Source organism: Chromobacterium sp. CCUG 30098 (assembly GCF_059916605.1).
In genome coordinates this window covers 230,687-285,533 of sequence record NZ_JAUCGS010000002.1, presented here as the reverse complement: position 1 = coordinate 285,533, position 54,847 = coordinate 230,687, and the positions used below count along the sequence as shown (strand labels likewise).

The following is a 54,847-nucleotide window of genomic DNA, read 5'->3' as shown; positions in this document are numbered from 1 at the left end:
GACCTCCCAGCCGGCGATGGAAGGCAGCGCCGCGTCGCGTTGCGCCAGCCAGCCCAGCGAGGATTGCTGCCGGTCCACATCGCCCAGCATCACGCGCTTGCCGCGCGCGGCGTAATAGCCGGCCAGATTGGTCGCCAAGGTCGATTTGCCGCTGCCGCCCTTGGGGTTGGCCACCAATACCGATTGCACATCCGCCTCCTCTGCCGTTTGCGATGGCCCACTATACCAGAGGGGAAGCGCTTGCCGCAGCCGGGCGATCGGGTTAAGGTCGAAGCCCGGAAAAGGAGTCCGCATGCCGCAAAACTATGACGCCATCCTGTTCGACATGGATGGTTTGATGATAGACACCGAAAGAATTTCCATGGAGTCCTGGCGCCGCGCCGCCGACGAACTGGACATGACGCTCAGCGATCAGCTGCTGCTGGACATGGTGGGCCTGTCCATGCGCCGCTGCACCGAATTCCTCAGTGAAAGGCTGGGCAGCCAGGACGACGCCGTCGCGCTGCAGAATGTGGGCCGCCGGCATTACTGGCAGATGCTGGAACATGAGGAGATTCCGCTGAAGGGCGGCATCGAGGCGCTGCTGGACTGGGCGCGCGGACAAAACCTGCCGCGCGCGGTGGCCACGTCCACCCAGCGTCAGCTGGCGGACATCAAGCTGGGCCGCACCGGGCTATCGCGTTATTTCGACACTGTGGTGGCCGGCGACGAAGTCGCCCACACCAAGCCGGCGCCGGACGTTTACCTGGCCGCCGCGCGCAAGCTGGGCGTCGATCCGCTGCGCTGCGTGGTGCTGGAAGACTCGATCTACGGCCTGCACGCCGGCGTCGCCGCCGGCATGCGGGTGATTCTGGTGCCGGACCTGGTCACGCCGCCGGCGGACCAGACCCATCACGCGCTGGCGGTATGCCAGGACCTGCATCAGGCGCTGGAAGTGTTGCAACAGCTGGCCTGATACGAGCGGCTGCGCGTAATGAGGCGCGGCACGGCGAGTTCAGCCGCCTCGCCACGCCTTAACGCGCACCATCGTCAACGGGCTTTCAGCCGTGGCCGCGGATGCGCGCGACCAGCTCGTCGCGCACATCTTCGGCCTGGTCGTTGCCCACCTGGCAGGTGCCGGCCGCCTCATGGCCGCCGCCGCCGTACTGCAGCATCAGCGCGCCCACATTGGTGCGCGAGCTGCGGTTGATGATGGACTTGCCCACCGCGAACACCGTGTTCTGCCGATTGACGCCCCATAGCTGGTGGATGGAGATATTGCAGTCCGGGAACAGCGCGTAAATCATGAAGCGGTTGGTGGGATGGATCACGTCCTCATGCAGCAGGTTCAACACCACCAGATTGCCGTAGACGCGGGAACAGCGCCGGATCTGCTCCTTGGCCAGCGCCTCGTGCTTGGCGTACAGCTCCACCCGCTCCTGCACGTCCGGCAAGGCCAGGATTTGATCGATGCTGTGGTCGCGGCAATAGCGGATCAAGTCCAGCATCAGCTGGTAATTGCTGATGCGGAACTCCTTGAAGCGCCCCAGGCCGGTGCGCGCGTCCATCAGATAGTTGAGCAGCACCCAACCGGACGGATGCAGCACTTCCTGCAAGGTGTACTGCGCGGAATCCGCCTTGTCCACCGCCTCCATCATCTCGTCGCTGATATTGGGAAACACCTGCTTGCCGCCAAAGTGCTTGTACACCACCCGCGCCGCCGACGGCGCTTTGGGGTCGATCACGTAATTGTCCGCGCTGGAATTGCGCAGGGTTTCGGAAAGATGGTGGTCGATGACCAGATGCGCCGCCGCCACGTAAGGCAGGTTGGTGGTGATGTCGTTCTCGGTGATCTCCACCTTGCCGTCCTGCATGTCCTTGGGGTGGGCGAACTTGATCTCGTTGATCATATTCAGTTCGTTGAGCAGCACCGCGCACACCAGTCCGTCGAAATCGCTGCGCGTCACCAGGCGATATTGCTGTTGCGACATGAGTTCCCTCTCTCCCTCTTGAAGGGCCGGCGCGGCCCCGCCCGCGCCGTACGGCGCTTCAGTCGGCCGGCGACACCTCCAGCGCGCCGGCCATCCCGTCCGTCAACGCCGCCAGCAAGGCCTCCGCCTCCGCGAGCGGCAGGCTCAGCGTCAAGCTCACCCGCTCGCCGTAAACGGGCGCCGATACCGGCACGCCCAGTTCTTGGCACAAATGGCGCAGCCGCGCCTCGCCGGCGAAATCCACCGTCGCCGCGTAATCGCCGCGCGGCACCACCGCCGTCAGGCTGGCCGCGTCCATCGCGGCGTTGACAGCTTGAGTGTAGGCTCTGACCAAGCCGCCCGCACCCAATTTAATTCCGCCGAAATAACGGACCACCACCGCCAGCACATCGCAAACGTCCTTGTGCCGCAACACGTTGTACATCGGCCGCGCCGCGGTGCCGGAAGGCTCGCCGTCGTCGTCCAGCATGGAATCCGCGCCGCACAGCAGCACCGCGCAATAATGGCGCGCGTCCGGCCATTGCGCGCGGATCTCCGCCAGCCGCGCCAACGCCTCTTCCCGGCTGCTCACCGGCTGCACGATGCCGATGAAGCGGCTCTTCTTGATTTCGATCTCGGCCTGGGCCGACGCTTGCAAATGGAACATTCCGTCCCTCTGACTGTCCGAAGGAGTGGATTGTACCCCAGCGCCGGCAAACCGCCCGGGCAAGCACTACAATGAAAACGGGAATGCGCCTTGTTCACCTTAGAGGAGCCAAAGCCATGATCATCCTGCTTGTCGTGCTCGCTTCGCTGCTTGCCGTGGTCTGGTTCATGCTGGACAAATTCTGGCTGGATGAAGAGGAAGAGGCTCGCCTGTCTCATTATCTGCCGGACAAGGATCATGTCTGAGAACCGGTTCAGGGTCTCGCGAGCAAGAGCGAGACCGTAAACCGGTTCTAGGCGTCCGCCTGTTTTTTTCACGGTCGACGCCCGCTCGCTTGTCATTCCGCGGCGATGGCATGAAAATGAGCGCTTCAATTTGACAAGGGCATTGTTTTGCCGCTAACCGCCATCTGGGTTGCCAGCGCGCTGATCGCGCTGATCGCCGAGTTCTTCTCCGGCACCTTTTACCTGCTGGTCGTCGCCGTCGCCATGCTGTGCGGCGGCGCTGCCGCTTGGCTGGGCGCGGCCGAGGCCAGCCAATACGTGATCGCCAGCCTTGCCGGCGTGATCGGCGTGGCGCTGGTTTACGCTTACAAGCGCCGTCATCCGTCCGTCGCCGCCCAGCCGCGCGCGGACGATCCCGATCTGGGCCAGCCGGTGCAAATCCTCCACGCCTCCCCCGCCGGCCACGTCCGCGTGCAATACCGCGGCGCGGCCTGGGACGCGTCTCCCGTCGACGGCGCCGCGCTGGAAGCCGGCGCCACCGCCTACATCGTCGGCCGCGACGGCAATCTGCTCAAAATCAGTTCAACCCAACCGGAACAATAAGACCCATGGAACTCCTGCCCCTGATCCTGCTCGCCGCCGTCATCGTTTTCGTGTTCAAATCGCTGGCCGTGGTGCCGCAGCAGAACGCCTACATCGTCGAACGCCTCGGCCGCTATCACGGCACCCTGGCGCCCGGCCTCAACATCATCATTCCCTTCATCGACCGCATCGCCTACAAGCACAGCTTGAAGGAAGTGCCGCTGGACGTGCCCAGCCAGGTCTGCATCACCCGCGACAACACCCAGCTGAAAGTGGACGGCATCCTCTACTTCCAGGTGACCGACGCCCAGCGCGCCTCCTACGGCACCAGCAACTTCATCATCGCCATCACCCAGCTGTCGCAAACCACGCTGCGCTCGGTGATCGGCAAGATGGAGCTGGACAAGACCTTTGAGGAACGCGACGAGATCAACCAGACCGTGGTGGCGGCGCTGGACGAGGCCGCGGTCAACTGGGGCGTGAAAGTGCTGCGCTACGAGATCAAGGACCTGGTGCCGCCGCAGGACATCCTGCACGCGATGCAGGCGCAGATCACCGCGGAACGGGAGAAGCGCGCGCGCATCGCCCAGTCCGAAGGCTTGAAGATGGAGCAGATCAACCTGGCCAACGGCTCGCGCGAAGCGGCGATCCAGAAATCCCAGGGCGAGATGCAGGCCACCATCAACAACTCCGAGGGCGACAAGCAAGCCGCCATCAACAAGGCGCTGGGCGAGGCCGAAGCGCTGCGTCTGGTGGCGGACGCCACCGCCGACGCGATCAAGCGCGTGGCCAGCTCCATCCACACCGAGGGCGGCCTGGAAGCGGTCAACCTGAAAGTGGCCGAACAATACGTGGCCGCCTTCGGCAAACTGGCCAAGGAAAACAACACCATCATCCTGCCGGCCAACGTCGCCGACGTCGGTTCGCTGGTGGCCAGCGCGATGAGCGTGGTCAAGCAGACCCAGGCCCCGCGCTAAAGGCCGCTCCGGCGGCGCCCCGTTCGCGGGCGCCGGCCGGATCAAGAACCCGCACCTCACTCTTCAACCCTTGCCCGGCTTGAATATCCGCCGGGCCGCCCCCATAATCGTGCGCATGAAATTCTTCACCGACCTGTTTCCCGTCGTCCTGTTCTTCGCCACTTACTGGCTGAGCCGCGACATGTTCATCGCCACCGGCGTCGCCATCGCCGCCACCACCTTGCTGGTGGGCTGGACCTGGCTGCGCCACCGCAAGGTGGACACCATGCAGTGGGTCAGCCTGGGCCTGATCGTGGTGCTGGGCGGCGCCACCCTGCTGCTGCACGACAAGCACTTCATCATGTGGAAGCCCACCGTGCTGTACTGGGTGATGGGCGCCGGCCTGCTGATCAGCGACTTCCTGGGCAAGAACGGCCTGAAGCTGATGATGGGCCAGCAGCTGCAATTGCCGGCCCCGGTCTGGCGCAAGCTGACCTGGGCCTGGGTGGGTTTCTTCGCCTTCATGGGCGCGCTCAACCTCTTTGTCGCCTATCGCTTCAGCGAAGACGTCTGGGTCAATTTCAAACTGTTTGGCGGCCTGGGCCTGATGCTGGCCTTCGTCATCGCCCAAAGCCTGTTCCTCGCCAAATACATTGAGGAAAAGAAATAATGCTTTACGCCATCATCGGCCAAGATCATGAAGATTCGCTGCCGCGCCGGCTGGAGGCCCGCCCGGCCCACCTGGCGCGCTTGCAGGCGCTGCAGGACGCCGGCCGCCTGGTGCTGGCCGGCCCCTGTCCCTCCATCGACAGCGCCAGCCCCGGCCCGGCCGGTTTCAGCGGCAGCCTGATCGTCGCGGAATTCGAATCGCTGGACGCCGCCCAGGTCTGGGCCGACGCCGATCCCTACGTGGCGGCCGGCGTCTACGCCGACGTCAGCGTCAAACCCTTCCTCAAGGTGTTTCCGCAATGAGCGCCACGGTTGAACTGCTCAGCGCCGCCTTGCAGGCCTTGACGCCGGAACACCTGGACATCCAGGACGACAGCGCCTTGCACGCCGGACACGCCGGCGCGCGCGACGGCGGCGGACATTACACGCTAACCATCGTCAGCGCCCGCTTTCAGGGATTGAGCCGCGTGCATCGCCACCGGCTGATCTACGAAACGCTGGGCGACTTGATGCAAACCAAGGTGCACGCTCTGGCCATCAGAGCGTTCACGCCAGAAGAAATCTGACTTGATTCCATAAGAAGGATAGATACCCCATGAAGCTTTCCCGCATCGCCGCCCTCGCGCTGGCCGCCTCCGTCGCCCTGCCCGCCGCCGCGGAATCCATCGCCGTGGTCAACGGCGCCGCCATCGACAAGAAGGAACTGGACGCGGCCGTCGCCAACATCGTGCAAAGCAGCGGCGGCAAGGCCCAGGACAACCCTGAGCTGCGCGAGCAATTGAAAACCTCGCTGATCACTCGCGAAGTGATTCTGCAGGAAGCGCGCAAGCGCCAGCTGGACAAGCAGCCGCTGTTCACCCAGCGCCTGGACGACATCCGCAATGAAATGCTGCGCGAAGCGCTGTTCGCCGACATCGCCAAACAGGCGCCGGTGACCGACGCTCAGATCAAGGGCGTCTACGACAAGCTCGCCGCCCAACAGACCGGCAGCAAGGAAGTCCACGCGCGCCAGATCACGCTGAAGAGCGAGGCCGACGCGCAGAAGGCGATCGCCGATCTGAAAAAAGGCGCCAAGTTCGACGAACTGGTGAAGACCCGCTCCATCGACCCCAACGCCAAGCAAAGCAACGGCGAAATGGGCTGGGGCAACCTCAACCGCATGGACCCGCCGCTGGCCGCCGCGCTGAAAGACATCCGCAAAGGCCAGACCAGCGGCAAGCCCTACCAGTCCCCGTTGGGCTGGCATGTGTTCAAGGTGGAAGACATTCGTGACGCCAAGCTTCCGTCGCTGGATGAGGCCAAGCCGCAAATCGGCCGCCAACTGCAAGAAGAAGCCATCGCCAAGGCAGTGGAAGACCTGCGCGCCAAGGCCAAGATCCAATAAACCAACCCATCAGGACATCTAAGAATATGCGTAAAATCTTGCTGACCAGCGCCCTCGTCGCCGCCTTCGCCGGCAGCGCCATCGTGGTTGCCGGCCCGGTCGTCAACGGCCAGGCCATCACCGACGCCCGCATCGACGCCGTGGTCAAGATGATGGAAGCCCAGGGCCAGCCGGCCAACCCGCAAGCGCGCGACATGGTCAAGGATCAACTGGTCACCGCCGAAGTGCTGCGCCAGGAAGCCGTGAAGAAGGGTCTGGACAAGTCGCCGGAATTCGCCGCCGAACTGGCCAATATGCAAGCGATGGCGCTGGCCAACCGCCTGATCAAGGATTATGAAAAGTCCAATCCGGTCAGCGACGCCGATCTGAAAGCCGAATACGACAAGCTGGTGGCCAGCGTGCCGGAAACCAAGCAATACCACGCTCGCCACATCCTGGTGAAGACCGAGGCCGAAGCCAAGGCGGTGATCGACGCGCTGAAGAAAGGCAAGTCTTTCGACAAGCTGGCCAAGGAGAAGTCCCAGGATCCGGGCAGCAAGGACAAGGGCGGCGATCTGGACTGGCAGGAAGCCGGCACCTTCGTGGCGCCGTTCTCCGAAGCCATGACCAAGCTGTCCAAGGGCGAAGTGACCGCCAAGCCGGTGAAGACCGAGTTCGGCTGGCACGTGATCAAGCTGGACGACGCCCGCGTGCAACGCAATGTGCCGGCGCTGGACGACATCCGCCCGCAACTGACCCAGCGCATCATGGGCGGCCGCGTGGAAAAGCTGATCGCCGAGCTGAAAGCCAAGGCGCAAATCCAGAAGTAAGCCGCAAAACGCGGCAAGCCCGAGCAAGCGGACCCCGGTCCGCTTTTTTCATACCCGTCGCATAAGCGCTGCCGCCGCGCCGCGCCCCGGCCCGCCTCGCCGGCGCGCCGCCTCATGCCCATGGTTTTTGCGCGAAGACGCAAAAACGTCTCCAAAAATTTATCCGCTGTCCTATAAGTAATTATTCACTTTTTGATCACTTCATAAATATATTAAATTGGAAGCACCACAATAAAGTCACCACGGGACAAACTGATGAAAAACCTGCGCATTGGACAAAGACTCGCCCTCGCCTTCGGCGCGCTGATCGCCCTGGTGCTGATCATGAGTGTGGTCATGCTCAACGGGCTCTCCTCCATCAGCGACAGCATGGAGGACATCACCGACAACCGGCTGGAATCCTTGCTGATAGTCGCTCAGCTGGATCACCACCTGCAGCAGCAGCGCATCGGCGCGCGCGATCTGATCATTGAAACCGATCCGGCCAAGATGGCCGAGATCAAGGCGCAGACCGACCAGACCATCAAGGCCTTCAACAACGCCGAAAAGGCGCTGGAAGACCACTTCACCAAGTTCCCGCCGATACCGGCCACCGCCGCCCTGCTCAAAGACGTGGGCCAGGCCCAGGAGGCGCTGGACGCCCCCACTAAAAAGCTGATGGCGCTGGCGATGGCCAACCAGAACAAGGAGGCGGAAGCCTTCATGGTCGGGGAGCACCGCCCGCTGATCCACCAGCTGGAACAAAAGGTGGAAGCCCTCAGCAAGGCGCTGGCCGACCGCGCCCAGGACAGCCGCAAGGACGCTGAAACCAGCGCCACCGCCGTGCGCGCCACCTCGCTGACCATCACCGCCGTCTGCCTGGGCGCGGCCGTGCTGATAGGCTGGCTGCTGACCCGTTCCATCACCCGCCCGCTGAACAGCGCGGTGGAAGCCGCGCGCGAAGTGGCCGCCGGCAATCTGCGCATCGAGCTGCAGCCGGACGGCAAGGACGAGCCGGCCCAGGTTATCGCCGCGCTGGCCGATATGCGCGAACAACTGGTGAAAGCCATCGGCAACGTCCAGCAAGGCGCGGAAGAAGCCAATAGCGTGGCCGGCCAGCTGTCCGAATCCGCCGATCAGGTGCTGACCGCCTCCCATCAGCAAAGCCAGGCCGCCGCCAGCTCCGCCGCCGCGGTGGAAGAGCTCACCGTCAGCATCAGCCACGTGGCCGAAGCCGCCCAGGAAGTGCGCGAACACGCGCAGACCAGCCTGGTCACAGCCAAGAACGGCACCGCCCAGCTCAGCCTGCTGATCAAGGAAGTCGACAATGTCGAGAAAGCGGTCAACGGCATCGCCGAAGCGGTGAAAAACTTCGTCGCCAACACCCGCAAGATCACCAGCATGACCAGCCAGGTGCGCGACATCGCCGATCAGACCAATCTGCTGGCGCTGAACGCCGCCATCGAAGCCGCGCGCGCCGGCGAACTGGGCCGCGGCTTCGCCGTGGTGGCCGACGAAGTGCGCGTGCTGGCGGAACGCTCGGCGGAATCCGCCAAGGAAATCGATCAGGTCACCCATGTGCTGGGCACCCAGTCGGTGGAACTGGAAGACGCCATCACCAGCAGCCTCGCCTCCCTGAGCAGCAGCCAATCCTTTGTCTCGACCGTTGAGGCCGCCTTGCAAGAGGGCGAACAGGCGGTGGCCAAATCCACCGACAGCACCGGCACCATCGTCAGCGCGGTGCAGGAGCAGAAGCTGGCCAGCACCGAGATTGCCCAGAACATGGAGAAAGTGGCGCAGATGGCCGAGGAAAACACCGCCATCGTCAGCAATGTGGCGGACAGCTCGCGCTCGATGTCCGACATCGCCCAGAACCTGCATCAGGCGGTGCGTTTCTTCCGCATCTGAGCCGCCGGCGCGAGTCAAACATCAAAGCCGCCCTCCCGGGCGGCTTTTTCATTTGCGCGCGCTCAACGGGTTTCAACGCCACCCCGCCGACGCGCAGCTGATCGCAAACAGATGCTCAGATTTTTTCGTCGAAGCTGAACACCGGCGTGCCCTTCTTCAGCACCTCGCCGCGGAAGAAGGCCGGATGCTTGCGGTACATGTACAGCATGAGCAGCAGGCCGACCAAGGCCACCGTCACGCCCAGGATGAACACCAGACCCAGGCCGCCGATATGCGAGCCGCTGCCGAAAGCCGGATCCATGCTGTCCAGCGTGGTGCGGATCAGGGCGACGAACAGAAGGACGCCGCCCAGCCCCGGGCACAGGCCGCGCAACAGGAAATGGCGCGCCGAAGTCAGCGCCTGCTTGCGGAAATACCAGACGCAGGCAAAGGCCGTCAGGCCGTAATAGAAACACACCATCATGCCCAGCGCGGTAATGGTGTCGGACAGCACGTTTTCGCTCAAGACCCGCATCACCGCGTAAAACGCCGAAGCCACCAGCGCGGACACCACGGTGGCGTAAGCCGGCGCCTTGAAGCGAGACTCCACCACCGCGTATCTGGCCGGCAAGGCCTGGTAATGGCCCATCGCCAGCATGGTGCGCGCCGGCGACATAAAGGTGGACTGCAGGGAGGCCGCGGAACTGGACATCACCGCCAGCGACAGCAGAATGGCCGCCGGCCCCATCACCGGCCCGGCCAGCGCGGTGAACACATTGGCGGCGATGGCCGGGTTGGCGAGGCCGGTGGCGTCCGTGCCCACGCCTGCGAAGGACACCACCGCCGCGCTGATCAACACATAAGAGCCCACCAGCAGCACCATCACCAGCGTGGCGGCCTTGCCGGACAGATTGGCGCGCTTGTCGCCGGTGGTCTCCTCGCTGATGGTCACCACCGTGTCCCAGCCCCAATAGGCGAAGATGGACACCGCCACCCCGGCGGCGAATTGGGAAAAGCTTTCCACGGCGAAGGGATTGAACCAGCTCCACTCCACCGGAATGGAATACGGATGGCCGCCGTCGGCGGCGGCGCTGAACGCCGCCCATGCGAACCAGGCCAGCACCAGCACCTGGAACGACACCAACACATACTGCACCCGTTTGGTGGATTGCAGGCCGCGACAGGAAATCCAGGTGGCCACCGCCATGAAACCAAGGCAGGAGACGATGTTCACCGCCGTGTTGTCAGGCAGGGCCGCGATGTCCGGCCGCCCCAGCGCCTGGCCCAAGGCCAGATACATGAAATCCATCGCCACCGCGGCGGTGTTGGACAGCACCAACACCGTGGACACCACCAGCCCCCAGCCGGCGATCCAGCCTATCCACGGCCCGAAGGCGCGCGTGGCCCAGGTGAAGGACGTCCCGGCGTCCGGCATCTCGCGGTTCAGCTCGCGGTAGCCTATCGCCACCAACAACATGGGAATGAAGCTGACGAAAAACACCGCCGGCATCTGCTTGCCCACCTGGGAGGCCGCCGGCCCCAGCGAGGCGGTCAGCGTGTACGCCGGCGCGCATACGGAAATGCCGATCACCACCAGCCCGAGAATGCCGATGGAGCCGGCGGGCAAACCCTTGGCGCTCAAGCCTCCCCCGTCCGGGGCCGGCAGCGCGTTGTCAACATTACGCATGGTGCATCTCCTTTGTCCGGGGCCGCGTCGCAACGTCGGCCCTCGCCTTGTTATGTGCCCGCGTCGGCGCTCAAGCGCCGTCGCGAATGCGCGCGTCCCGCCGTGTCCGCCGGCCGGTCCCGCTTATGGCAGGACCGCGCGCGTCAGGCGTGGTTGCATGGAGTATGCAGATAATTAACACAAAAACATCAAATGGCAAAAATAATAGACACCACCAGCGCGGGGCGATATGCTGGCTCGGCAAGATCCGGCCCCGCGCCGGCGCCTTGCGCCAGAGCCGGGCCTACCGGCCGCCGCATAAGAACCTGCTTACGATCTGCCGCGCGTTGGCGATACGGCGCAGGAAAGAACCATGCAAAGAGAGAGAGAAGGAAGAGAACATGAATACCTGGAAGCACTGTCTGCTCGCGCTCGGCCTCGCCGGCGCCGCCCACGCCCAAGCCAATACCGTCAACGTCTACAACTGGTCCGACTACATCGCCCCCACCACCGTGCCGGCCTTCAGCAAGCAAACCGGCGTCAAGGTCAATTACAGCGTCTACGACAGCATGGAAACCCTGAACGCCAAGCTGATGACCGGCCGCTCCGGCTTCGATCTGGTGGTGCCGTCCAATAATGTGCTGGGCCTGGGCATCAAGGCCGGGCTGTTTCAGCCGCTGGACAAGAGCAAGATCCCCAACTACAAGAACATAGACCCGGCGCTGCTGAAAATGATGGAAGTGTCCGATCCGGGCAATAAATACGCGGTGCCGTATTTCTGGGGCGTGATCACCCTGGGCATCAATGAGGAAAAGGTCAAAAAAGCGCTGGGCGGCAAGCTGCCGGCCAATGAATGGGATCTGCTGTTCAAGCCTGAGTACGTGTCCAAGCTCAAATCCTGCGGCGTCAGCATTCTGGACTCCCCGTCCGAATTCTTCCCGATGGCGCTGCACTACTTCGGCAAGGACCCGGGCAGCACCAAGGAAGCCGACTACCGCGCCATCATGCCGCAGCTCAACGCCATGCGCGCCAGCGTCACCCGCATCTCCTCCTCCGGCTACATCAACGACATGGCCAGCGGCGAAGTCTGCCTGGCCATGGGCTACGGCGGCGACCTCAACATCGCCAAACGCCGCGCCGCGGACGCCAAGAACGGCGTCAAGGTGGTTCCGCTGATGCCCAAACAGGGCGTGGCCATCTGGGTGGACAGCATGGCCATCCCCAAAGACGCCAAGAACGTGGCCAACGCGCTGTCCTTCATCAACTACAGCCTGGAACCCAAGATCGCCGCGGACAACGCCAATACCGTGACCTTCGCCCCGGGCAGCCTGCCGGCGCGGCAGTTCGTCAACAAACAGTACCTGAACGACCGCTCCATCTTCCCCAATTCCGAAGACCTGAAAAACAGCTTCATTCAAAAGAGCGTGGGTCAGGAAACCCTGCGCATCTACGGCCGTTTCTGGCAAAACTTCAAGCTGGGCCGCAGCTGAAGCCGCGCGGCTCCGCCAAAGCGCAACAGCCGCTCAAAGCGGCTGTTGTGCTTTAAAACGCGGTCAGATGTCGGCGCTCAAGCCAGCAACTGGCGCAGCACATAGGGCAGGATGCCGCCGTGCCGGTAGTAATCCACCTCCACCGGCGTGTCGATGCGCAGCAGCAAGGGCAGTTCGCGTTCGCCGCCGGCGGCGTCTCGGATCAGCAAATGCACCCGCTGCTGCGGCGCGATGCCGTCCTCCAGCCCGCGCAGCTCGAAGGTTTCGTCGCCCTTGAGGCCGGCGGCGCTGTCCCCGTCCAGGAACTGCAGCGGCAACACCCCCATGCCCACCAGATTGGAACGGTGAATGCGCTCGAAGCTCTTGGCCACCACCGCGCGCACGCCCAGCAGGCGCGTGCCCTTGGCCGCCCAGTCCCGGCTGGAGCCGGTGCCGTACTCCTCGCCGGCGAAGATCAGCGTGGGCGTGCCGGCGCGCACATAGCTCATCGCCGCGTCGTAGATGGCCATTTGCTCGCCGTCCGGCTGCAGCAGAGTCAGGCCGCCCTCCACCGGCTTGCCGTCGGCGTCCGGCGCCAGCATCAGGTTGCGGATGCGCACATTGGCGAAAGTGCCGCGCATCATCACCTCGTGATGGCCGCGCCGCGAGCCGTAGCTGTTGAAATCGCCGAGCGAGATGCCCTGCCCCTGCAGATACAGGCCGGCCGGCGAGCTCGGCTTGATCGAACCGGCCGGGCTGATGTGGTCGGTGGTCACCGAATCCCCGAAGATCGCCAAGGCGCGCGCGCCGCGGATCGGCGGCTGCGGCGCGGGCTGCATCGCGAAATCCTGGAAGAACGGCGGTTCGGCGATATAGCTGGACGCCTCCCAACCGTAGACCTCGCCCGCGCTGGCGGCGATATCGTTCCACAGCGGGTTGCCGCTGGCGAAATCCTGGTACAAGCGGCGATACGTGGTCGCGTCCGTCGCTTGCAGCAAGGCGGCGCCCACCTCCTGCTGGCTGGGCCAGACATCGCGCAGATACACCGGCTTGCCGTCCACGCCGACGCCCAAGGGCTCATGCTCCAGATCGATGTCCACCCGGCCGGCGATGGCGAAGGCCACCACCAGCGGCGGACTCATCAGGAAGTTGGCCTTGATCGCCGGATGAATGCGCGCCTCGAAGTTGCGGTTGCCGGACAGCACCGACGCGCAGATCAAATCCTGCCCGCTGACCTCGCTCTCCAGCTGCGGCTCCAGCGGGCCGGCGTTGCCGATGCAGGTGGTGCAGCCGTAGGCGGCCACGCGGAAACCCAGCTGCTCCAGCGGCGCCAGCAAATGCGCCTTGCCCAGGTAGTCGGTCACCACCCGCGAGCCGGGGGCCAGCGAGGTCTTGATGTGACCGGCCACGCTCAGGCCGCTGGCCACCGCCTTCTGCGCCAGCAGGCCGGCGGCCAGCATCACCCCGGGGTTGGAGGTGTTGGTGCAAGAGGTGATCGCCGCGATCAACACCGAACCGTGACGCAGCTTGCCGCTGAAGCCGCCGGCGCCCTCCTTGCCGTAACCGCCGGTTTTGGCCGGCTGGTGCAAGAGCTCGTTGAAACGCGTCTTCAAGTCCGGCAGGGCGATGCGGTCCTGCGGCCGGCGCGGGCCGGCCACGCTGGGCGCGACCGTGGCCAGATCCAGCTCCAGCACGCTGCTGTAATCGATTTCGCCCTCCTGCGGCATGCCGAACATTTGCTGCGCCTGGAAATAGCGGCGGAACGCGTCCACTTCCGCCTCGCTGCGGCCGGTGGCGGTCAGATAGGCGGCGGTCTGCTCGTCCGGCGGGAAGAAGCCCATGGTGGCGCCGTACTCCGGCGCCATGTTCGCCAGCGTGGCGCGATCCTGCAGAGTCAGCGAGGCCGCGCCGGCGCCGTAGAACTCCACGAACTTGCCCACCACCTGCGCCTTGCGCAGCATTTCGGTCACGGTCAGCACCAGATCGGTGGCGGTCACGCCCTCGCGCAGCCGGCCCTTCAAATGCACGCCCACCACGTCCGGCGTCAGGAAATACACCGGTTGGCCCAACATGCCGGCCTCCGCCTCGATGCCGCCCACGCCCCAGCCCACCACGCCCAGGCCGTTGATCATGGTGGTGTGCGAATCCGTGCCCACCAGGCTGTCCGGGTAATAGACCCCGCCCTTGCTCAACACTCCGCGCGCCAGATACTCCAGGTTCACCTGGTGGACGATGCCGATGCCCGGCGGCACCACCTTGAAGGTGTCGAAGGCCTGCATCCCCCATTTGATGAAACGGTAGCGTTCCGCGTTGCGGCGGAATTCCAGTTTCATGTTAAGGTCCAAGGCGTTGTTCTCGCGGAAGTGGTCGATCTGCACCGAGTGGTCCACCACCAGGTCCACCGGCACCAGCGGTTCGATGCGCTTGGGCGGCTTGCCGAAGCGCTCGGCCACCGAACGCATCGCCGCCAGATCGCACAGCAGCGGCACGCCGGTGAAATCCTGCAGCACGATGCGCGCCACCACAAAGGGGATCTCCTCGCTGCGCGGCGCCTGCGGCCGCCAGCCGGCCAACTGCCGCACATGCTCCTCGGCTACGCGCTGGCCGTCCAGATGGCGCAGCAAAGACTCCAGCACGATGCGCAGCGACACCGGCAGCCGGCCGACATCGCCGACGCCCAGCTCCGCCAGCGCCGGCAGCGAATGGAATTGACAGGACTGGCCCGAGGCCAGGGTAAAGGAACGCAAAGTGGATTCGGAACGAAGCGACATGAAGGACTCCTGTTGAAAGCCAAGATGCAAGCTAAGAACCTGTTTACGACCCGCCGCGCCGCGGCGGGATGTTAGACAAAGACCTTGAAACCCGCTTCGAAACGTTCATGCGCCACCTGCGCATTTCGCTTTCTCAGCGGTTTTCGCCTGGTCTCGCGGGATCGTAAACACGCACTCAAGGGCGAAAACCATGGGAGCGCCTCGACAAGCGGTCTGTCCGAGGCGCTCCGCCTCATGTTCAGACCGGGAAAAGGGTCAATGGTTCAGCCCTTAACTTGCATTTAGCATACAATCGAAACCTCATTCCCGTGCGAAAGGCATGCCATGACACACAGAATAGAACACGATTCCTTCGGCGACATCGAAGTCCCCGCCAACGCGCTGTGGGGCGCGCAGACCCAGCGCTCGCTCGGCCACTTCGCCATCTCCAGCGAAACCATGCCGCCGGAACTGATCCTGGCGCTGGCCCAGGTCAAACGCGCCGCCGCGCTGGCCAACCGCGAACTGGGCAAACTGCCGGCGGACAAGGCCGACGCCGTCGTCGCCGCCGCCGACGAAGTCCTGGCCGGCAAACATCCGGACGCCTTCCCGCTGTCGGTATGGCAAACCGGCTCCGGCACTCAGAGCAATATGAATATGAACGAGGTGCTGGCCAACCGCGCGTCCGAACTGCTGGGCGGCGAGCGCGGCCCGGGCCGGCTCGTCCACCCCAACGACGACGTCAACCGCGGCCAGTCCTCCAACGACATCTACCCCACCGCCATGCACGTGGCCGCCGCGCGCGCGGTGCACGACAGGCTGCTGCCGGCGCTGGGCCGGCTGCGCGCCGCGCTGACGGACAAGGCGGCCGCCTTCGCCGACATCGTCAAGATAGGCCGCACCCATTTGCAGGACGCCACTCCGCTGACCCTGGGCCAGGAGCTGTCCGGCTGGGTGGACCAGCTGGAGCAAGCCGAACACGCCGTCCGCGCCGCGCTGCCCGGCCTCTACCAGCTGGCCGTGGGCGGCACCGCCGTCGGCACCGGCCTCAACACCCATCCGGAGTTCGGCCCGCGCGTGGCCGCGGAGCTCAATCGCGCCTGCGGCCTGCCCTTCGCCAGCGCCGGCAACAAGTTCGCCGCGCTGGCCGGCCACGACGCGCTGGTTCACTCCCACGGCGCGCTCAAGCAACTGGCCACGGCGCTGATCAAGATCGCCAACGACATCCGCTGGCTGGCCTCCGGCCCGCGCAGCGGCCTGGGCGAATTGCTGATCCCGGAAAACGAGCCGGGCAGCTCCATCATGCCGGGCAAGGTCAACCCCACTCAGTGCGAGGCGATGACCATGTTGTGCTGCCAGGTGCTGGGCAACGACGTGGCGCTGTCCATCGGCGCCGCCTCCGGCAATTTTGAATTGAACGTGTTCAAGCCGCTGATTGTCCACAATTTCCTGCAAAGCGCGCGCCTGCTGTCAGACGGCATGGACAGCCTCAACCATCATTGCGTGCGCGGCATGCAGGCCAACCGCCCGCGCATCGAGCAATTGCTGGAGCAATCGCTGATGCTGGTCACCGCGCTCAACCCGCACATCGGCTATGACAAGGCCGCCGCCATCGCCAAGCTGGCCCACGCCAACGGCGGCACCCTCAAGCAGGCGGCGCTGGAGCTGGGCTATGTGACGGCGGAGCAGTTTGATCAGTGGGTGGATCCGAAGGCGATGATCTAAGCTCTTTTTCAGTGCGCTGAACCTGGCTTGGCGCACAGAAAACCGCGCATCCGGGCTGCCCCAGGCCTCTGCGACAGACCTCCGCGCGGGATCGCTACGCTCCACCCACCCTACCCATGGCAAACCGCCGCGTGTTGGCCGGGTGGAGCCATAGGCGATACCCGCCAGCATTCGCAGCTTTGCTCATACGGCGTTCAGTCGAACAAACCCAAGGTTCGCGGCAGCGGCTGAGGCGCCGGCTTGGGCGCGCCCTGGCGCGGCGCCAGCGGCGCGTCCTCGGCGCGCATCTCCTCCGCCGGATACAGCCGCAGCAAGCGCTGCGCGTCCTCCGGCCTCCGCGCCGTCAGCCAGGCCTGGTAATCCTCCGGCCGCACAATCACCAGCGAACGCTTCTCGTCCTCCGGCTTGTGGGTGCGGCGCATCAGCGCGTGCGCCTCGGCGTTGACCGTCAATTGGGTGAAGGCGTGGCTGATCGAGCCGTCCGGCTCCGACCAGGCCCGCCACAGCCCGGCCACCGCGAACGGCGCGTCGTCGGCCAGGCCGATGCGCCAGCGCACCGCGCGGCCGCTTTCATACGAGGGTTCGAAAAAGGCCCGCATCGGCACCAGGCAACGCTGACCGGCCCGCCACGGGTAGCGGAAGTTTTTCAGTTCGGCCACGGTTTCCGAACGCGCGTTGGTGGTGGACAGCCGCATGCCGTCCGGCTGATGACGCTTGGGCACCAGGCCGTAATTGCCCAGCCGCGGCTCCAGGCCCCGGCGGCCGGCCACGATGAAGGGCGCGGCGTAATCCTGCCAGGCCTCTTCTTGCCAAAGCAGCTCGCCGGCCTCCACGCCGAACAACGGCAGTTGATCCGGATGGGGACATAGATAATTGACGCACATCGGTCCAGTCTACCGGATATCGCGCCGGCCGGCCCGCCGCAGCGGTTTGACAAGGCCGGCCCAAGCGGCCACCATAAGGCCACTATGCGCCGTTTCGTCCCCTTCTCCAGCCAAGATTGGATTGACGCCTTTTTTTGAGGCGGGTTGGCGCGCGGCCAGACGAAGCCCGGCAACCCGCCCCAACCGGCGGGTTTTTTCATATATGCCCCTCTCCCAAGGAGACTGTCATGCCAAGTAATGAACAATTCAAAGATACGGCCACTGAGGCGACACTGCACTTGGTTTGCGGCAAAATCGCGGCGGGCAAGTCCACGCTGACCCGCCGCCTGTCCGATCAGCCCCGCACCGTGCTGATCAGCGAAGACGACTGGCTGGCCAAGCTCTATCCCGGCGAGATCCGCACGCTGACCGACTATGTGCGCCGCTCGCAGTCGCTGAAAGACGCGCTGGCGCCCCATGTCTCCGCTCTGCTGCGGCAGGGCCTGTCCGTGGTGCTGGACATGCCGGCCAACACCCTGGACAGCCGTCGCTGGATGCGCGAGCTGATCGAGTCCAGCGGCGCCGCCCACCAGCTGCACCATCTGGACGTCAGCGACGAGGCCTGCAAGGCGCGCTTGCGCCAGCGCAACGCCAAGGGCTCCCACCCGTTCAGCGTCAGCGAAGCGGAGTTCGACCACATTACCCGCTACTTCGTGCCGCCCAGCCCGCAGGAAGGCTTCAACGTCGTGGCCCATCTCAGCGCCGAGGCTTGAAACGCGCCTGCCGCCCCTGCGAAAAACGCCGGCTTGCCGGCGTTTTTTCATGGGCGCGCAAGCGGCGGCGATCGCTCCTCCGCCCCAGGCATGGCCTGTCGGATATATAAATCAATAACCATATGACAGCTTACCAGCCGGATATATTTAGGCTTGAATAGCAAACATGAACACCACCGAAATCCGCCGCCACAAGCTGGGCCTGTTGATCGAACGCGATTTTGACGGAACCGTTTCCCGACTCGCGGAGCTGATCGATCGCCGCCCTCCGCAAATCTACCGCCTGTTCTCGGACGCTCCCAGCGGCCGCGGCATGGGAGAACACCTGGCCCGCCACATCGAAAACCGGCTGAACCTGCCCCGCTACTGGCTGGATCAGGAAGGCGACATCGACGCCCTGCCGCCGCTGCACGCGCGGGTGGCGGAGTTCGAGGCCGCGCTGTCGGAACGCGCTTTGCTGCAGTTGTTGATCGACGATCTGCATCGCGGCGTGCGCGGGCAGACTCTCAGCCGCAAAGCGCTGATCAGCCTGCGCGGCATGGTGGAAGCGCTGACTCAGGAGCCCCCTCAGCCGCAGCCGGCGGACGCTTGGGCGGGCGGCGCGGCGGAATGAGCCGGCGCGCGGCCATGGGCCGATACGCAACACTCCGCCGTAGATAACCTAGTGGTTATTGTTGCTTAATATCTTTATTGATAGGCTATGCTGATCGCCTTGTGAGGAATGGAGATTGGCATGACCTTCCCGCCGCTTCGCCCCCGGCTTACCGACTACGGCAGCTGCATCGCCGTGGAGAGCCTGCGCCTGCTCAAACCCCTGCCCGTGGTCAAGGCCGCGCTGCACACCCCCAAGGGCGTGCTGCCGCGCCGGGTCTGCGCGGTCAGCATCCAACGCCGGAGATTGTGGGCGGACCGCCACACCGGCGCGCTTTACTGCGCGGAAACCGGCTACAGCCTGCGCCACACCAATCTGCGCCTCCAGGTGTGCCCGCAAGCGCTCAGCGTTTGAACGCCGCCATGCCCTTATCCACTCAAGCGGAACGCGCCGTCGCCGCCAGCGCCATGGACACGCTGCAATCGCTGGCCTCGCTGATGCGCGCGATCGAACGCCTGAACGAAACGGCTGACCCTCAAACGCGCGAGCACATCGCCCAACTCTGCCGACTGGCGGCGGAGATGGCGCAGGACGCCCACAATGAGCTGGATCTGATCCGGGAGCGGGCGGCCCAGCCCGGCCGCGACGCCGCGACGCGCGCTTAGAACCTGTTTACGATCTGCTGCGCTTCGTGAAACTGGGCGCGGCGAGTAGCACTTCGAAATGCTCATTTCTCAGCGGTTTTCGCCTTGTATCGCTCTTGCTCGCTAGATCGTAAACACGTTCTTAGAAGCGGCTTAGAAGCCGCTTAGACCCAGCCGCCCAGCATCAACACTCCGCACGCGGCGATGCCGCCGCCGGCGACGCGCCCCAGCCGCTCGCCCAAGGCAAGGCGCGTTTCCGTCCGTCCCAGCAGCAAGCCGGCCGCGTGCAGCAGGCCGGAGGCCAGCACGAAACCGGCGGCGTAAGCCAGACCGGAGGCGTCGTGCGGCATTTCCTGGCCGTGGGCGACGCCGTGCAGCAAGGCGAAGCCGGCGATCGCCGCCAAGGCCAGACCGCGCCGCGGCTGCAAGGCGAAGGCCAGCAGCAGGCCCAGCGCGATCACGCTGGCGGCGATGCCGCTTTCCAGCGCCGCCACGCTCACGCCCAGCCAGCCCAACGCGCCGCCCGCGGCCAACATGGCCATGAAGGTCAAGGGCCCTTGCCAGCGAGCCGCGCCGCCCAGCCGCCACGACCACAAACCCACCGCCAGCATGGCCAGCAAATGGTCCAACCCGCCAAGCGGGTGCGCGAGGCCGCTGGAAAAGCCGGCGACGGCGTGGCCGGGGTGAGCCTGGGCCAGTCCGCTGGCCAGCAATAGCGCCAGCGCGGCCGGCGTGAATTTACGCAGAAAGGTCATTTTCAGCTCCCGAGACCTCAAGTTGCAGCATGCCCTGGGTTTCGATGAAGGCGATGATGTCGTTCAGCCCCTGGCCAAGCTTGAGATTGGAGAACACGAAGGGCCGTTCGCCGCGCATGCGGCCGGCGTCGCGCGCCATCACCTCCAGCGAGGCCCCCACCAGCGGCGCCAGATCAATCTTGTTGATCACCAGCAGGTCCGACTTGCAGATGCCCGGCCCGCCCTTGCGCGGAATCTTGTCGCCGGCGGACACGTCGATCACGTACAGCGTCAGATCGGACAGCTCCGGGCTGAAGGTGGCGGCCAGATTGTCGCCGCCGCTTTCAATGAAGATCAGGTCCAGGCCGGGATGGCGCGCGTTCAGCCGCGCCACCGCCTCCAGATTGATGGACGCGTCTTCGCGGATGGCGGTGTGCGGGCAGCCTCCGGTCTCGACGCCGATGATGCGATCCGCCGCCAGCGCCTGGTGCTGGACCAGGAATTGCGCGTCTTCCTGGGTGTAGATGTCGTTGGTGACGGCGGCGACATTGTATTTGTCGCGCAGCGCCGCGCACAGCGCCCAGGTCAGGTGGGTCTTGCCCGAGCCCACCGGCCCGCCTATGCCCACCCGTAACGGCCCGCGGCCCTGGGCGAGTCCTGTCGTGTTCATTGCTTTCTCCTTGAGATAGCGGCCGCCGGCTCAAGACCGGAACAGCCTGCTGTACTGGGTTTCATGCTTCATCGCCACCCAGGCGAGGCCGGGGGCGAAATTGCTCAGTTGGTCCGCCGGCAGCCGCCGCGCCTCGGCGCCGGCGGCCGCCACCGCCGGCAACAAGGCCGACAATAATTGCTGGCCGGCCGTCTGCCCCATCGGCATCGCCTTGAGCAGAACCGTGACCTGATTCTCCAGCCAGCCCCATAGATACGCGTCCACCGCGCCGGCCTCGTCCACGCCCAAGGCGCGCGCCGCCTGCGCCCAAACCGCCGGCAGCGCCAGCTCCGGCTGCTCCAGGCCGGCCGGCCACGGCAAACCGGCGCATTCCGGCAACGCTTGCAGCAGGCGGCGCAGCGAATACCCCATCTGCACGGTTTCCTGCCGCAGTTCGCGGCTGTCGCGGCTGGCCAGCAATTGCTGATTGATCCGCGTCAGCGCCGGCTGCTCGTCGGCGGCCAGCGCGCGCCAGGCCTGGGCCAGCAGCGCGGCTTCGAAACGGGACAGCGGTCCTTGCAGCGCATCGCCCAGCCAGGCGGCGGCGCTGGCGGCGTCATGCACCAGGCCCAGCTCCAACGCGCTCTCCAGCCCTTGCGAATAGCTATACGCGCCGATAGGCAGGCCGGGGCTGGCCAGCCGCATCAGTTGCAGCCGCGCCAGCGCGCTCATGCCGCGCCGTACTGATGCAGCCGCGGCGGATACTGGAAGGCCGCCTCCTTGCCGTGGGAGTGATGGTGGCCGCCGCCGTAAGCGCCGGACTCCGGCTGGAACGGCGCGTCGATTTTTCGCACTTGCGCGCCCATCTGCTCCAGCATCCGCGCCAGCACCTCGTCGTCCAACAGCCGCAGCCAGCCCTCGCCCACTTGCAGATGCACATGGCGGTTGCCCAGGTGGTAGGCGGCGCGGGTCAGCGCGACGGCGTCGGCGCAACAGACATGCAGCAAGGCCTCCGCCGCGGCCGCCACCCTCACCCGGCGGCCATCCTCGGCCTGCAACACCTCGCCGTCGGCCAGCGGCGGCCCCGGTTCCAGAAACAGGCCGCAGTCTTCGCCGGCGGCGCTGCGGGTGCGCAGCCGGCGCTTGCCGCGCAGTTCGTAACTCATCAGCAACTCATCGTCCCAGGCGCTCGCATCGTCGGCGCGGCGTGTCAGCAACAACATGGCATCCTCTCAAAACAAGAAATAACGCTGCGCCAGCGGCAGGCGCTCGGCCGGTTCGCACCACAGCAATTCGCCGTCGGCGCGCACCTGGTAGTTTTGCGGGTCCACCTCGATATGCGGCAGATAATCGTTGTGGATCAGATCGGCCTTGCTCAGCTGACGGCAGCCCCGCACCGCCACCAGCCGCTTGCGCAGGCCCAGTTCCGCGCCGACGCCGGCCTGCAGCGCCGCCTGCGACACAAAGGTGACGCTGCCGCGCGCCACCGCCGCGCCGCAGCTGCCGAACATCGGCCGGTAGTGCACCGGCTGCGGCGTCGGAATGCTGGCGTTGGGATCGCCCATCGCGGCGGCGGCGATGACGCCGCCCTTGAGGATCAGGCTGGGTTTGACCGCGAAGAAGGCCGGCCGCCACAGCACCAGATCGGCCAGCTTGCCGGCTTCGACGCTGCCCACCTCGTGGGCAATGCCGTGGGTCAGGGCCGGGTTGATGGTGTACTTGGCCAGGTAGCGCTTGACCCGGAAATTGCTGTGGCCGGGGCCGTCGCCCGGCAAGGGGCCGCGCTGGCGCCGCATCTTGTCCGCCGTCTGCCAGCAGCGCAGTATGGTTTCCCCCACCCGCCCCATCGCCTGGCTGTCCGAGGACATCATCGCGAAGGCGCCCAGATCGTGCAGGATGTCCTCGGCGGCGATGGTTTCGCGCCGGATGCGGCTTTCGGCGAAGGCCACGTCCTCGGCGATGCCCGGGTCCAGGTGATGGCAGACCATCAACATGTCCAGGTGCTCGTCTATGGTGTTGACCGTGAACGGCCGGGTGGGATTGGTGGAGCTGGGCAGCACATTGGCGTGGCCGCAAGCCTTGATGATGTCCGGCGCGTGGCCGCCGCCGGCGCCCTCGGTGTGATAGGTGTGGATGGCGCGGCCCTTGAACGCGGCCAGCGTGGCCTCGACGAAGCCGGATTCGTTCAGGGTGTCGGTGTGGATGGCCACTTGCACGTCCATCTCGTCCGCCACCGTCAGGCAGTTGTCTATCGCCGCCGGGGTGCTGCCCCAGTCTTCGTGCAGCTTGAGGCCGATGGCCCCGGCGCGCACTTGCTCGCGCAGCGGCTCCGGCAGGCTGGCGTTGCCCTTGCCGGTGAAGCCCAGATTCATCGGAAAGGCTTCCGCCGCTTCCAGCATCCGCGCCAGATGCCACGGCCCCGGCGTGCAGGTGGTGGCCTTGCTGCCGGTGGCCGGCCCGGTGCCGCCGCCTATCATGGTGGTGACGCCGGACATCAGCGCGTCTTCGATCTGCTGCGGGCAGATGAAATGGATATGGCTGTCGATGCCGCCGGCGGTGACGATCATGCCTTCGGCGGCGATGATTTCGGTGGCGGCGCCGATGGCGATGTCGACGCCGGGCTGGATGTCCGGATTGCCGGCCTTGCCGATGGCGGCGATGCGGCCGTCCTTGAGGCCGATGTCGGCCTTGACGATGCCCCAGTGGTCCAGGATCAGCGCATTGGTCAACACCGTGTCGGCCACTTCCGCCGCCAGGCCCTGGCCCTGGCCCATGCCGTCGCGTATCACCTTGCCGCCGCCGAACTTCACCTCCTCGCCGTACACGGTGTAATCGCGCTCCACTTCCACCCACAATTCGGTGTCGGCCAAGCGCACCCGGTCGCCGACGGTGGGGCCGAACATCTCGGCATAGGCCTGTTTGCTGATTTTCATAAGGCCCCCATCACCTTGCCCTGAAAGCCGTACACCCGGCGCCGGCCGGCCAGCTCCACCAGCTCCACGCTGCGGACCTGCCCGGGCTCGAAGCGCACCGCGGTGCCCGCGGCGATGTTCAGCCGGCAGCCGCGGGCGGCCTCGCGGTCGAACCGCAAGGCGTCGTTGGTTTCGGCGAAGTGATAATGCGAGCCCACCTGGATCGGCCTGTCGCCGGTATTGGCCACCGTCAGCGTCAGGGTGCGGCGGCCGGCGTTGAGCTCGATCTCGCCCTCGGCGGCCTGGATCTGTCCGGGAATCATCGCGGCCTCCTCATACAATGGGCTGGTGGACGGTGACCAGCTTGGTGCCGTCCGGAAAAGTGGCTTCCACCTGGATGTCGGCGATCATCTCGGCCACGCCGTCCATCACGTCCTCGCGGCCCAGCAAGGTGGCGCCGTAATGCATCAGCTCCGCCACGCTGCGCCCGTCGCGCGCGCCCTCCATGACGGCGGCGCTGATATAGGCCACCGCCTCCGGATAATTCAGCTTCAGGCCGCGCGCGCGGCGGCGTTCCGCCAGCAGGCCGGCGGTGAAGATCAAGAGCTTGTCTTTTTCTCTGGGCGTCAATTCCATCGTGAAGTCCCATTTCTCATTGAAGGGTCAAGTCGCCCAGATGCGCGGCTCCTGCGCCGCGCGGCCGTGGGTGAACGGGTAAAGCAAGCGCCGCGCCCGCCGCAGCCAATGATGGGCGGCTTCGGCGCTGTCGCCGATGAAGCGCGCCAGCCAGACGTCCGGCAGTTGGCTGGCGGCGGCGCGGCCCGCCAGCGGCAGCGCCAATACCGCCTGATGCAAGGCCTCCGGCAGCACCGGCCCGGCCCACAACAGCAGGCCGACCGCGGTCTGGCCGCCCATTCCGACCGCCGCGTCCAGCATGCGGTCGCCGCCGGCCAAGGCGGCGCGCTCGCACCAGATCAAGCGGCCGTCGCGTTCTATGTCCAGGCTTTGACGCCAGAGACCGCGGTCGAAGCGCTCGCCGCAGGCCGGCCGCCCCAGACAGAGCACGTCGCCGTACAGCAGCGCGGCGTCGCCCAGCAGCTGGACGCGGCCTTGCAAGCTCACCTCGGCGCCGGCGAACAGAATGGTTTCCAGCGGCAGCCATTCCAACCGCGCGCCGGCGGCCAAAGACAGCTCCAGCCGCTGGCTGGCCGGGCGGCCGAAACCGTCGTACCACTTGGCGGCGCCGGGGCTGGTCAGCAGCGCGTCCGCGCCCTCCTCCAAAGTCACCGTCAGGCTCAGGCTGTCGCCGCCGGCCATGCCCCCCGGCGGATGCACGATGATGTGCTGGCACTGGCCGGCGTCGTCGGTGAAGTGGCGCTGCACCCGCAAGGGGCCGCAATGCCGCCGCCGCACCGGAATGGTGCGTCCGTCGCGGCGCCGGTAGCTCAGCTCCAGTTCGGCGGCCCAGGGCGGGGGCAGGCCGACGGCGGCGGCATCGCGTCGCATCGCTCAGATCGCCAGCAGCCCGCGCACGCCGTCCGCCCGCATGTCCCCGCCCAGGCCGCTTTGCACCACTTCGCCGCGCGCCATCACCAGGTAGCGGTCCGCCAGCGCCTCGGCGAAGTCGTAATACTGTTCCACCAGCAGGATGGCCATCTCGCCCCCGGCCGCCAATTGGCGGATCGCCACGCCGATCTGCTTGATGACGGAGGGCTGGATGCCTTCGGTCGGCTCGTCCAGCATCAGCAGCGACGGCCGCCCGGCCAAGGCGCGGCCAATCGCCAATTGCTGCTGCTGGCCGCCGGAAAGGTCGCCGCCGCGGCGGCCGCGCATCTCGTACAACACCGGGAACATCTCGAACACGCTGTCCGGCAAGCGGCGGCCGGCCGCGCCGGAGAAACGCGCCAGACCCAGGCGCAGGTTTTCCTCCACCGTCAACCGCGGAAAGATTTCGCGCCCCTGCGGCACATAGGCGATGCCGCGTGCCGCGCGCTGATGCGGGGCCAGCGCGGCGATGTCCTCGCCGCGCCAGCGCATGCGCCCGCCGCGTATCGGCCATTGCCCGCTCAGGCATTTGAGCAGCGTGCTCTTGCCCGCGCCGTTGCGCCCCAGCAGGCAGGTGATCCGCCCCGTCTCGGCGCGCAGGCTGATCCCGCGCAGGATGCGGCTGCCGCCGTAATACTGTTCCAGTCCGTCGATTTCCAGCATCTCAGCGCCCCAGATACACTTCGATCACCCGCTCGTCCGCCTGCACCTGCCGCAGCGTCCCCTCCGCCAGCACCGCGCCTTCGGCCAGCACCGTCACCCGGCCGCCCAGGCTGGCGACGAAATCCATATCGTGTTCCACCACCATCAGGGAGTGCTCGCCCTTCAGGCTCAGCAGCAGCTCCGCGGTCTGTTCGGTTTCGGCGTCGCTCATGCCTGCCACCGGCTCGTCCAGCAAGAGCAGCTTGGGTTGCTGAGCAAGCAGCATGCCAATCTCCAGCCATTGCTTTTGGCCGTGCGACAGCAGGCCGGCCAGCCGGCCGCGCTGCTCCTGCAGCCGCACCCGTTCCAGCAGTTCGTCGACGCGGCGGCGCTGAGCCGCGCCCAGGCGCGCGCGCAGGCTGGCGCGCACCGAGCGGTCTCCGGCCAGCGCCAGCTCCAGGTTGTCCGCCACCGTCATCGCCTCGAACACCGTGGGCTTCTGGAATTTGCGCCCTATGCCCAGTTGGGCGATCTCGGCCTCGTCGTATCTGCGCAGGTCCAGGGTCTGGCCGAAGAACACGCTGCCGGCGTCCGGCCGGGTCTTGCCGGTGATCACATCCATCATCGTGGTCTTGCCGGCGCCGTTGGGGCCGATCACCACGCGCAATTCGCCGACGGCGATCGACAGCGTCAAGCGGTTCAGCGCGCGGTAACCGTCGAAATCAACTATGACATCGTCAAGATATAATGTCTGTCCGTGCCGAATGTCCAGCCCCGGCGTCAATGGCCGGGACAAGCCCACCGCCTCGCCCTCCCACTGTCCGCGCGGAACGGGATTCTCGCCTGTTGTATTCATGTCGCATATCCGGGAAATCAATAAACGCGCGGCCGCCTCAAGCGCCGCGGCCTCGCGCCAGCCAGCCCATCAAGCCGCGCGGCAGCAACAGGGTGCCGGCGATGAACAGCCCGCCCAGGAAGAACAGCCAGTACTCCGGAAAGGCCACGGTGAACCAGCTCTTGGCGGCATTGACCAAGACGGCGCCCAGTACCGGTCCGATCAAGGTGCCGCGGCCGCCCACCGCCACCCAGACGGCGGCCTCGATCGAATTGCCCGGCGACATCTCGCCCGGATTGATGATGCCGGCCTGCGGCACGTACAAGGCCCCGGCCAGGCCGCAGAGCATGGCGGACAACACCCATACCGCCAGCTTGTAGTCTTGCGGCCGGTAGCCGCAGAACATCAGCCGCGACTCGGCGTCGCGCACCGCGGTGAGCACGCGGCCGAACTTGCCGCGCGTCAGCCGGAACGCCCCCAGCAAAGCCAGCGACAGCAAGAGCGCGCTGAGGACGAACAGCCAGGCGCGGGTGGCCGGCTCGGCGATGCCGAAGCCCAGGATGCGCTTGAAGCCGGTAAAGCCGTTATTGCCGCCAAAACCGGTTTCGTTGCGGAAGAACAGCAGCATCGCCGCATAGGTCAGCGCCTGGGTGATGATGGAAAAATACACGCCGCGGATGCGGGAACGGAAAGCCAGCCAGCCAAAGCCCAGCGCCAACAATCCAGGCGCGCCCACCGCCAGGCACAGGGCCCAGGCCAGGTGTTCGCTGCCCTGCCAGAACCACGGCAGCGTCCGCCAGTCCAGCGACACCATGAAATCCGGCAGCGCGCTCTGGTAGACGCCGTCGCCGCCGATCTGACGCATCAGATACATGCCCATGCCGTAGCCGCCCAGCGCGAAGAACAGGCCGTGGCCCAGGCTGAGCAAGCCGGTATAGCCCCAGACCAGGTCCAAGGCCAAGGCCAGCACCGCGTAGCACAGAATCTTGCCCGCCAGGGTCAGAACATAGGCCGACACCCGCCAGCCGCTGTCCGCCGGCGCGAACACATGCAACAAGGGCAAGGCCAGCAGACCGAGCCAGACCAGCACCAGCGCCGCCGCGCCCCAGCGCCGTCGGCCCAGGCCGGACAAGAGCCGCAAAGAGTAAGGAAGATGCATGGCGGCTCCTAATCCACGGCCCGGCCCTTGAGGGCGAACAGGCCTTGCGGACGTTTTTGGATGAACAGAATGATGCCGGCCAGGATCAGAATCTTGCCCAGCACCGCGCCCAGCGCCGGCTCCAACAGCTTGTTGGCCACGCCCAGGCCCAGCGCGCCCCATGCCGCGCCGGCCAGCTGACCCACGCCGCCCAGCACCACCACCATGAAGCTGTCGACGATATAGCCCTGGCCCAGGTCCGGGCCGACATTGCCGATCTGGCTCAGCGCCACTCCGCCCAGGCCGGCGATGCCGCTGCCCAGGCCGAAGGCCAACATATCCACCCGCCCGGTGGCCACGCCCAGGCTGTCCGCCATGCGCCGGTTCTGAGTCACCGCGCGCACGAACAGGCCCAGCCGGCTGTGGTTCAGCGCCAGCCAGACCAGGCCCAGCGTCAGCGCGGAGAACAGAATGACGGCGATGCGGTTGTAGGGCAGCGTCAGCGCCGGGCTCAAGGCCCAGCCACCGTTCAGCCAGCCGGGGTTGGCCACCGCCACGTTCTGCGCGCCGAACAAGGTCCGCACCAGCTGCATCAACACCAGGCTGATGCCCCAGGTGGCCAGCAGCGTTTCCAGCGGGCGGCCGTAGAGGTGGCGGATCACCAGCCTCTCCAGCGCCATGCCCACGGCGGCGGTCAGCAGGAAGGCCGCCGGCAGGGCCAGCGCCAGATAGGCGTCGGCGGCGGCCGGCCAGCGGCTGTGGAACAGACTTTGCGCCGCGTAGGCGACATAGGCCCCCAGCATCAGCATTTCGCCATGCGCCATATTGATCACGCCCAGCAGGCCGTAAGTGACGGCCAGGCCCAAGGCCGCCAGCAGCAGCACCGAACCCAGGCTGAGGCCGGCGAAGGCCGCGCCCAGCAGATTGTCTATCCGCACGCTGGCGCGGATGGCCGCTTGCGCCCTCATCGCGGCGGCGCGCACTTCGGCATCGTTTTCCGCGGCGGCGTCGGTCAAGGGCGCCAGCAGGGCCAAGGCCGCCGGATCGCCGCTGTCCGCCAGCGCCATGGCGGCGGCACGCCGCTGCGCCGGGTCCGGACTGCTCAGCGAGAGGCGGGCGCCGGCCCGTTCCAGCGCGCGCCGCAGCTCGGCGTCGCCCTCCCTCGCCAAGCGTTCCCTCAGCAAGGGCAGCAGCGCCGGGTTCCCGCTGTCGCCCAGCGCGCGGACCGCGGCCAGTCGCCGCCCGGGGTCCGCCGCGGCCAGTTCGTCGACCGCGTGAAACACCGCCAGGGCGCCGCGCAGCCGGTTGTTCAACGGCAGCGGTTCCAGGCTGGCGGCGTCGCCCGCCGCCGGCTGGCCGGACACCGCGTCGCCAAGCGCGCCGTCCGGCCGCTGCCACAGCACGCGCATACCGTCGGCGGACTGCAATAGCCGGCCCTGCTCCAAGGCGGCCACCGCCGCGCGGCGCTCGGCGTCCGGGCGCGGCGCCCAGCTTTCAATCAAGCCGGCGCGTTCGGCCGGATCGGCGCCGGCCAGCTCGGCCAAGGGGCCGGCGCCGGCCGCGGCGCACCACAGCGCCAGCGCCCAAGGCAGGGCTTTACTCCAGGACATGGCGGGCTCCTTTCCGGCTCACTTGCTTTTCACCGGGGTGTCCGGCCGCTTGTCGTTGCCGGGCAGGTACGGGCTCCACGGCTGGGCGCGCACCACGCTCCGGCTCTTCCACACCACCGAGAACTGCCCGTTGGGCTGAATCTCGCCAATCATCACCGGCTTGCGCAAATGATGGTTGCGGGCGTCCATTTCCAGCGTGAAGCCGGACGGCGCGTCCATCCGCAGCCCGGCCAGGGCCTTGCTCACCGCGGCTGTATCAGTGCCGCCGGCCTTGCGCACAGCCTGCGCCCACAGCCGGACCCCGACATAGGTCGCCTCCATCGGATCGTTGGTCACCAGCTTGTCCGCCCCGGCGACGCCCTTCTTGCGCGCCCAGGCGCGGTAGTCCGCCACCCACTTGGCGTTGACCGGATTTCTCACGCTCATGAAGTAATTCCAGGCCGCCAGATGGCCGGCCAGCGGTTTGGCGTCGATGCCCTTCAGCTCCTCCTCGCCCACCGAGAACGCCATCACCGGCACCTCGGCCGCCTTCAGGCCCTGATTGCCCAGCTCCTTGTAGAACGGCACATTGGAGTCGCCGTTGATGGTGGACACCACCGCGGTCTTGCCGCCGGCGGCGAACTTCTTGATGTTGGCGACGATGGTCTGGTAATCGTTATGGCCGAAGGGGGTGTAGGCCTCCTGGATGTCCGCGTCCTTGACCCCCTTGGTTTTGAGAAAGGCGCGCAGAATCTTGTTGGTGGTGCGCGGATAGACGTAATCCGTGCCCAGCAGGAAGAAGCGCCGCGCGCCGCCGCCCTCCTTGCTCATCAGGTATTCCACCGCCGGGATCGCCTGCTGATTGGGCGCGGCGCCGGTGTAGAACACATTGGGCGACATTTCCTCGCCCTCGTACTGCACCGGGTAGAACAGCAGGCCGTTCAGCTCCTCGAACACCGGCAACACCGATTTGCGCGACACCGAAGTCCAACAGCCGAAGGTCGCCGCCACCTTGTCGCGGCTCAGCAATTGGCGCGCCTTCTCCGCGAACAGCGGCCAGTTGGACGCCGGGTCCACCACCACCGGCTCCAGCTTCTTGCCCAAGACCCCGCCTTCGGCGTTGATCTGGTCGATGGCGAACAGCGCCATATTCTTGAGCGAGGTTTCGGAAATGGCCATGGTGCCGGACAGGGAGTGCAGCACCCCCACCTTGATAGTGTCGGCGGCGAGAGCCGGCGCGGCGCCGAAGCCGCTCAGCGCCAGACTCAGCGCAAGGGAAGACAAGACATGAGGGCGAATCAACATGGGAAGCTCCTGGGGCGATCCTGAAGCGCCGGGAGGCCGTTCGGCCGGCCCGGCGAGGAATTGTTGCACTGCAGGATCAGACTAAGCCCCGGCCCGCCCGGCCGGAATACGTTACATGACGTATGCCCCGTCACCCGCCGCCGGCGCTGCGCAAGGCCAGCGCCGCGGCCGAGGTGCGGGTCTCCACCCCCAGGCGGGCGAACACATGCTCCAGATGCTTGTTGACGGTGCGCGGACTCATGCCGAGGATGTCGCCGATATCGCGGTTGGTCTTGCCCAGGCTCAGCCAATGCAGCACCTCGGCCTGGCGCGGAGTCAGCCCCAGCGCCCGCATCAGGCGCCGCGGCGCCGCGCCGTCTCCCGCCTCGCTCAAGGCCAGCAGGCACTCGTCCCCGGCCAGCCGCCGCGCCAGCAAGGCCGCGCCGTCGCCTTCCGCCAAGGTCAGGCTGGCCCCCGCCGCGGCCTGGGCCAGCCAGGGCCGCCAACGCGCCGCCAGCGCCGCCTCGGACCAGCCGTGGGCTTGCAGCAGGCCGCGCGCGCGCTCGGTCAGCCACAGCGGCCGGCCGCTGGCCGGGTCCGCCGCCAGCAAGGCCTGGCCCGACGCCTCCAGCGCCTGCCGCGCCCGGCACAACTGGCGCGCGCTGCCGATATGGGCGGCCAGCCGCGCCAGCACCTCCGCCGGCCGCAGCGGCTTGATCACGTAATCCGCGCCACCGGCGGCAAACGCCGCCAGCACGTGCTCGCTGTCGCTGAGCCCGGTCATGAACACGATGGGAATCGCCTGCGTTTCCGCCCCCGCCTTCAAGCGCCGCGCCGTCTCGAAACCGTCCATGCCCGGCATCAACGCGTCCAGCAGAATGATGTCCGGCCGGCACTCGGCGGCGCGGCCCAAGGCCGCCGCGCCGTCCGTGGCCAGTAAGACCCGGTAGCCGGCCAGGTCCAGCGCATCGTGCAGCAAGTCCAGGTTTTCCGGCTGATCGTCCACGATCAGCGCCGTCGCCCGCTCCGGCCGCGGCGCGCTCACGCCGGCGCTCCCGGCAGCCATCGCAGCAATTCGTCCAGCCGGCAGCCGTCCAGCAGGCTCCGCGCCCGCGCCAGAAACGGCCCGTAAGCCGGGTCCGCCCCCAGCGCGCCCACCTCCAAGCGCAGCAGGGCGGCGCGCGCGCCGCGCAGATAGCCGCGCTGCAAAGCCTGCCGCAACTCTTCCAGCGCCTCCTCCGGCGGCCAGCGCAGCGCCGGCTCCGCGCCGCTCAGCCACTCCAGCTGCAAGCGTCGGCCTATCCAGTCCAGCAGTTGCTCGACGCGGATGGGCTTGACGAAGAAATCCTCGGCGCGGATGCCCGCGTCGTTGTCCTGTCCCCGCTCGAAGGCGTTGGCGGAGATCACCGCCAGCGCAGGCGCGTCGCCGTGCCGGCGCCGGATGCGCCGCAGAGTTTCCCAGCCGTCCAGGCCCGGCATCGCCAGATCCATGCACACCAGATCCGGCAACGTCCGCGCCTGCTCCAGCCAGTCCAGGCAAGCCTGGCCGCCGGCCGCCTGCTCCACCTCGAAACCCAAAGGCCGCAAGGCGCTGGCCAACATCTCCCGGTCCTGCTCATGGTTGTCCACCAACAACACCCGCCGCCTCCGGCCCTGGTAGCCGACGCGCGCCGACAAGGGCGCCGCCGGCGCGGCGCCCAACCGCGGCAGGAACAGGCGCAGCGTAAACACGCAGCCCCCGCCCGGCCGGCTGTCCAGCCTCAGCTCCCCGCCCATCAGCGAGGTCAGCATGCCCGCAATGGTCAGGCCCAGCCCGCTGCCGCTCTGGCCGGCGGCCCCGCCGCCACGCTCAAACGGCTCGAACACGCGCTCGGCCTCCTCCGGCGCGATGCCGGGCCCGGTGTCGGCAATGTCGAAACACGCCACCTCGCCCTGATAACGCAGGCCCAGGCTGACCTCGCCATGTGTGGTGAACTTGACCGCGTTGCCCAGCAAATTGATCAGAATCTGCCGCAGCCGCCGTTCGTCGGCGCGCACCAGCGCCGGCCACTCGCCTTGCGGCAGAAAGCGGAAGCCAAGACCCTTGTCCCGCGCCTGCAGCTGGAACATCGCCGTCAACTGGCCGATCAGCGCGGCGAAGTCCAGCGGCCGCGGCTCCAGGCTGAGCCGGCCGCTTTCTATCCGCGCCAGATCCAGCGTGCCCTCGATCACCGACAGCAGGTGATCCCCGCTGCGGCGGATCACCGCCAGCGCCGGCCGTTTCGACGGCGGAATCTCCGGGTCCCCGTCCAGGATCTGCGCATAGCCCAGCATGCTGTTCAGCGGCGTGCGCAGTTCATGGCTGAGCGTGCTCACGTAGCGGCTCTTGGCCTGATTGGCCTGCTCCGCGTCGCGGCGCGCCTTTTGCAGCAAGGCGTCGGTGCGGCGGTGGGAAGCGATCTCGCGCAATAAGCGCTGGGTCTGCCGCTTGGACTCTTGCCGCGCCACCTGCCGGCTCTGCCGCAACAAGACCAGCCACCAGGCCAGCACGCTGCAACCCAGCAGCAGGCCCGCGCCCAATTGCGGCAGCCGCGCCGCCAGCCCCTCCAGGGCCGGGCGACTCCGCGCCCAAAAGGACAAGCCGGCCATAAGCAGGCCCATCCCCGCCAGCAAGGGCGTCATCAGCAGCAGATAATCGGCCAGGCCGCGTTGCAGATAGGGCCGGCAGGCGCGCGGCAGCAGCCGGCTCAGCCAGGCGCGCCACTGCTTGTCCAGCCGCGCCTTGGGCTTGCAGCGGTCGTCGCAGCGCGCGTCCAGCGTGCAGCACAGGGAGCAGATCCAGCCGCGATACGCCGGGCAACTGACCATGTCCGGCGGCTCGTACAGGCGGCGGCACAATACGCAGCGCTGCGGCGGAGCCGGCGGCGACGCCGGCTGTCGCGCCAGGTAATAACGGCCGCCGCTGAGCCAGGCCAGCGCCGGCGTGGCCAGCAAGGCGGTCAGCAAAGACAGGAAGGGGGCCAGCGGCTGCATCTGCTCGCCCAGCGCCCCCAGGTGCGCCGACACCGAAACCGCCGAGGCCAGGACCAGCGAACCCAGCCCCACCGGGTTGACGTCGTAAAGATAGCCGCGGCGGAACTCAATGCCCGGCGGGCTCAGCCCCAGCGGCTTGTTGATGGCCAAATCCGCCGCCACGGTCACCATCCAGGCGATGGCCAGATTGGCGAACAGCGCCAGCACGTGCGCCAGCGCCTGGAAAATCTCCAGCTCCATCAGCAAGAGCGCGATCAAGAGATTGAAAGCCACCCACACCACCCGCCCCGGATGGCTATGGGTCAGCCGCGCGAAGAAATTGGACCAGGCCAGCGAACCGGCGTAGGCATTGGTGACATTGATCTTCAGCTGCGACAGCAGCACGAACAGCACCGTCGCCGCCAGCGCCAGCCGGCCGTCGCCCCAGATCCGGGCGTAGCCGAACCAATACAGGCGCGCCGGATCCGGCGCCGGCCCGCCGGCCTGACCATGGTCCAGAACCAGCCAGGCCAGCAGCGCGCCGCCCAACATCTTCAGCATGCCGGGCAACACCCAGCCGGGGCCGCCGGCCAGGCAGGCCAGCCACCAGCGGCGGCGCTGGCCGGCGGCGGGCGGCGGCATGAAGCGCAGATAGTCCGCCTGCTCCCCCATCTGCGCGATCAAGGCGATGCCGATGCCGAAAGCCGCACCAAAACGACGCAGATCGAAGCCGCCCGCACCGCCTTCCGCCCCGACGTAGTGCCAAAAGCCGCTCAAGGCCTCCGGCTGGCGCGCCAGCACGAAACCATAGGGCAGCAACAACAAGCCCAGCCACAGCGGCTGGGTCCAGACTTGCAGCCGGCTGATAGCGGTGACGCCGTGGGCCACCAGCGGCAGCACCGCCACGGTGCACAGCACATAGCCCCAGGCCGGCGGCAGGCCAAAGCCCAACTCCAGCGCATAGGCCATGATGGCCGCTTCCAGCGCGAAGAAAATAAAGGTGAAGGCCGCGTACAGCAAAGAGGTGACGGCGGAACCCAGATAGCCGAAGCCGGCGCCGCGGGTCAGCAGATCCATGTCCACGCCGTAGCGGGCGGCGTAGACGCTGATAGGCAGGCCGGCCAGCAGAATCACCAGCCCCACCGCCAGAATGGCCCAGGCCGCATTGACGAAGCCGCCCGCCGTCAGCATCGCCGCGCCCACCGCCTCCAACACCAGAAAAGCGGCGGCGCCGCCCAGCGCGGTGTGCGCCACCCGCCACGGCGACCAGCGCCGGAAGCTCTGCGGGGTATAGCGCAAGGCATAGTCTTCCAGCGACTCGCGCGCCACCCAACTGTTGTAATCGCGGCGAACTTTCACCGCGTAAAGCGGCGCGGGATGGGAAGCGGACATGGCGGCGGCCTTGAGGCGATGCTAACAACTGCTTTAATGCAAAAAGCCTGCCAAGCGCCGCCACGCGCGGCAAAAGGCCGCCGCTTCCCATCGCCTCCCTGCGCGCCGTTTTATACGATACGAATGGCGAATGTACTGATTCAGTGGAGAATTTCGCGCCGCCGCCTGCAAACAAGCTATTCACACAACATTAAGCAAGCGCTAATATTGATTGGCAACCACCACCCAGGCCGGCTCCGCCGGCCCGCCACATTAAGGAATTCCCGATGGATACCCTGCTGTTTCTGCTATTGGCCGCCTCATTGCTGGCCTTGATCCTGCGCAAGCGCCAATGGGCCTACGCCTGCTGGGGCCTGGCCTTCGCGCTCACGCTGTACTGGTTCAAGTTCCACGCCACCAGCAGTCTGCCCATTTCGCTGTGAGGAACCCGACATGACGCACAACCTCACCGACAAGTTGAACCAACTGGGCCTGCTGCTGATCAACCTGATGCTGCTGGTCGCCTTCTACTTCCAGTTCGCCCAGCATGAGCTGCCCTGCCCGCTCTGCCTGCTGCAACGCGTGGCCTTGTGCGCCATCGCGGTGGCGCTGGCCGCCAATGTGCTGCTGGGCGACAAGCCCGGCCATTACGGCATGATGCTGCTGGCCGCCGCCGCCGGCTTCGCCGTGGCCGGCCGTCAAGTGCTGCTGCACATCGCCCCCGGCGACGCCGGCTTCGGCCCGCCCATCCTGGGCCTGCATTTCTACACCTGGGCCGCCATCGCCTTTTTCGCCGTCTTCATCGGCTGCGGCCTGCTGCTGATGCAGTGCCAGCGCGAACACAGCTTCGACCGTCAGCCCCCTGCGCAGCTGGGCCGGCTGGCCAAGGCCGGCGTCGCCCTGACCATGGCCCTGCTGCTGGGCAACGCCCTGTCCGTATTCCTGGAATGCGGGCTGGCGGCTTGCGGAGAAAGCCCGATCAGCTATCTGCTGCTCAATTAAGCCCGCGCCGCGCCGCCGCTAGATCGACCAATCCTCGTCCGGCGCGGCGGCGCGCGCCACCGGCGCTTCCGGCCGCAGCACCAGCCACAGCGCCAGCGCGATCAAGGCGCCGCCCAGCGCCTGGGACAGCGTCGCCGTCTCTCCCAGCGCCAGCCAGCTCCAGAAAATGCCGAAGGGCGGAATCAGAAACGTCACCGTCAGCGCCTTCAGCGGGCCGACGTCGGCGATCAGTCGGAAATACAAGACATAGGCCAGCGACGTGCACAGCAGGCCCAAGGCCAGCATCGCCAGCCACACCTCCGCCCCCGCCTCCGGCCACCCCTGCGGCTGGGAGCTCGCCTGCCAGGCCATCAAGGGCAATAGCAGCAAGACCGCGCCCAACTGGCTGCCCAGGGCCACCACGCGGCTGTCCAGCCCGCCGCGGTCCGCAATCCAGCGCTTGGTCAGAAAACCGGCCAGGCCGTAACAGGCGGTGGCCGCCAGGCAGGCCGCCACGCCCCACAAAGCCGCCGTTCCCGTCGCCAGCGGGCCCGTCTGCGTCAGCACCGCCACGCCGGCCAGGCCGATCAGCACGCCGGCCAGCTTGTTGGCGCTAATGCGCTCCCCAAACGCCGCCGCGCCGATCAATACCCCCATCAGCGGCGTGCTGGCGTTCAGGATCGCGCTATAGCCGGCCGGCAACACCCGGGCCGCCAGCGCGAACAACAGAAAGGGCAAGCCGGAATTGATCACCCCCAGCAGCAAGGTGGCGGCCAACTTGCCCTTGAAGGACAGCCCCACCCGCAATAAGGCGATCAGCCCCAGCAGGCCCGCCGCCCCCAGCGCCACCCGGCCAAACGCCGTCGGCAAGGCGCCCAGCGCCGGCGCGGCGATGCGCATGAACAAAAAGCTGCCGCCCCACAAGGCCGCCAACAACAGCAAACGACTCAAGCTCGCCATTCCCATGATGCCTCTCCCTTCGCCTTGTATTTAACTTTGCTAAACCAGATACTGAAATCATCAACCGCATAGATGCCGCAAACAAACGATTTTTCCTGCCTGACGATTTAGAAAATCTAAACTCATATGCCCAAACCGCCGCTGGAAACCCTGCGCTTCTTCGAAGCCGCCGCGCGCCGGCTCAGCGTCAAGCTGGCCGCCGAAGAACTGCACGTCACCCCCGGCGCGGTCTCCCAGCAACTGCGCAAGCTGGAAGACTGCCTGGGCCAGCCGCTGTTCGAGCGCCGCGCGCGCGGCCTGACGCTCAACGCCGCCGGCCGCGACTACCTGGCCGCCTGCCGGCAAGCGCTGGACCTGATAGACCACGCCACCGCGCGGCTGACCGGCGCCCGCCGCGTAATCCTGCTCAGCTGCACCCCCTCGTTTGGCGCGCAATGGCTGCTGCCCCGGCTGCAGGACTTCATGCGCGAGCACCCGCGGATCGACGTCCACGTCAGCACCGGCAACCGCGTGGTCGACCTCGCCGCCGAAAACATCCACTTCGCCGTGCGCCACGGCCTGGGCGATTACCCCGGCCTCAGCGCCTGCAAGCTGCTGGACGACGAACTGACGCCGGTATGCGCGCCCGCGCTGCCGGCGCGGCTGGACGCCCTCAGCGGCGAGCGGCTGCTGCACGACGAACACCGCGGCGACTGGCGGCTGTGGAGCCGCGCCGCCGGCCTGGAACTGGACTGCGAACAAGGCGTGGTCTGCGTGGACTCCAACGCCGCCATAGAGGCCGCGCTGGCCGGCCGCGGCTACGCGCTGGCGCGGCGCTCCTTGCTGCAAGCCGAACTGGCCGCCGGCCGGCTGCGGGAACTGCCGGCGCCGCCGCTGCGCAGCGCCCTCGCTTATTACCTGATACACCGTCCGGACCTCATGCGCGACCCGGAAATGGGCGTCTTCAAACAATGGCTGCTGGAACAAGCCGCGGCGGCCCAAAACAAAAGCCCGCCGGGCGGCGGGCTTGTTGCGCAACAGCGTCTTGGCTAAGGGCCTACAGACGCACGTTCTCGATGCGGGTCACATGCGGCGGCTTGCCGCCCAGCGGCTGGTAGATGTACACCGCCACCAGATGCGGCTGCGCGCCGGGATACACCACCTCCGCGCTGGCCAGGAAAATATAGTTCTCTCCGGCCACCACTTGCGTGGACACCGCCAGCGGCACGTATTTCACGCCAAGCAAACCTTCCGTGGCCTGATGGAAAACCTTGCGGTCTTTTTCATCCACCGGCTGAAAACCGGACCAACCACCCAGCAATTGTTCAGACATGATCATGCTCCCGTAATGAGTTATCCAACACTGGAAACAACACGGAGCCCGCTTCGCTTGCCCCGCCCAATGCCGGTATAGCAAGGGCTCCCGCGCCAGGGCAAGGCTTTAGTTATTACTACGTAATTCATATTTCAAACTAAATTCCCATTTATCATTTTCATGTCGCCAAACAGACTTTGGCCAGCCGCTCCGCGTCGCCGGCCAAGCCGCGCTCATATGAAAAAAGCCCCGCGCGGGGGCTGGATTCATCATGGGCATCGCGTCAGCATACGGACAGACGCGCAGCGTAAAGCGGCTCTCAGAACGTGTTTACGATCTCGCGAGCTAAGGCGAGCCAAGGCGAAAACCGCTGAGAAAGCGGAATGTACACACGGTGTATGAGCATTTCGAAGCGGTACTCGCCGTGCCGCGTCTCACGACGCGCAGCAGATCGTAAACAGGTTCTCAGAAATTCAAAGCCCAATCCGGCTGCAAGGCCTTGATCAAGCCCGACGGCAGACGCTCGCCCTCCACCAGCAAGGAACACTCCAGCGAGAAATGCCGGGGGTCGGACTTGGAGGCCGTCAACAACAAACGCGGCACGTCCGCGTACTGCTGCTCGGGCTTGATGGTTTTCCACGCGCCCTTGTCCCATTGGCGGTACAGCGTACAGACGCCGCCCTTTTCCTTGTCGCAGCTGAATGTCAGATCCGGCCGCTGGGCGACGAATTGCTGGAGCGTCATATCCCGCTGCCCCAGCAAGCGGAAACCCCAGTTATAGGACTCCAACACCCCGTTGACGTCCATCGGACCATTGGTGTTGTGGAAGTGTTCTTCCACGTAATCGCGCAAGGCCCACTGCGGCGTCAACGCCACCGGCTGATCGATGGCGGAATGGCGCAGCAGCGACGTCAAGCCTTCGGACGCGCCGCTGACGTCCTCCTCCATCTCCTGCGCCTGATCGCGGACAGGCTGCATCCGCAACGCGGCGCGGCCGTTTTCCACCGTCACCGGCAGGCCGGGAACGGCCTTGCCGGGCTGGGCGATGTAGCGAAAGAAACTGCCGTCGCAATTGAACATCTGGCGCAGCGCCTCATCATCGGCATGGGCGTGCAGGCTGAGCAACATCAAGAAGGGCAAGCATTTTTTCATTGGCTTTGAACTGAGCTTTTTAGGAAGCCGACGATGCTAACATAGAAATTACATTTTCATTTTTGACTGTATTTACAAGTACATACGCATTCATCATCCATTGCCGCCCAATGAACGCGCCCGCCCGGCCTGAAGCCCCCGCCCTGCCTCGCCGCCTCCAAGCAACCGTATTCATGCCCAGACCAAAATGAGCTTGCAATCTGACAACTGGTTGTCAATAATGACAACCGGTTGTCAAATAGAGAAATCCCATGTCCACCCAACAAAACCATCGCCCTCAAGACATCACCGAGCTGATGCTGCTGATCTTCCGCCTGAACGGCGCCCTGCTGGAAAGAGGCGACCAGCTGGTGGCCCACCTGGGCATCAATAGCGCGCGCTGGCAGGTGCTCGGCGCGGTGGGCCTGGCCGACGGCCCGCAAACCGCACCGCAAATCGCCGCCCGCATGGGCATCAGCCGCCAAGGCGCGCAAAAACAGCTGCACAAGCTGGTGGAGGAAGGCTATTTCGACGTGCTGCCCAACCCCCAACACGCCCGCTCCCCGCTGTACCGGCTGAGCGCCAAGGGCGAACGCACCGTGGCCGGCACCCAAGCTTGCCAGGCGCGGTGGACCGCGCAACTGGCGCAACAGCTGCCCGACGCGGACTTCGACGCCGCCCGCCAAACCCTGCAACAACTGCTGCGCGTGCTGGAAACGCTCAGCCCGCCCATTGGAGAAGAGAAATGAACCGCTTCCTCAAACTCATCCACTTCATCGCGCTGGCCCTGTTCCTGGGCAGCATTCTGGCCTGGATCGTGCTGTCCGAAACCGGCCCGGCCGCCCCGGCCCTGCTGGCGCAGACGCGGCAGTACATCCATATCGGCACCTGGGCGCTGACCGTGCCCGGCCTGTGGCTGATGTTGATCAGCGGCCTGCTGCTGGGCTACCGGCGTTACGGCCCGCGCAACCGCTTCTTCCAGCTCAAGCTGGGCCTGACGCTGCTGATCCTGCTCAACGCCAGCTTCGTGGTGGTGCCGGCGGTGGACATGGCCAATCAACTGGCCCAAGCCGCGCTGCTTGAGGGTGCGGGCGGCGAGCTGGGCGCGGACTTTCAGGCCGCCACCCTGCGCGAGGCGATAGGCGGCGGGCTCAACATCCTGCTGATCGTGATCACCGCCGCCGTCGGCGTTTGGCGGCCCGGCGCTCGCGGCCGCTTCACGGCGGACGGCCATGGCGTCAACGCAGGCGCTGCTGTAAAAACTCGATGAAGCGCTGGGTCTTGGCCGGCAGCAAACGGGTTTCCGTCAGCGCGTACACCGGCACCGGCGTGCCGTGCCAGCCGGGCATGATCCGGCGCAGGCCGCCGCTGGCCACCTCGTCCGCGACAATCTCCTCCGGCATCAGCACAATGCCCATGTCCAGCGTCGCCAGCCGCTTGGCCAGGCCTATGCTGTTCAAGGCGAAGCGCCCGCCCGCCGCAACGGCGAGCTCCCGCCCTTCGCCGTGGAAGGTCCAGGCGTCGGGCTTCAGCACGCTCAGGCACTGATGCCCCGCCAGCTCCGCCGGGCTTGCCGGCTCGCCCGCGCGGGCCAGATAGCCGGGCGACGCGTACAGCCCGGGCGTCAGCGCGCCCAAAGTCCGCGCGATCAATTGCGAACTCTCCGGCGTCCCCATGCGCACCGCCACGTCGAAAGGCTCGCTCACCAGATCGACGCGCCGGGGAGTCAGGTCCAAATCGAAATCGATGCCGGGATGGAGTCGTGCAAACTCGGCGATCATCGGCGCCAGATAGGTCACGGCGAAATCCACCGGCAGCGAGGCGCGCAACACCCCGCTGGGCTGGGCCAGCATCTCGCCCAATTGCTCGTGCGCCAGCCGGGCCTCGTCGACGATGCGCCGGCAGCGCTCGTAGTAAAGCAGCCCGGCCTCGGTCAGCTCTATCCGGCGAGTGGTGCGGTGCAGCAAGCGCAGCCCTATCGACTTCTCCAGCGCGGCAATCCGCCGCGACAGCGTGGAGTTCGGCACCCCGATCGCCTCCGCCGCATTGCGGAAGCCCTTGGCCTTGACCACCTCGACGAACAAAGCCATATCGTTTAGCAATTCCACCTCATTGCTCCAAAAATGGATCAGTATTATCCAAAATACCCTATTTATCTCACAAATAAAGCCGGCGATGATGAGAGCACCCCACCAATAGGAGAAAGCGCAATGAACACCGTATTCGACCCCGCCCGCCTCGCCGGCCTCACCCTGAGCAACCGCCTGGTCATGGCCCCGATGACCCGTTCCCGCGCCCAGGCGGACGGCAGCCCGAGCCCGCTGGCCGCCCGCTATTACGCCCAGCGCGCCGGCCTCGGCCTGATCATCAGCGAAGGCACCCAGCCGTCCGACGCGGGCCAAGGCTACCTCGCCACGCCCGGCATCTACACCGACGCCCATGTCGCCGGCTGGAAACACACCACGGACGCCGTCCATGCCCAGGGCGGGCGTATCTTCATCCAGCTGATGCACGCCGGCCGCATGAGCCACCCGGACAACACCCCGCGCCATGAGCAGGGCGTCGCGCCCTCCGCCATCGCCCCGGGCGCCGGCATGTTCACCGCCACGGGAATGCAGCCGATTCCCAGCCCGCGCGCGCTGAGCGCCGAACAAGTGCGCCAGACGGTGCAGGACTTCCGCCGCGCCGCCCGCCGCGCCATTGAAGCCGGCGCCGACGGCGTGGAGATTCATGGCGCCAACGCCTACCTGGTCCAGCAATTCCTCGCGCCCAGCGCCAACACCCGCGACGACGAATACGGCGGCTCCCTGGAAAACCGCGCCCGTTTCGCCATCGAAGTGGCCACCGCCATCGCCGAGGAAATCGGCCCGGACAGAACCGCCATCCGTCTATCGCCCGGCCTGAGCATCTGGGGCATAGACGAAGGCGAACAAGGCCCGGCGCTATACCGCTATCTGGTGAGCGAACTGAACAAGCTGGGACTGGCCTACCTGCACCTGATGCACCTGGGCGACGACGCCTTGCTGGCCGAGCTGCGCCAACGCTGGCAGAGCGCGCTGATCGTCAACCGCCCGGGCCGGCCGCGCGAGCAGATCGGCGCCGACATCGCCGCTGGGCTGGCGGACCTGGAATCCTACGGCGCCATGGTGCTGGCCAACCCGGACTTCGTCGAACGGCTCAAGCTCAATGCGCCGCTGAACGAGGCCGACAAGAACACCTTCTACGGCGGCGGCGAGAAGGGCTATACCGACTACCCCGCCTTGCGCGACGCACAGCCGGCTTAGAGCGGCTAACAAACCCCTGATGCTGCGTTGCGCCGACTTGCCGTGCTCAAGTACTGCCTGCGTCGGCGCGCCTCGCCTCAGCCATGAAACTGACAATGTTAGCCACTCTTAAATAACGGCGATGGCAGCGCCCAGCCGCGCGCCGGCTAGCCGCCCTGCTTCGAATACTGGGCAATGTATTGCCGCGCCCGCTTCTTGGCCGCCGCCAGCCGGGCGCCGCTCAACTTGGGCTCGACCTGCTCCAGACTGCGCGACGCGGTGGGGCTGCCGTTTACCTTGGCCACCGCGAACCAGGCGTAAGCCTCACCGGGATCCGCGCGTACACCCTTGCCCAGCAAATACATCCAGCCCAGGCTGACCTGCGCGTTGCCCAGCCCTTGCACCGCCGCTAGGCGGTACAACTCCACCGCCTTGGCCGCATCCGCCTGCATGCCCAAACCGTTGGCGTACATCCAGCCCAGGTTGACTTGCGCCAGGTCGTAGCCGCGCGCCACGCCCTTTCGATACCAGTCCGCCGCTTGGCCATAATCCTGCTCCACGCCGCGCCCGCCCTGATACATCCAGCCTAGGCTGACCTCGGCGTCCAGCAGCCCCTGCTGCGCCGCCTTGCGGAACCAGTTGGCGGCCTCGGCATCGCTCTGCTCCACGCCAACGCCATGCAGATACATGGAGCCAAGATCATGCTGCCGCTCTGCCTCACCTTGCTGCGCCGCTTTGAGCAGCGTGGCGAAGGCTTGACGGTACAGCTCGGCCGCCGTCTCATAAGCCCCTTCCCTGCCTTCAGCGACATAAAGATTGGCCAAGTTGATCTGCGCGCTGGCATTGCCCTGCTCGGCCGCCTTGCGCAGCCATAGCAAGGCCTGCTGCTGATCCTTCGCAACCTTAACGCCATCCTTATACATCGCGCCCAACGCTGCCTGAGCGCCAGCATCGTTGCTCTGTGCCTGCTGTCGTATCTGTTCCAGTGGTTTGTCCAGCCACGCCTGATAGGGTGTGCCCGCGTCCACACCGCCGGCCAGCGCCAGCAGACCAAAGCACAACACGCCTAGCTTTCTCATCATCTTTTCTCGCCTTCACTCATGCGCTACGCAGCCAGCCCTAGCCGGCGCGCGGCACCTTGACCACGAAATGCTTGCCGCTCGTGAGCTTGCCCATAAACACCTCGCCGGACTTGCTCATCAAGAATGGAAAAGCCTCCAACTCCACGCCTTTGGGAATCTCCACTCCGTGTTGTTGCAGATAGTCGGTGAACTTGATCGCCGTGTCGGAATCGCTCCAGATCACCGGGTAAGGATCGCCTGTTTTTTGCAACCGGCGTGCGAACACATTCATCTTCAACTCGCTACCACTGCCTATCATCACCCGGCCATCTGCGCTGATGCTGGATACGCCGCCTTCCGGTTCCGCGCCAATACCGTTCAACACTTTCACGCCACCGCTCTGGGTCCAGACAATGGGAACACTTTGAAACAGCCAACCACCATTTATTGGCCGCTTGTTGTGATCGGCATGGCCAACAATGATCGAGCCATCCTGGCTGCCATCAAAGAAGACCGGCCCGCTAGCGCCAATTCCGTACAGCGCTTGCAGGCTCTGCGGCTGCCAGCCCTGAGTCCGAGTCCAGGTAAAGAAGGTGGACAGACCCGCCTCCTCTAACCTCTTCCCATGCCTGACAGCCAAGAAGTAATGTTGGCCAAACTTCTTGGGGGTAAGCTTTTCTGTGGTCAAAAGGTCCGGCATCTTCGGCACCTCCTCCTGGCGAGCATTGGTGCACCAGGTATCACCCTGCGGCAGCGCCGCCGCGCAAGCGTAATCAGCCGCGACATAAGGCACCGGATAAGCTTCGCCATCCTTCCCCACCGAGAAGCTGACCCAGGCTTTGTTGTTGTGATAGGTATTCACCACCGGGCCGACACCATCCTGAACGAAGTGATATTCCGCCTCGGCGCTCTCTCCGCCATAAGGCTTGACGCCTTGCTGGCTGATCACCACGAAGCGGCCCTTGATCTGCTTGAAGATAAAGGCGCCGCCACTAAGCTTGCCAGCCACCCAGGAGCCGTCTTCCGCTACATGATCCAAACTCAAGTTGCCCTTGACCGGGAACTGATCCTCGACAATCCAAAATTGCCTGGCGGCGGGAAAACCCTCCGCGCGCGCGCCCATGACGGCGCCACATAACAGTAAGCCCAAGCCAATCTTCTGAACGATGTTGTTCATGCCTATTCTTTCTTTTTCAATAAAAAACCCCACCAGCGTCAACTGGCAGGGCATTCTATGAAATTAGCCTAGAGCCGCCAAGCGCGGTTTGACCCAGGCCAAGCCGCGCCCAAACCGGTTCAACGCTTACGCTTGCGCTCCAGCCAGGCCAGCACGCTCAGGCTGCGGTGCAGTTGATGCACCGCCTCCACGTGGCGGTACAGATTCAATCGCCGCCCGGCCAGACCCAGCAGCACTTCCAGATAATTGAAAAAGCCCAGCCGCAGGCCGCGGCGGTGGCTGCCGTCGCTGTAATCGATGTCGCGCGCAATGCGGTGCAGCAAGCCGCGCCCGATGTGCAGCTGGTTGTTTTTCAGCAATTGGGCCAGATGCGCGGCGTATTGGCGGCCCAGGAAGCAGGCTTCCTCGTAATCCTGGGTCTCTTCCGGCTGCCAGTAATGCGGATGGTTGCGTCCCGGGATATAGCGGACAAAAGGCAGGCGGATTTCCTTGGTGACCAGCGCGATGAAGCGGTAACGCGAGCGCGGCAGCGCCGGCTGTTGCGGGGAGTCGATGACCTGACGGACCGGTTTAACCTTGGAATGGGATGGAGTGGATTCGATGTTGGGCATCGGACGGACTGACTTCGCCATTGCAACCTCCTTGAAAGAGAGGGCCTGGCCGACAAGCGCGGCAAGGCGGGCACATGACAAGGCTGGTCTCACCGCTCCCTCGGACCGGCGCGCCCGTAGGCACCCCTGCCACGGCCCGCCCAGATTTAGGCAAAGCAATAGCAACCGGACACGAAAAAGCCGCGAAATCGCGGCGTGTCCGCCGGGGGAGACATACAGGAGACCAGTCCCGGCGCTGTTTGTATGGCAGCGCGGGGACCATTGTTGGCTAGATGGCGGGGGGAGTCAAGCCAGGAAGGCTTATGGGCTTTTTGATTAGCTAGCTACGCCCCACGTAAAGCAAATTCAGTTCTTTATGACCCCTTTGCTTCTGGCCTCCTCCTCACTCCAGTAAGCAGCCTCAACATAAAATGACCGATGTTCTACAGAAAAAAGTAAGTCAAGGTCTAAGTTTCTAAGAAGACTATACCTTTCTATAAGCCTCTTAAACTTCTCCTCTCCAATTTCAGTAATTCCATTGTAAAACAACAAAGCAATTTCATAAGAAGACAACTGAGCACGAAAAAGACTAGCATAAAATCTCTTCTCTGTATCAGAAATTCCTTCCGCATTATCTATGTAGTCAACAACGTAATACATATTCCTAAAGTAGTGATGCAGCTCACTACCATATTCCTTCGTAACTCTCTCCGCAGCCGCTGCTGCGATCCCACGGGTATCATTAAGCTCACCATGCTTGGGCAAAACAGCTTTCTGAGCCCCTTTCAAAGCTTTATAATCCTTTTTCATCAACCCAAAAATATGATAAAAGCAAGCCTTCCCTTTTGCTTCGACAAAGTCATTCCTTCTAGAAACTCTAGGTAAAATCCTACCTCTGGCATGCGGAGGATCACTAAACAACTCACCACCACCATCATTATAATATACAGCAGCTGCAACAATTTCTCTATGCCCAGCCAAAAGTTGGAAAAAATTACCCTCAAACTTTTGCTTATTATCTTTTTTGAATTGAAAATAAAAACTCAAAGCAAAAAGCACTGATGACAAAGCAGAAAAAAGTGCTCCAAATGATCCAAACGCGTCACCACTTAATCCTCTCAACGCTGCGGCATCAGATGCAGACAACTTATTTAAGCTTACACCAGTGATATACTCTGTAACAACTTCACTCCCCTTCCAAAAAAAACTTATCCACACAAGAACAACAGCTACAATTGCCAGTAGAAAACGTACCTTCTCACTACGACACCAAAATCTAATCAGATCACAAAGTGCGTCAATTAATTTTTTCATTGCGCACCCCGAACGGAACATGCACTGATGGCGTGAACTTAGAAGTTGAGGCCAAATGTGAAACCTGATCATCAAAGAATATATGAGGCTTCAAAACATCCATCACTACTCCTTTATCAATTCCTCCCAAAAAAAACGCGTCATTAATCATCACCCCCCACTCCCTCATCGTAACCACGACTCTTTCATGCGCAGGAGCGTCTCTAGCTGTTACTATAGATATTCTTAATCTAGGTTCATAACTAGCATCAACTTCCGTGCGTGCCATTTCAACACTTTGTATTCTAGCCAAGCCTTCTAGCAATGATTTCAGCAGACCAGGAGCCAATGCTTTTTCCGCATTAGCCTTCTCATGACTTCTGAAGCCAGCCAAACCACCTGCCGCATACTCCCGTTCGGCCTCATCGCTTGCTAAAACGCCATCAAAGTCAAATGCCACCCGAATTTCCGCCTCATCTGCCAAGCTACCATAGTCAGCATCCGACTTCACAACCAACCCGGCAGGATACCCCTGCTCTATCGCTTTCCGAACATCCTCCTCATTTCCAGACAGGAAAAGACTGATATTAAAAGCAGGTATATAATTGAACGCAGATCGTCCCTGCAAGAAAACCGCTCGTGTAATAGGCAACTCATAATGAGCAATGCTCCTAAACACTCGAAACCCGGTATCCGGATCATTGCGCGACAGCAAGATAACCTCAACTAGGGGGTCACTCTCCACCACCTTATTTAATGACAATAACCCTTTTATAAACTGAAATGCCACCCCCTTACCCAAGATTTTATCTTGATTTTTTCTTTGATACTTCCGATATGCTTCTTCTCCTTTAGTTTTAAAGACCTTATCGGATGCTGTTAAATCAAACAATGCACTCGATGCAACTCCAATTACCAACTTATTTTTCAAGTCATATGGCATATACAATCCCGAAAAGAAAGCACGCCTTGCGGCGTGCTCAAAAGAATATTTTTTAGTTATTTAAGCTTAGCCAACTGCACCTTGATCTTGTCCAGCTTGTCGTTCAGCTCAGCCAACTGCGCCTTGTCGCGCTCCACCAGGTGAGCCGGGGCTTTGTCGACATAGCCCGGCTTCTCCAGCTTGGCGGTGAGCTTGGCCAGTTCGGCTTCCGCCTTGCCCTGCTCTTTGCTCAGACGCGCGGTTTCCGCGGCCTTGTCCACTTCCACCTTCAGCATCAGGCGAGCGTCGCCGGAGATGGCCACCGGGGCGTCGTCTTCCGGCAGCGCGGCCACGATGGAACCTTCGGTCAGCCGCGCCAGCAGCTTGAGGTAGGGCACGAAGTCCGCCACCGTGGCGTCGCCGGTTTCGATGAACAGCGGTGCTTTGACGGCCGGGCCGATGCCCATTTCGCCGCGCAGATTGCGCACCGCGTTGACCATGTCCTTGAACGCGTCCATGCGGCTGTTGGCGGCGGCGTTGATCTTGCCGGCGTCCGCCACCGGCCACGGGGCCAGCATGATGGACGGGGTGGTCTTGGCGTTGGCCAGCGGGGCCACGGTCTGCCACAGCTCTTCGGTGATGAAGGGCATCAGCGGGTGGGTCAGGCGCAGCGCCACTTCCAGTACGCGGACGATGGTGCGGCGGGTGGCGCGCTGCTGGGCTTCGTTGCCGGTTTGCAGCTGCACCTTGGCCAGTTCCACGTACCAGTCGCAGTACTCGTTCCAGATGAATTCGTAGATGGTCTGGGCGGCGATGTCGAAGCGGTAGGTTTCCAGCGCGTTGGTGACGTCGATCTCGGCCTGTTGCAGGCGGCCGATGATCCACTGGTCAACAAAGGAGTACTCCAGCGGCAGGCTTTCGTCCTGGCCGCAGTCCTTGCCTTCCACGTTCATCATCACGAAGCGGGTGGCGTTCCACAGCTTGTTGCAGAAGTTGCGGTAGCCTTCGGCGCGTTTGAAGTCGAAGTTGACGCTGCGGCCCAGGGTGGCGTAGCTGGCCATGGTGAAGCGCAGCGCGTCCGTGCCGTAAGCCGGGATGCCTTCCGGGAACAGCTTTTCCGTGGCCTTGGCGATGGCCGGGGCTTTTTCCGGGCGGCGCAGGCCGGTGGTGCGCTTGGCCACCAGCGGTTCCAGCGCGATGCCGTCGATCAGGTCCACCGGGTCGATGACGTTGCCCTCGGACTTGGACATCTTCTTGCCTTCGTGGTCGCGCACCATGCCGTGGATGTACACGTCGCGGAACGGGACCTTGCCGGTGAAGTGCTTGGTCATCATGATCATCCGGGCCACCCAGAAGAAGATGATTTCGTAGCCGGTCACCAGCACGTTGGAGGTGAGGAAGGCGCGCAGTTCGGGGGTGTCTTGCGGCCAGCCCAGGGTGGAGAACGGCACCAGGGCGGAGCTGAACCAGGTATCCAGCACGTCTTGTTCGCGGCGCAGGGTCTTGCCCGGCGCTTGCGCCTGGGCGTCGGCCTCGCTGCGGGCCACGTAGATATTGCCGTCTTCGTCGTACCAGGCCGGGATTTGGTGGCCCCACCACAGTTGGCGGCTGATGCACCAGTCCTGGATGTTTTTCATCCACTGGTTGTAGGTGTTGACCCAGTTTTCCGGGATGAAGCGCACTTCGCCGCTTTCCACGGCTTCAATGGCTTTGGCGGCGATGGATTGACCGGTGGGGTCCGGATTGCCGTCTTTGTCCAGCGCCACTTTGTCCATGGCGACGAACCATTGGTCGGTCAGCAGCGGTTCGATCACGGTGCCGGTGCGGTCGCCGCGCGGAACCATCAGTTTATGCGGCTTGGCGTCCAGCAGATAGCCCTGGGCTTGCAGGTCCGCCAGCATGGCTTTGCGCGCGTCCTGGGTGCTGAGGCCGGCGTAGGCGGCCGGCAGTTCGATCACACCCTGGGCGCTGCCGTCGAAGCCGAAGATTTGCGCCTTGGCCAGGATTTTGGCTTCCAGGCTCATCACGTTGATGAGCTGGGTGCTGTGGCGCTTGCCCACTTGGTAGTCGTTGAAGTCGTGCGCCGGGGTGATCTTGACGAAGCCGGTGCCGAACTCTTTGTCCACGTATTCGTCCGCGATCACCGGGATCTGGCGGCCGGTGAGCGGCAGTTCCAGCTGCTTGCCCAGCAGGTGCTGATAGCGCTCGTCGTCCGGGGCGATGGCCACGGCCACGTCGCCCAGCAGGGTTTCCGGGCGAGTGGTGGCGACGATGACGAACTCGTCGCTTCCCACCACCGGGTATTTGATGTGCCACATGTGGCCGTCTTCTTCCTCGGAAACCACTTCGAGGTCGGAGATGGCGGTGCCCAGCTTGGAGTCCCAGTTGGACAGGCGCTTGCCACGGTAGATCAGGCCTTGTTCGAACAGGCGGACGAAGACTTCGGTCACCACTTCGGCACGGGTGTCGTCCATGGTGAAGTATTCACGGTCCCAGTCCACGGAGCAGCCGACGCGGCGCATCTGGCTGGTGATGGTGCCGCCGGACTGCTCTTTCCATTCCCACACTTTGGAGGTGAAGGCGTCGCGGCCCAGGTCGTGGCGGTTGACGCCCTGCTCGGCCAGTTGGCGCTCCACCACGATCTGGGTGGCGATGCCGGCGTGGTCGGTGCCGGGCACCCACAAGGTGTTGTCGCCCTTCATCCGGTAATACCGGGTCAGACCGTCCATAATAGTCTGATTGAAGGCGTGGCCCATGTGCAGGGTGCCGGTCACATTGGGCGGCGGCAGCTGGATGGCGAAGGACGGTTTGGCGGTGTCCATGCTGGGCTTGAAGTAGCCGGCCTGTTCCCACTGATCGTACCAGCGACGTTCGATGTCGCCGGGTTCAAAGCTTTTGGCAAGTTCCATGGTGATGAATCGTAGTTCTTCTAGAATGGAAAAAATGGGTCGATTATACCCGGTTTTGGAGTGTTCTCCGAGAGCCGGCGCGGGCGGATCAGGCGGTAGGCAAGGGATATGCGGACGATGAGCGAAGAAACGCGCGTTTTGGTGATTGAAGACAGCATGGTGTTGATCCGCCCCTTGTGCCGCATGGTGGAGGAAATCGGCCTTACGCCGGTGCCGGTGTGTTCGCTGCTGGAGGTGCGCGAGGCGCTGACGTCCGGCCAGCATTTCCTCGCCGCGGTGGCGGATTACAATTTGCCGGATTCGCCCGGCGGCGAGCATTTGCCCTTGCTGTTTCAAGAGGCCATCCCCACCATCGTGCTGACTTCGCGCACCGACGGCGAGGTGCGCGACCGCATCTTGCAGTTGCCGGTAGTGGATTACGTCAGCAAGGAAAGCCCGGCGGCCTTTGATTACGTGATGCGGATGCTGACCCGCATCCGCAAGAATCCGGGCATCAAGGTGTTGGTGGTGGACGATTCCGCGTCCTACCGCCAGTTTCTGCGCGAGAACCTGGAGCGCCACCGCTACCAGGTGCTGGAGGCGGAGGACGCCAAGCAGGCGCTGGAGATCTTGCACCGCGACAAGCACATCAAGCTGGTGCTGAGCGACAACGACATGCCGGGCATGGACGGGGTGCGCATGACCAGCACGATACGCCGCTTCCTGGATCACGACCGCCTGGCCATCATCGGCATTTCCGGCAACCAGGACCCCACCATGACCACGCGCTTCATCAAGGCCGGGGCGGACGATTTCCTGCAAAAGCCGTTTAACTTTGAGGAGTTCTTCTGCCGCGTCACCCGCAATGTGGAGTTTGTGGAGAACCTGGAATCCCTGAAGGAAACCGCGGACCGCGACCCGCTGACCAATTTGTCCAACCGCCGGCATTTTTTTGAGCAGGTGATGCAGTTGAAGAACGGCTACGGGGTGGCGGTGCTGGACATCGATCACTTCAAGCGGGTGAACGATCAATACGGCCACGATGTGGGCGATCAGGTGATCTGCAACACCGCGCGGCTGATGGAGCAGTTTTTCCCGGACGGCATCGTGGCGCGCTTTGGCGGCGAGGAGTTCGTGATTCTCAGCCCCAGCCCCATCGAGCTGGACATGGTGTGCCGGCTGGAAAGCCTACGCCTGGCGATAGAGGGCTGTATTCTGACCACCGCCAAGGGCGGGCTGCGCTACACGGTGAGCATAGGCGTGGCGGCGTCCGACATGCCCGAGGTCAGCCGGCTGCTGAAGCTGGCGGACGAGCGGCTGTATCACGCCAAGCAGCACGGCCGCAATCAGGTGTGCGGCGGCTGAGAGCCGGTTCAAAATCCGCTGTGCGCCGCGAGGCCGGGCGCGGCGGCCCGCCCCCGCCCGAATGGCCAGTTCGGCGTTTTTTTGCGCCGGGACGCCGCCTATAATGACATCGCTTTTTCCGTTCCTCGCGCGCGGCCCCGCGCTTCTCCCGGAGCCGGCGTTTCAACCGGACATCCGCCATGAGTCATCATCACCCGCACGGTCCAGGCTGCGCCTGCTGCACTCTTCCCTTGTTGGCTCAGCTGCACGATGAGCTGTTTGAGCGGCCGGACTGGCAGGACGAGGCCAAACGGCTGATCCGCCAGCAGGAAAAACGATTGTTGCCGCCCTCGCCGCCGCAGACGCTGATCATTTACGGCGGGCCCATCCATACCCTGGCCAGCAGCGGGAGGCAGACGGTGGACGCCGTCGGCATCGCCAAGGGCCGCATCGTGGCGACGGGTTCGCGCGAGGAGGTGCGGCAGGCCATGGCCGCCGCCGGCCACAAGAAACCGGAGGAGATGTCGCTGGAAGGCGGCACCCTGCTGCCCGGCTTCGTCGATCCCCACATGCATATCCTGCCCAGCGCCTTGTTCTCGTCCTGGCAATACGTGGGCGCGTTCTCCGGCCAGACGCTGAAGCCGGATTACAACATCGCCGGGGTGGTGGACACGGTGCGCGCGGCGCTGGCCGACCCCAAGAAACAGCAAAAGGCCAAGGACGGCGCGGCCTGGGTGCTGGGTTTCGGCCTGGATCCCTCGCTGATGCGGGAGTGGACCGAGCCGGATCTGGACTGGTTCGCCCAGTTTGGCGATCAGACCCCCATTTTCCTGATGAACGCTTCCGGCCATATCGGCTACGCCAACGCGCCGGCGCTGGCCAAGGCCGGCATCAGCCCGGAATGCAAGGGCGTGCTGGTGGAGGAGCAGGTGCTGCAGATGATGCCGGCGCTGCCCTCCCCGTCCCCGACCACGCTGCTCGCCAGCATCAGCCAGGTGCTGCACGGCGCGGCCAAGATGGGCAACACCACGCTGTTCGACGCCGGCCTGGGTTCCGGCAAGGGGGTGTTCGAGGTCTTGCTGCTGGACCTGGTGGCCCAGACCGCGCTGAACCCGGTGCGCATCGCCGCCGCGCTGTTTTCCAACGAGACGCGGCAGATGGACGAGTGGACGCGGCTGTTCCGCCCGGACCTGGACGGCATGGAGGACAAGCGCTTCAGCATCAAGGCGCTGAAACTGGTGTCGGACGGTTCCAACCAGGGGCTGACCGGCTATCAGACCGAGGCCTATAAATGCTATCCGCAGCACCAGGTGCCCAATGTGCCGGCCACCGGCCTGTTCAATTTCCGCCCGCCCAGCGCCTTTACCCCGCATTTGCGGCAGGCGGTGGAGCACGGCTGGCCGGCCATGGTGCACGCCAACGGCGACCGCGCCATCGACGAGGTGCTGCAGGCTTACGAGCACGCGCTGAATCACCCGTCCGCGCCGCTGCGCCCGGATTGCGCCGGCGCGCGGCTGCGCCATCGCATCGAACACGCTTCGCTATTGACCGACGAACACATTTCCCAGATGGCGCAGCTGCAGTTGTCGCCCAGTTTCTTGATCGGCCACGTCGGCTATTGGGGCCACGCCTTCCAGCAGACCATTCTGGGCGAGGCGCGCGCCAAGTTGCTGGACCGCTGTCTGTCCGCCAAGCGCGCCGGCCTGCGCATCAGCCTGCATTCGGATCACTTCGTCACCCCGCTGGGCGGCTTGCGCATGATGGAGCAGGCGATTTTCCGGGTGATGGAGGCGGCGCCGGAACAGGCCGGCGGCAAGCCGGCGCTGAACCCGGCGGAACGGCTGGACCGGCTCAGCGCCTTGCGCGCGGTGACGCTGGACGCCGCCTGGCAATGCCATATGGACCACGTCGTGGGTTCGCTTGAGCCGGGCAAGCTGGCGGATCTGGTGGTGCTGGAGCAGGACCCGCTGGACCCGGCGGTGAGCAATCTGCGCGATATCGCGGTGCTGCAGACCTGGCGCTCCGGCGCGCCGGTGTATCTGAACGCCAAGCTGGGTTGCGCGACGGAATCGGCGCCGCCGGTCTGAGGCGCGCGGCGCCGCAAGGGCCCGGCGCGGGCCGGGCCTTGCTCAGCTTTTGTCAGCCTAGCGCCCTTGCCATCGGCATACAATTCGCCCTGTGCGCGGCGCCGCCGCGCCGTCCCGACGCCATGCACAGGAGCGCCCATGTCCCTTCCCCATCAACCCGGCTGCGCGTGCTGCACGCTGCCCCGGCTGTCCACCCAGCTGGACGCCTTGCAACATCACAACTGGACCGAAAGCCTGTCCGGCCTGATCCGCGTCGCCGCCGAGCGCGCCAAGCTGGCGCTGCATCAGGACGCGGCCATTTTCCACGGCGGCCCCATCTACACGCTGCAAGGCGGACAGCCCGGCCGGGTGGAAGCGCTGGGCGTCGCCCACGGCAAGGTGGTGTCGGTGGGCAGCCTGCGGCAGGTGGAGGCCGATATGCAGGCCCAGCCGCGCGCGGAGCGGATCGATCTGCGCGGCAAGACCCTGCTGCCGGGCATGGTGGACCCGCATATGCACATCCTGCCCAGCGCGCTGTACCGCAACTGGGTCAATCTGAGCCCCTTCGAGGATCAGATCCTGCGCCCGGGCTACAATCT

At 65.0% G+C, this 54,847-nt stretch carries 56 protein-coding genes (2 of these 56 cut by a window edge); 25 read left to right on the top strand and 31 right to left on the bottom strand.

The window, feature by feature from the left end:
- Nucleotides 1-189: the start of a nucleotide-binding protein gene (locus QUG03_RS06980; RefSeq protein WP_474456434.1), read on the bottom strand. The gene continues 459 nt to the left of window position 1, outside the view; only the first 189 of its 648 coding nucleotides appear in the window; its start codon is at nt 187-189; its stop codon lies off the left edge, out of view.
- Between the two features lie 103 nt (nt 190-292).
- On the opposite strand from QUG03_RS06980, the gene QUG03_RS06975 reads away from it, so the two are divergent.
- The gene (locus QUG03_RS06975) at nt 293-955 is read left to right on the top strand and encodes an HAD family hydrolase (protein ID WP_474456433.1); all 663 of its coding nucleotides are present in this window, start codon (nt 293-295) and stop codon (nt 953-955) included.
- 85 nt (nt 956-1,040) lie between these two features.
- Here QUG03_RS06975 and QUG03_RS06970 read toward each other — a convergent pair whose 3' ends face one another.
- Both QUG03_RS06970 and QUG03_RS06965 read right to left on the bottom strand, forming a co-directional pair.
- Nucleotides 1,041-1,970, bottom strand: coding sequence for a DHH family phosphoesterase (locus QUG03_RS06970; protein WP_107799289.1), 930 nt, complete (start codon nt 1,968-1,970; stop codon nt 1,041-1,043).
- Between the two features lie 58 nt (nt 1,971-2,028).
- Nucleotides 2,029-2,616 (bottom strand): IMPACT family protein, encoded by a 588-nt coding sequence (locus tag QUG03_RS06965; protein ID WP_227108130.1) that lies wholly within the window; start codon nt 2,614-2,616, stop codon nt 2,029-2,031.
- A gap of 116 nt (nt 2,617-2,732) precedes the next feature.
- Here QUG03_RS06965 and QUG03_RS06960 point away from each other — a divergent pair, with 116 nt between their 5' ends.
- The 9 genes from QUG03_RS06960 to QUG03_RS06920 all read left to right on the top strand — a co-directional run bounded on the left by QUG03_RS06960 (nt 2,733) and on the right by QUG03_RS06920 (nt 9,127).
- Nucleotides 2,733-2,861: a hypothetical protein gene (locus QUG03_RS06960; RefSeq protein WP_255411645.1), complete on the top strand. Its 129-nt coding sequence runs from the start codon at nt 2,733-2,735 to the stop codon at nt 2,859-2,861.
- Nucleotides 2,862-3,008: 147 nt separating this feature from the next.
- Nucleotides 3,009-3,443, top strand: coding sequence for an NfeD family protein (locus QUG03_RS06955; RefSeq protein WP_500819709.1), 435 nt, complete (start codon nt 3,009-3,011; stop codon nt 3,441-3,443).
- 5 nt (nt 3,444-3,448) lie between these two features.
- On the top strand, nt 3,449-4,399 hold the full coding sequence (locus QUG03_RS06950; RefSeq protein WP_107799292.1) for an SPFH domain-containing protein: 951 nt from the start codon (nt 3,449-3,451) through the stop codon (nt 4,397-4,399).
- Nucleotides 4,400-4,514: 115 nt separating this feature from the next.
- On the top strand, nt 4,515-5,048 hold the full coding sequence (locus QUG03_RS06945) for a septation protein A (protein WP_107799293.1): 534 nt from the start codon (nt 4,515-4,517) through the stop codon (nt 5,046-5,048).
- Complete coding sequence (locus tag QUG03_RS06940; RefSeq protein ID WP_474456431.1) at nt 5,048-5,350, top strand: YciI family protein; 303 nt, start codon at nt 5,048-5,050, stop codon at nt 5,348-5,350. The genes QUG03_RS06945 and QUG03_RS06940 overlap by 1 nt, the downstream gene beginning before the upstream one ends.
- Nucleotides 5,347-5,613 (top strand): BolA family protein, encoded by a 267-nt coding sequence (locus tag QUG03_RS06935; protein WP_081544784.1) that lies wholly within the window; start codon nt 5,347-5,349, stop codon nt 5,611-5,613. The genes QUG03_RS06940 and QUG03_RS06935 overlap by 4 nt, the downstream gene beginning before the upstream one ends.
- A 29-nt stretch (nt 5,614-5,642) precedes the next feature.
- On the top strand, nt 5,643-6,431 hold the full coding sequence (locus QUG03_RS06930; RefSeq protein WP_107799295.1) for a peptidylprolyl isomerase: 789 nt from the start codon (nt 5,643-5,645) through the stop codon (nt 6,429-6,431).
- 26 nt (nt 6,432-6,457) lie between these two features.
- On the top strand, nt 6,458-7,240 hold the full coding sequence (locus QUG03_RS06925; RefSeq protein WP_107799296.1) for a peptidylprolyl isomerase: 783 nt from the start codon (nt 6,458-6,460) through the stop codon (nt 7,238-7,240).
- A 255-nt stretch (nt 7,241-7,495) separates the two neighbouring features.
- Complete coding sequence (locus QUG03_RS06920; RefSeq protein ID WP_107799297.1) at nt 7,496-9,127, top strand: methyl-accepting chemotaxis protein; 1,632 nt, start codon at nt 7,496-7,498, stop codon at nt 9,125-9,127.
- Between the two features lie 115 nt (nt 9,128-9,242).
- Here QUG03_RS06920 and QUG03_RS06915 read toward each other — a convergent pair whose 3' ends face one another.
- A complete protein-coding gene (locus QUG03_RS06915; RefSeq protein WP_107799298.1) occupies nt 9,243-10,793 on the bottom strand; it encodes an APC family permease in 1,551 nt (516 codons plus the stop codon).
- Between the two features lie 380 nt (nt 10,794-11,173).
- On the opposite strand from QUG03_RS06915, the gene QUG03_RS06910 reads away from it, so the two are divergent.
- Complete coding sequence (locus QUG03_RS06910; protein WP_107799299.1) at nt 11,174-12,262, top strand: polyamine ABC transporter substrate-binding protein; 1,089 nt, start codon at nt 11,174-11,176, stop codon at nt 12,260-12,262.
- 77 nt (nt 12,263-12,339) lie between these two features.
- On the opposite strand, the gene acnA is transcribed toward QUG03_RS06910, so the two are convergent.
- Complete coding sequence (acnA, locus tag QUG03_RS06905; RefSeq protein ID WP_500819708.1) at nt 12,340-15,012, bottom strand: aconitate hydratase AcnA; 2,673 nt, start codon at nt 15,010-15,012, stop codon at nt 12,340-12,342.
- 324 nt (nt 15,013-15,336) lie between these two features.
- Between acnA and fumC the strand changes: the two genes are divergently transcribed.
- Nucleotides 15,337-16,716: a class II fumarate hydratase gene (fumC, locus tag QUG03_RS06900; protein WP_488905958.1), complete on the top strand. Its 1,380-nt coding sequence runs from the start codon at nt 15,337-15,339 to the stop codon at nt 16,714-16,716.
- 194 nt (nt 16,717-16,910) lie between these two features.
- On the opposite strand, the gene QUG03_RS06895 is transcribed toward fumC, so the two are convergent.
- The gene (locus QUG03_RS06895) at nt 16,911-17,600 is read right to left on the bottom strand and encodes an SOS response-associated peptidase (RefSeq protein ID WP_107799302.1); all 690 of its coding nucleotides are present in this window, start codon (nt 17,598-17,600) and stop codon (nt 16,911-16,913) included.
- 227 nt (nt 17,601-17,827) lie between these two features.
- Between QUG03_RS06895 and QUG03_RS06890 the strand changes: the two genes are divergently transcribed.
- The 4 genes from QUG03_RS06890 to QUG03_RS06875 all read left to right on the top strand — a co-directional run bounded on the left by QUG03_RS06890 (nt 17,828) and on the right by QUG03_RS06875 (nt 19,609).
- Nucleotides 17,828-18,352, top strand: coding sequence for a P-loop nucleotide/nucleoside kinase family protein (locus tag QUG03_RS06890; RefSeq protein WP_107799303.1), 525 nt, complete (start codon nt 17,828-17,830; stop codon nt 18,350-18,352).
- A gap of 166 nt (nt 18,353-18,518) precedes the next feature.
- Nucleotides 18,519-18,965: a hypothetical protein gene (locus QUG03_RS06885; RefSeq protein ID WP_107799304.1), complete on the top strand. Its 447-nt coding sequence runs from the start codon at nt 18,519-18,521 to the stop codon at nt 18,963-18,965.
- A gap of 120 nt (nt 18,966-19,085) precedes the next feature.
- Nucleotides 19,086-19,358, top strand: coding sequence for a hypothetical protein (locus QUG03_RS06880; RefSeq protein ID WP_107799305.1), 273 nt, complete (start codon nt 19,086-19,088; stop codon nt 19,356-19,358).
- An 8-nt stretch (nt 19,359-19,366) separates the two neighbouring features.
- Nucleotides 19,367-19,609, top strand: a complete 243-nt coding sequence (locus QUG03_RS06875; RefSeq protein WP_235088847.1) for a hypothetical protein — start codon at nt 19,367-19,369, stop codon at nt 19,607-19,609.
- Nucleotides 19,610-19,752: 143 nt separating this feature from the next.
- Here QUG03_RS06875 and QUG03_RS06870 read toward each other — a convergent pair whose 3' ends face one another.
- The 15 genes from QUG03_RS06870 to QUG03_RS06800 form a co-directional block, all read right to left on the bottom strand.
- A complete protein-coding gene (locus QUG03_RS06870) occupies nt 19,753-20,343 on the bottom strand; it encodes a HupE/UreJ family protein (RefSeq protein ID WP_500819707.1) in 591 nt (196 codons plus the stop codon).
- Nucleotides 20,327-20,992: an urease accessory protein UreG gene (gene ureG / locus QUG03_RS06865; RefSeq protein WP_235088850.1), complete on the bottom strand. Its 666-nt coding sequence runs from the start codon at nt 20,990-20,992 to the stop codon at nt 20,327-20,329. Before ureG ends, QUG03_RS06870 begins: the two co-directional genes overlap by 17 nt.
- A 30-nt stretch (nt 20,993-21,022) precedes the next feature.
- Nucleotides 21,023-21,703 carry an urease accessory protein UreF gene (locus tag QUG03_RS06860; RefSeq protein WP_500819706.1) on the bottom strand — a complete coding sequence of 227 codons (681 nt, stop codon included), beginning with the start codon at nt 21,701-21,703 and terminating at the stop codon, nt 21,023-21,025.
- A complete protein-coding gene (gene ureE, locus QUG03_RS06855; protein ID WP_486637097.1) occupies nt 21,700-22,194 on the bottom strand; it encodes an urease accessory protein UreE in 495 nt (164 codons plus the stop codon). The genes QUG03_RS06860 and ureE overlap by 4 nt, the downstream gene beginning before the upstream one ends.
- Nucleotides 22,195-22,203: 9 nt before the next feature.
- Nucleotides 22,204-23,904, bottom strand: a complete 1,701-nt coding sequence (ureC, locus tag QUG03_RS06850; RefSeq protein WP_500819705.1) for an urease subunit alpha — start codon at nt 23,902-23,904, stop codon at nt 22,204-22,206.
- Entirely contained in the window at nt 23,901-24,206 is a 306-nt protein-coding gene (locus tag QUG03_RS06845; protein WP_107799312.1) for an urease subunit beta, read from the bottom strand. The genes ureC and QUG03_RS06845 overlap by 4 nt, the downstream gene beginning before the upstream one ends.
- 10 nt (nt 24,207-24,216) lie before the next feature.
- Nucleotides 24,217-24,519, bottom strand: coding sequence for an urease subunit gamma (ureA, locus tag QUG03_RS06840; RefSeq protein WP_107799313.1), 303 nt, complete (start codon nt 24,517-24,519; stop codon nt 24,217-24,219).
- Between the two features lie 27 nt (nt 24,520-24,546).
- Nucleotides 24,547-25,389 carry an urease accessory protein UreD gene (locus QUG03_RS06835; protein ID WP_500819704.1) on the bottom strand — a complete coding sequence of 281 codons (843 nt, stop codon included), beginning with the start codon at nt 25,387-25,389 and terminating at the stop codon, nt 24,547-24,549.
- 3 nt (nt 25,390-25,392) lie between these two features.
- A complete protein-coding gene (gene urtE / locus QUG03_RS06830) occupies nt 25,393-26,091 on the bottom strand; it encodes an urea ABC transporter ATP-binding subunit UrtE (RefSeq protein WP_500819703.1) in 699 nt (232 codons plus the stop codon).
- 1 nt (nt 26,092) lies between these two features.
- Nucleotides 26,093-26,926, bottom strand: coding sequence for an urea ABC transporter ATP-binding protein UrtD (urtD, locus tag QUG03_RS06825; protein ID WP_500819702.1), 834 nt, complete (start codon nt 26,924-26,926; stop codon nt 26,093-26,095).
- Between the two features lie 37 nt (nt 26,927-26,963).
- Nucleotides 26,964-28,064: an urea ABC transporter permease subunit UrtC gene (gene urtC, locus QUG03_RS06820; protein WP_500819701.1), complete on the bottom strand. Its 1,101-nt coding sequence runs from the start codon at nt 28,062-28,064 to the stop codon at nt 26,964-26,966.
- An 8-nt stretch (nt 28,065-28,072) separates the two neighbouring features.
- The gene (gene urtB, locus QUG03_RS06815; protein ID WP_500819700.1) at nt 28,073-29,653 is read right to left on the bottom strand and encodes an urea ABC transporter permease subunit UrtB; all 1,581 of its coding nucleotides are present in this window, start codon (nt 29,651-29,653) and stop codon (nt 28,073-28,075) included.
- A gap of 18 nt (nt 29,654-29,671) precedes the next feature.
- Nucleotides 29,672-30,937, bottom strand: a complete 1,266-nt coding sequence (gene urtA, locus QUG03_RS06810; protein ID WP_500819699.1) for an urea ABC transporter substrate-binding protein — start codon at nt 30,935-30,937, stop codon at nt 29,672-29,674.
- A 130-nt stretch (nt 30,938-31,067) separates the two neighbouring features.
- Nucleotides 31,068-31,982 carry a response regulator gene (locus QUG03_RS06805; RefSeq protein ID WP_500819698.1) on the bottom strand — a complete coding sequence of 305 codons (915 nt, stop codon included), beginning with the start codon at nt 31,980-31,982 and terminating at the stop codon, nt 31,068-31,070.
- Nucleotides 31,958-35,299, bottom strand: a complete 3,342-nt coding sequence (locus tag QUG03_RS06800) for an ATP-binding protein (RefSeq protein ID WP_500819697.1) — start codon at nt 35,297-35,299, stop codon at nt 31,958-31,960. Before QUG03_RS06800 ends, QUG03_RS06805 begins: the two co-directional genes overlap by 25 nt.
- Before the next feature lie 266 nt (nt 35,300-35,565).
- Here QUG03_RS06800 and QUG03_RS06795 point away from each other — a divergent pair, with 266 nt between their 5' ends.
- Nucleotides 35,566-35,721, top strand: a complete 156-nt coding sequence (locus tag QUG03_RS06795) for a DUF5993 family protein (RefSeq protein ID WP_158274275.1) — start codon at nt 35,566-35,568, stop codon at nt 35,719-35,721.
- A 10-nt stretch (nt 35,722-35,731) separates the two neighbouring features.
- Nucleotides 35,732-36,280: a disulfide bond formation protein B gene (locus tag QUG03_RS06790; protein ID WP_107799321.1), complete on the top strand. Its 549-nt coding sequence runs from the start codon at nt 35,732-35,734 to the stop codon at nt 36,278-36,280.
- Between the two features lie 18 nt (nt 36,281-36,298).
- Here QUG03_RS06790 and QUG03_RS06785 read toward each other — a convergent pair whose 3' ends face one another.
- Nucleotides 36,299-37,219 (bottom strand): DMT family transporter, encoded by a 921-nt coding sequence (locus QUG03_RS06785; RefSeq protein ID WP_500819696.1) that lies wholly within the window; start codon nt 37,217-37,219, stop codon nt 36,299-36,301.
- A 126-nt stretch (nt 37,220-37,345) separates the two neighbouring features.
- Here QUG03_RS06785 and QUG03_RS06780 point away from each other — a divergent pair, with 126 nt between their 5' ends.
- Entirely contained in the window at nt 37,346-38,251 is a 906-nt protein-coding gene (locus tag QUG03_RS06780; RefSeq protein ID WP_500819695.1) for a LysR substrate-binding domain-containing protein, read from the top strand.
- A gap of 4 nt (nt 38,252-38,255) precedes the next feature.
- Here QUG03_RS06780 and QUG03_RS06775 read toward each other — a convergent pair whose 3' ends face one another.
- Together QUG03_RS06775 and QUG03_RS06770 are read right to left on the bottom strand one after the other, a co-directional pair.
- Nucleotides 38,256-38,531 carry a hypothetical protein gene (locus QUG03_RS06775; protein ID WP_107801776.1) on the bottom strand — a complete coding sequence of 92 codons (276 nt, stop codon included), beginning with the start codon at nt 38,529-38,531 and terminating at the stop codon, nt 38,256-38,258.
- Between the two features lie 447 nt (nt 38,532-38,978).
- Complete coding sequence (locus QUG03_RS06770) at nt 38,979-39,653, bottom strand: hypothetical protein (protein WP_500819694.1); 675 nt, start codon at nt 39,651-39,653, stop codon at nt 38,979-38,981.
- A 263-nt stretch (nt 39,654-39,916) separates the two neighbouring features.
- Here QUG03_RS06770 and QUG03_RS06765 point away from each other — a divergent pair, with 263 nt between their 5' ends.
- Both QUG03_RS06765 and QUG03_RS06760 read left to right on the top strand, forming a co-directional pair.
- Nucleotides 39,917-40,393: a MarR family winged helix-turn-helix transcriptional regulator gene (locus QUG03_RS06765; protein ID WP_500819693.1), complete on the top strand. Its 477-nt coding sequence runs from the start codon at nt 39,917-39,919 to the stop codon at nt 40,391-40,393.
- Nucleotides 40,390-40,914 carry a hypothetical protein gene (locus tag QUG03_RS06760; protein WP_486637084.1) on the top strand — a complete coding sequence of 175 codons (525 nt, stop codon included), beginning with the start codon at nt 40,390-40,392 and terminating at the stop codon, nt 40,912-40,914. Before QUG03_RS06765 ends, QUG03_RS06760 begins: the two co-directional genes overlap by 4 nt.
- Here the strand turns inward: QUG03_RS06760 and QUG03_RS06755 are convergent.
- Complete coding sequence (locus QUG03_RS06755; RefSeq protein WP_227108079.1) at nt 40,883-41,752, bottom strand: LysR family transcriptional regulator; 870 nt, start codon at nt 41,750-41,752, stop codon at nt 40,883-40,885. The two genes, QUG03_RS06760 and QUG03_RS06755, sit on opposite strands and share 32 nt — an antisense overlap.
- Nucleotides 41,753-41,854: 102 nt before the next feature.
- Here QUG03_RS06755 and QUG03_RS06750 point away from each other — a divergent pair, with 102 nt between their 5' ends.
- Entirely contained in the window at nt 41,855-42,928 is a 1,074-nt protein-coding gene (locus QUG03_RS06750; protein WP_500819692.1) for an alkene reductase, read from the top strand.
- 146 nt (nt 42,929-43,074) lie between these two features.
- Here the strand turns inward: QUG03_RS06750 and QUG03_RS06745 are convergent, their stop codons facing one another.
- The 6 genes from QUG03_RS06745 to QUG03_RS06720 all read right to left on the bottom strand — a co-directional run bounded on the left by QUG03_RS06745 (nt 43,075) and on the right by QUG03_RS06720 (nt 50,859).
- Entirely contained in the window at nt 43,075-43,989 is a 915-nt protein-coding gene (locus tag QUG03_RS06745) for a tetratricopeptide repeat protein (protein ID WP_500819691.1), read from the bottom strand.
- Nucleotides 43,990-44,026: 37 nt separating this feature from the next.
- Entirely contained in the window at nt 44,027-45,145 is a 1,119-nt protein-coding gene (locus QUG03_RS06740; protein ID WP_500819690.1) for a hypothetical protein, read from the bottom strand.
- A gap of 119 nt (nt 45,146-45,264) precedes the next feature.
- Nucleotides 45,265-45,777: a hypothetical protein gene (locus QUG03_RS06735; RefSeq protein WP_205466033.1), complete on the bottom strand. Its 513-nt coding sequence runs from the start codon at nt 45,775-45,777 to the stop codon at nt 45,265-45,267.
- Nucleotides 45,778-46,101: 324 nt separating this feature from the next.
- Complete coding sequence (locus tag QUG03_RS06730; protein WP_500819689.1) at nt 46,102-47,049, bottom strand: putative phage abortive infection protein; 948 nt, start codon at nt 47,047-47,049, stop codon at nt 46,102-46,104.
- Nucleotides 47,033-47,971: a 5'-nucleotidase gene (locus tag QUG03_RS06725; protein ID WP_259045627.1), complete on the bottom strand. Its 939-nt coding sequence runs from the start codon at nt 47,969-47,971 to the stop codon at nt 47,033-47,035. Before QUG03_RS06725 ends, QUG03_RS06730 begins: the two co-directional genes overlap by 17 nt.
- A gap of 56 nt (nt 47,972-48,027) precedes the next feature.
- Nucleotides 48,028-50,859: a valine--tRNA ligase gene (locus tag QUG03_RS06720; protein ID WP_500819688.1), complete on the bottom strand. Its 2,832-nt coding sequence runs from the start codon at nt 50,857-50,859 to the stop codon at nt 48,028-48,030.
- Nucleotides 50,860-50,976: 117 nt separating this feature from the next.
- On the opposite strand from QUG03_RS06720, the gene QUG03_RS06715 reads away from it, so the two are divergent.
- From QUG03_RS06715 to QUG03_RS06705, 3 genes are all read left to right on the top strand, one after another.
- Nucleotides 50,977-52,203: a diguanylate cyclase gene (locus tag QUG03_RS06715; RefSeq protein WP_107801778.1), complete on the top strand. Its 1,227-nt coding sequence runs from the start codon at nt 50,977-50,979 to the stop codon at nt 52,201-52,203.
- A 179-nt stretch (nt 52,204-52,382) separates the two neighbouring features.
- Nucleotides 52,383-54,269, top strand: coding sequence for an amidohydrolase (locus QUG03_RS06710; RefSeq protein ID WP_107799340.1), 1,887 nt, complete (start codon nt 52,383-52,385; stop codon nt 54,267-54,269).
- Nucleotides 54,270-54,407: 138 nt separating this feature from the next.
- Nucleotides 54,408-54,847, top strand: partial view of an amidohydrolase gene (locus QUG03_RS06705; RefSeq protein WP_500819687.1) — the start only. Its footprint extends 1,396 nt past the window's final position; 440 of the gene's 1,836 nt are visible here — the first part of the coding sequence; it begins with the start codon at nt 54,408-54,410; the stop codon falls past the right edge of the window.

What these genes read in the sequence shown, in the direction of transcription:
- QUG03_RS06795 (WP_158274275.1), top strand. Translation starts at nt 35,566, where the DNA reads ATGGATACCCTGCTGTTTCTGCTATTGGCCGCCTCATTGCTGGCCTTG.
- QUG03_RS06880 (WP_107799305.1), top strand. Translation starts at nt 19,086, where the DNA reads ATGACCTTCCCGCCGCTTCGCCCCCGGCTTACCGACTACGGCAGCTGC.
- QUG03_RS06750 (WP_500819692.1), top strand. Translation starts at nt 41,855, where the DNA reads ATGAACACCGTATTCGACCCCGCCCGCCTCGCCGGCCTCACCCTGAGC.
- QUG03_RS06800 (WP_500819697.1), bottom strand. Translation starts at nt 35,299, where the DNA reads ATGTCCGCTTCCCATCCCGCGCCGCTTTACGCGGTGAAAGTTCGCCGC.
- QUG03_RS06920 (WP_107799297.1), top strand. Translation starts at nt 7,496, where the DNA reads ATGAAAAACCTGCGCATTGGACAAAGACTCGCCCTCGCCTTCGGCGCG.
- QUG03_RS06885 (WP_107799304.1), top strand. Translation starts at nt 18,519, where the DNA reads ATGAACACCACCGAAATCCGCCGCCACAAGCTGGGCCTGTTGATCGAA.
- QUG03_RS06785 (WP_500819696.1), bottom strand. Translation starts at nt 37,219, where the DNA reads ATGGCGAGCTTGAGTCGTTTGCTGTTGTTGGCGGCCTTGTGGGGCGGC.
- QUG03_RS06895 (WP_107799302.1), bottom strand. Translation starts at nt 17,600, where the DNA reads ATGTGCGTCAATTATCTATGTCCCCATCCGGATCAACTGCCGTTGTTC.
- QUG03_RS06775 (WP_107801776.1), bottom strand. Translation starts at nt 38,531, where the DNA reads ATGTCTGAACAATTGCTGGGTGGTTGGTCCGGTTTTCAGCCGGTGGAT.
- QUG03_RS06860 (WP_500819706.1), bottom strand. Translation starts at nt 21,703, where the DNA reads ATGAGCGCGCTGGCGCGGCTGCAACTGATGCGGCTGGCCAGCCCCGGC.
- QUG03_RS06940 (WP_474456431.1), top strand. Translation starts at nt 5,048, where the DNA reads ATGCTTTACGCCATCATCGGCCAAGATCATGAAGATTCGCTGCCGCGC.
- fumC (WP_488905958.1), top strand. Translation starts at nt 15,337, where the DNA reads ATGACACACAGAATAGAACACGATTCCTTCGGCGACATCGAAGTCCCC.
- QUG03_RS06765 (WP_500819693.1), top strand. Translation starts at nt 39,917, where the DNA reads ATGTCCACCCAACAAAACCATCGCCCTCAAGACATCACCGAGCTGATG.
- QUG03_RS06715 (WP_107801778.1), top strand. Translation starts at nt 50,977, where the DNA reads ATGAGCGAAGAAACGCGCGTTTTGGTGATTGAAGACAGCATGGTGTTG.
- QUG03_RS06890 (WP_107799303.1), top strand. Translation starts at nt 17,828, where the DNA reads ATGCCAAGTAATGAACAATTCAAAGATACGGCCACTGAGGCGACACTG.
- QUG03_RS06735 (WP_205466033.1), bottom strand. Translation starts at nt 45,777, where the DNA reads ATGGCGAAGTCAGTCCGTCCGATGCCCAACATCGAATCCACTCCATCC.
- QUG03_RS06790 (WP_107799321.1), top strand. Translation starts at nt 35,732, where the DNA reads ATGACGCACAACCTCACCGACAAGTTGAACCAACTGGGCCTGCTGCTG.
- QUG03_RS06930 (WP_107799295.1), top strand. Translation starts at nt 5,643, where the DNA reads ATGAAGCTTTCCCGCATCGCCGCCCTCGCGCTGGCCGCCTCCGTCGCC.
- ureA (WP_107799313.1), bottom strand. Translation starts at nt 24,519, where the DNA reads ATGGAATTGACGCCCAGAGAAAAAGACAAGCTCTTGATCTTCACCGCC.
- urtE (WP_500819703.1), bottom strand. Translation starts at nt 26,091, where the DNA reads ATGCTGGAAATCGACGGACTGGAACAGTATTACGGCGGCAGCCGCATC.
- QUG03_RS06835 (WP_500819704.1), bottom strand. Translation starts at nt 25,389, where the DNA reads ATGCGACGCGATGCCGCCGCCGTCGGCCTGCCCCCGCCCTGGGCCGCC.
- QUG03_RS06975 (WP_474456433.1), top strand. Translation starts at nt 293, where the DNA reads ATGCCGCAAAACTATGACGCCATCCTGTTCGACATGGATGGTTTGATG.
- ureE (WP_486637097.1), bottom strand. Translation starts at nt 22,194, where the DNA reads ATGTTGTTGCTGACACGCCGCGCCGACGATGCGAGCGCCTGGGACGAT.
- QUG03_RS06915 (WP_107799298.1), bottom strand. Translation starts at nt 10,793, where the DNA reads ATGCGTAATGTTGACAACGCGCTGCCGGCCCCGGACGGGGGAGGCTTG.
- QUG03_RS06730 (WP_500819689.1), bottom strand. Translation starts at nt 47,049, where the DNA reads ATGAAAAAATTAATTGACGCACTTTGTGATCTGATTAGATTTTGGTGT.
- QUG03_RS06780 (WP_500819695.1), top strand. Translation starts at nt 37,346, where the DNA reads ATGCCCAAACCGCCGCTGGAAACCCTGCGCTTCTTCGAAGCCGCCGCG.
- urtD (WP_500819702.1), bottom strand. Translation starts at nt 26,926, where the DNA reads ATGAATACAACAGGCGAGAATCCCGTTCCGCGCGGACAGTGGGAGGGC.
- QUG03_RS06745 (WP_500819691.1), bottom strand. Translation starts at nt 43,989, where the DNA reads ATGATGAGAAAGCTAGGCGTGTTGTGCTTTGGTCTGCTGGCGCTGGCC.
- QUG03_RS06935 (WP_081544784.1), top strand. Translation starts at nt 5,347, where the DNA reads ATGAGCGCCACGGTTGAACTGCTCAGCGCCGCCTTGCAGGCCTTGACG.
- QUG03_RS06950 (WP_107799292.1), top strand. Translation starts at nt 3,449, where the DNA reads ATGGAACTCCTGCCCCTGATCCTGCTCGCCGCCGTCATCGTTTTCGTG.
- QUG03_RS06925 (WP_107799296.1), top strand. Translation starts at nt 6,458, where the DNA reads ATGCGTAAAATCTTGCTGACCAGCGCCCTCGTCGCCGCCTTCGCCGGC.
- QUG03_RS06725 (WP_259045627.1), bottom strand. Translation starts at nt 47,971, where the DNA reads ATGCCATATGACTTGAAAAATAAGTTGGTAATTGGAGTTGCATCGAGT.
- QUG03_RS06710 (WP_107799340.1), top strand. Translation starts at nt 52,383, where the DNA reads ATGAGTCATCATCACCCGCACGGTCCAGGCTGCGCCTGCTGCACTCTT.
- QUG03_RS06845 (WP_107799312.1), bottom strand. Translation starts at nt 24,206, where the DNA reads ATGATTCCCGGACAGATCCAGGCCGCCGAGGGCGAGATCGAGCTCAAC.
- urtB (WP_500819700.1), bottom strand. Translation starts at nt 29,653, where the DNA reads ATGTCCTGGAGTAAAGCCCTGCCTTGGGCGCTGGCGCTGTGGTGCGCC.
- QUG03_RS06720 (WP_500819688.1), bottom strand. Translation starts at nt 50,859, where the DNA reads ATGGAACTTGCCAAAAGCTTTGAACCCGGCGACATCGAACGTCGCTGG.
- QUG03_RS06875 (WP_235088847.1), top strand. Translation starts at nt 19,367, where the DNA reads ATGCCCTTATCCACTCAAGCGGAACGCGCCGTCGCCGCCAGCGCCATG.
- urtC (WP_500819701.1), bottom strand. Translation starts at nt 28,064, where the DNA reads ATGCATCTTCCTTACTCTTTGCGGCTCTTGTCCGGCCTGGGCCGACGG.
- QUG03_RS06870 (WP_500819707.1), bottom strand. Translation starts at nt 20,343, where the DNA reads ATGACCTTTCTGCGTAAATTCACGCCGGCCGCGCTGGCGCTATTGCTG.
- QUG03_RS06740 (WP_500819690.1), bottom strand. Translation starts at nt 45,145, where the DNA reads ATGAACAACATCGTTCAGAAGATTGGCTTGGGCTTACTGTTATGTGGC.
- QUG03_RS06970 (WP_107799289.1), bottom strand. Translation starts at nt 1,970, where the DNA reads ATGTCGCAACAGCAATATCGCCTGGTGACGCGCAGCGATTTCGACGGA.
- QUG03_RS06910 (WP_107799299.1), top strand. Translation starts at nt 11,174, where the DNA reads ATGAATACCTGGAAGCACTGTCTGCTCGCGCTCGGCCTCGCCGGCGCC.
- ureC (WP_500819705.1), bottom strand. Translation starts at nt 23,904, where the DNA reads ATGAAAATCAGCAAACAGGCCTATGCCGAGATGTTCGGCCCCACCGTC.
- acnA (WP_500819708.1), bottom strand. Translation starts at nt 15,012, where the DNA reads ATGTCGCTTCGTTCCGAATCCACTTTGCGTTCCTTTACCCTGGCCTCG.
- ureG (WP_235088850.1), bottom strand. Translation starts at nt 20,992, where the DNA reads ATGAACACGACAGGACTCGCCCAGGGCCGCGGGCCGTTACGGGTGGGC.
- QUG03_RS06965 (WP_227108130.1), bottom strand. Translation starts at nt 2,616, where the DNA reads ATGTTCCATTTGCAAGCGTCGGCCCAGGCCGAGATCGAAATCAAGAAG.
- QUG03_RS06960 (WP_255411645.1), top strand. Translation starts at nt 2,733, where the DNA reads ATGATCATCCTGCTTGTCGTGCTCGCTTCGCTGCTTGCCGTGGTCTGG.
- QUG03_RS06945 (WP_107799293.1), top strand. Translation starts at nt 4,515, where the DNA reads ATGAAATTCTTCACCGACCTGTTTCCCGTCGTCCTGTTCTTCGCCACT.
- QUG03_RS06805 (WP_500819698.1), bottom strand. Translation starts at nt 31,982, where the DNA reads ATGGCTGCCGGGAGCGCCGGCGTGAGCGCGCCGCGGCCGGAGCGGGCG.
- urtA (WP_500819699.1), bottom strand. Translation starts at nt 30,937, where the DNA reads ATGTTGATTCGCCCTCATGTCTTGTCTTCCCTTGCGCTGAGTCTGGCG.
- QUG03_RS06760 (WP_486637084.1), top strand. Translation starts at nt 40,390, where the DNA reads ATGAACCGCTTCCTCAAACTCATCCACTTCATCGCGCTGGCCCTGTTC.